Annotated in this window: 54 protein-coding genes and 1 tRNA gene (2 of these 55 only partly in view); 23 read left to right on the top strand and 32 right to left on the bottom strand. The window is 53.8% G+C overall.

Annotated features, from left to right (window positions below; genetic code table 11):
* On the bottom strand, nt 1-409 hold the beginning of the coding sequence (locus V8L73_RS04220; protein ID WP_347254197.1) for a LysR family transcriptional regulator. It extends 491 nt beyond the left edge of the window; 409 of the gene's 900 nt are visible here — the first part of the coding sequence; it begins with the start codon at nt 407-409; the stop codon falls past the left edge of the window.
* A 1,341-nt stretch (nt 410-1,750) separates the two neighbouring features.
* On the opposite strand from V8L73_RS04220, the gene V8L73_RS19825 reads away from it, so the two are divergent.
* Nucleotides 1,751-1,921: an IS1/IS1595 family N-terminal zinc-binding domain-containing protein gene (locus tag V8L73_RS19825; RefSeq protein ID WP_420864707.1), complete on the top strand. Its 171-nt coding sequence runs from the start codon at nt 1,751-1,753 to the stop codon at nt 1,919-1,921.
* Between the two features lie 25 nt (nt 1,922-1,946).
* On the opposite strand, the gene V8L73_RS04225 is transcribed toward V8L73_RS19825, so the two are convergent.
* Nucleotides 1,947-2,756, bottom strand: coding sequence for a winged helix-turn-helix domain-containing protein (locus tag V8L73_RS04225; protein ID WP_347254198.1), 810 nt, complete (start codon nt 2,754-2,756; stop codon nt 1,947-1,949).
* Between the two features lie 742 nt (nt 2,757-3,498).
* Here V8L73_RS04225 and V8L73_RS04230 point away from each other — a divergent pair.
* Nucleotides 3,499-3,951: a hypothetical protein gene (locus V8L73_RS04230; protein WP_347254199.1), complete on the top strand. Its 453-nt coding sequence runs from the start codon at nt 3,499-3,501 to the stop codon at nt 3,949-3,951.
* Nucleotides 3,952-4,124: 173 nt separating this feature from the next.
* On the top strand, nt 4,125-4,829 hold the full coding sequence (locus tag V8L73_RS04235; protein ID WP_347254200.1) for a DJ-1/PfpI family protein: 705 nt from the start codon (nt 4,125-4,127) through the stop codon (nt 4,827-4,829).
* 60 nt (nt 4,830-4,889) lie between these two features.
* On the opposite strand, the gene V8L73_RS04240 is transcribed toward V8L73_RS04235, so the two are convergent.
* Nucleotides 4,890-5,489, bottom strand: a complete 600-nt coding sequence (locus V8L73_RS04240) for an START domain-containing protein (RefSeq protein WP_347254201.1) — start codon at nt 5,487-5,489, stop codon at nt 4,890-4,892.
* Nucleotides 5,490-5,622: 133 nt separating this feature from the next.
* Nucleotides 5,623-5,707: transfer RNA gene (locus V8L73_RS04245), tRNA-Leu, on the bottom strand.
* A 174-nt stretch (nt 5,708-5,881) separates the two neighbouring features.
* Between V8L73_RS04245 and V8L73_RS04250 the strand changes: the two genes are divergently transcribed.
* Complete coding sequence (locus tag V8L73_RS04250) at nt 5,882-6,457, top strand: DJ-1/PfpI family protein (protein WP_261831315.1); 576 nt, start codon at nt 5,882-5,884, stop codon at nt 6,455-6,457.
* 56 nt (nt 6,458-6,513) lie between these two features.
* Here V8L73_RS04250 and V8L73_RS04255 read toward each other — a convergent pair whose 3' ends face one another.
* Both V8L73_RS04255 and V8L73_RS04260 read right to left on the bottom strand, forming a co-directional pair.
* Nucleotides 6,514-7,305: a DeoR/GlpR family DNA-binding transcription regulator gene (locus V8L73_RS04255; protein WP_027274157.1), complete on the bottom strand. Its 792-nt coding sequence runs from the start codon at nt 7,303-7,305 to the stop codon at nt 6,514-6,516.
* A gap of 48 nt (nt 7,306-7,353) precedes the next feature.
* The gene (locus V8L73_RS04260; protein ID WP_347254202.1) at nt 7,354-8,250 is read right to left on the bottom strand and encodes a sugar kinase; all 897 of its coding nucleotides are present in this window, start codon (nt 8,248-8,250) and stop codon (nt 7,354-7,356) included.
* Between the two features lie 190 nt (nt 8,251-8,440).
* Here V8L73_RS04260 and yihU point away from each other — a divergent pair, with 190 nt between their 5' ends.
* The 6 genes from yihU (at nt 8,441) to V8L73_RS04290 (ending at nt 15,215) form a co-directional block, all read left to right on the top strand.
* Nucleotides 8,441-9,328, top strand: a complete 888-nt coding sequence (gene yihU, locus V8L73_RS04265) for a sulfolactaldehyde 3-reductase (RefSeq protein ID WP_347254203.1) — start codon at nt 8,441-8,443, stop codon at nt 9,326-9,328.
* 41 nt (nt 9,329-9,369) lie between these two features.
* Nucleotides 9,370-10,233: a class II fructose-bisphosphate aldolase gene (locus V8L73_RS04270; RefSeq protein WP_261831311.1), complete on the top strand. Its 864-nt coding sequence runs from the start codon at nt 9,370-9,372 to the stop codon at nt 10,231-10,233.
* A gap of 56 nt (nt 10,234-10,289) precedes the next feature.
* Nucleotides 10,290-11,300, top strand: a complete 1,011-nt coding sequence (locus tag V8L73_RS04275; protein WP_347254204.1) for a zinc-dependent alcohol dehydrogenase — start codon at nt 10,290-10,292, stop codon at nt 11,298-11,300.
* Nucleotides 11,301-11,396: 96 nt separating this feature from the next.
* On the top strand, nt 11,397-12,842 hold the full coding sequence (locus tag V8L73_RS04280) for an MFS transporter (RefSeq protein WP_027274152.1): 1,446 nt from the start codon (nt 11,397-11,399) through the stop codon (nt 12,840-12,842).
* A gap of 54 nt (nt 12,843-12,896) precedes the next feature.
* Nucleotides 12,897-14,264, top strand: a complete 1,368-nt coding sequence (locus tag V8L73_RS04285) for an MFS transporter (RefSeq protein WP_347254205.1) — start codon at nt 12,897-12,899, stop codon at nt 14,262-14,264.
* A gap of 36 nt (nt 14,265-14,300) precedes the next feature.
* Nucleotides 14,301-15,215 (top strand): aldose 1-epimerase, encoded by a 915-nt coding sequence (locus V8L73_RS04290; protein WP_347254206.1) that lies wholly within the window; start codon nt 14,301-14,303, stop codon nt 15,213-15,215.
* 37 nt (nt 15,216-15,252) lie between these two features.
* Here V8L73_RS04290 and V8L73_RS04295 read toward each other — a convergent pair whose 3' ends face one another.
* The 4 genes from V8L73_RS04295 to lptF form a co-directional block, all read right to left on the bottom strand.
* Complete coding sequence (locus V8L73_RS04295) at nt 15,253-16,782, bottom strand: multicopper oxidase family protein (protein ID WP_347254207.1); 1,530 nt, start codon at nt 16,780-16,782, stop codon at nt 15,253-15,255.
* A gap of 92 nt (nt 16,783-16,874) precedes the next feature.
* Entirely contained in the window at nt 16,875-17,204 is a 330-nt protein-coding gene (locus V8L73_RS04300) for a hypothetical protein (RefSeq protein ID WP_347254208.1), read from the bottom strand.
* 137 nt (nt 17,205-17,341) lie between these two features.
* Nucleotides 17,342-18,418: an LPS export ABC transporter permease LptG gene (gene lptG / locus V8L73_RS04305; RefSeq protein ID WP_027274147.1), complete on the bottom strand. Its 1,077-nt coding sequence runs from the start codon at nt 18,416-18,418 to the stop codon at nt 17,342-17,344.
* 2 nt (nt 18,419-18,420) lie between these two features.
* A complete protein-coding gene (lptF, locus tag V8L73_RS04310) occupies nt 18,421-19,515 on the bottom strand; it encodes an LPS export ABC transporter permease LptF (RefSeq protein WP_027274146.1) in 1,095 nt (364 codons plus the stop codon).
* A gap of 255 nt (nt 19,516-19,770) precedes the next feature.
* Between lptF and pepA the strand changes: the two genes are divergently transcribed.
* From pepA to V8L73_RS04325, 3 genes are all read left to right on the top strand, one after another.
* Complete coding sequence (gene pepA, locus V8L73_RS04315; protein ID WP_027274145.1) at nt 19,771-21,282, top strand: leucyl aminopeptidase; 1,512 nt, start codon at nt 19,771-19,773, stop codon at nt 21,280-21,282.
* 129 nt (nt 21,283-21,411) lie between these two features.
* Nucleotides 21,412-21,861, top strand: coding sequence for a DNA polymerase III subunit chi (locus V8L73_RS04320; protein ID WP_027274144.1), 450 nt, complete (start codon nt 21,412-21,414; stop codon nt 21,859-21,861).
* A 17-nt stretch (nt 21,862-21,878) separates the two neighbouring features.
* A complete protein-coding gene (locus V8L73_RS04325) occupies nt 21,879-24,734 on the top strand; it encodes a valine--tRNA ligase (RefSeq protein WP_347254209.1) in 2,856 nt (951 codons plus the stop codon).
* A 448-nt stretch (nt 24,735-25,182) separates the two neighbouring features.
* Here V8L73_RS04325 and V8L73_RS04330 read toward each other — a convergent pair whose 3' ends face one another.
* The 12 genes from V8L73_RS04330 to rraB all read right to left on the bottom strand — a co-directional run bounded on the left by V8L73_RS04330 (nt 25,183) and on the right by rraB (nt 34,197).
* The gene (locus V8L73_RS04330) at nt 25,183-25,239 is read right to left on the bottom strand and encodes a type I toxin-antitoxin system Ibs family toxin (protein ID WP_261831422.1); all 57 of its coding nucleotides are present in this window, start codon (nt 25,237-25,239) and stop codon (nt 25,183-25,185) included.
* A 374-nt stretch (nt 25,240-25,613) separates the two neighbouring features.
* Entirely contained in the window at nt 25,614-26,273 is a 660-nt protein-coding gene (gene hxpB / locus V8L73_RS04335) for a hexitol phosphatase HxpB (RefSeq protein WP_261831303.1), read from the bottom strand.
* The gene (locus V8L73_RS04340; protein WP_027274140.1) at nt 26,270-27,052 is read right to left on the bottom strand and encodes a DeoR/GlpR family DNA-binding transcription regulator; all 783 of its coding nucleotides are present in this window, start codon (nt 27,050-27,052) and stop codon (nt 26,270-26,272) included. Before V8L73_RS04340 ends, hxpB begins: the two co-directional genes overlap by 4 nt.
* Nucleotides 27,045-27,695, bottom strand: a complete 651-nt coding sequence (locus V8L73_RS04345) for an epimerase (protein ID WP_347254210.1) — start codon at nt 27,693-27,695, stop codon at nt 27,045-27,047. The genes V8L73_RS04340 and V8L73_RS04345 overlap by 8 nt, the downstream gene beginning before the upstream one ends.
* Nucleotides 27,692-28,132 carry a PTS sugar transporter subunit IIA gene (locus V8L73_RS04350; RefSeq protein ID WP_027274138.1) on the bottom strand — a complete coding sequence of 147 codons (441 nt, stop codon included), beginning with the start codon at nt 28,130-28,132 and terminating at the stop codon, nt 27,692-27,694. Before V8L73_RS04350 ends, V8L73_RS04345 begins: the two co-directional genes overlap by 4 nt.
* A gap of 128 nt (nt 28,133-28,260) precedes the next feature.
* On the bottom strand, nt 28,261-29,067 hold the full coding sequence (locus V8L73_RS04355; protein WP_261831301.1) for a BtpA/SgcQ family protein: 807 nt from the start codon (nt 29,065-29,067) through the stop codon (nt 28,261-28,263).
* 38 nt (nt 29,068-29,105) lie between these two features.
* Complete coding sequence (gene sgcC, locus V8L73_RS04360; protein ID WP_027274136.1) at nt 29,106-30,419, bottom strand: PTS sugar transporter subunit IIC SgcC; 1,314 nt, start codon at nt 30,417-30,419, stop codon at nt 29,106-29,108.
* A gap of 12 nt (nt 30,420-30,431) precedes the next feature.
* A complete protein-coding gene (gene sgcB / locus V8L73_RS04365; protein WP_161624114.1) occupies nt 30,432-30,710 on the bottom strand; it encodes a PTS sugar transporter subunit IIB SgcB in 279 nt (92 codons plus the stop codon).
* Between the two features lie 101 nt (nt 30,711-30,811).
* Complete coding sequence (locus V8L73_RS04370; protein WP_027274134.1) at nt 30,812-31,912, bottom strand: M42 family metallopeptidase; 1,101 nt, start codon at nt 31,910-31,912, stop codon at nt 30,812-30,814.
* 416 nt (nt 31,913-32,328) lie between these two features.
* Nucleotides 32,329-32,814, bottom strand: a complete 486-nt coding sequence (locus V8L73_RS04375; protein WP_347254785.1) for a phosphatidylglycerophosphatase A — start codon at nt 32,812-32,814, stop codon at nt 32,329-32,331.
* A gap of 60 nt (nt 32,815-32,874) precedes the next feature.
* The gene (locus tag V8L73_RS04380; RefSeq protein ID WP_027274132.1) at nt 32,875-33,723 is read right to left on the bottom strand and encodes an aldo/keto reductase; all 849 of its coding nucleotides are present in this window, start codon (nt 33,721-33,723) and stop codon (nt 32,875-32,877) included.
* Between the two features lie 30 nt (nt 33,724-33,753).
* On the bottom strand, nt 33,754-34,197 hold the full coding sequence (gene rraB / locus V8L73_RS04385) for a ribonuclease E inhibitor RraB (protein ID WP_036023602.1): 444 nt from the start codon (nt 34,195-34,197) through the stop codon (nt 33,754-33,756).
* 174 nt (nt 34,198-34,371) lie between these two features.
* Here rraB and argF point away from each other — a divergent pair, with 174 nt between their 5' ends.
* Nucleotides 34,372-35,379 carry an ornithine carbamoyltransferase gene (argF, locus tag V8L73_RS04390; protein WP_347254211.1) on the top strand — a complete coding sequence of 336 codons (1,008 nt, stop codon included), beginning with the start codon at nt 34,372-34,374 and terminating at the stop codon, nt 35,377-35,379.
* A gap of 64 nt (nt 35,380-35,443) precedes the next feature.
* Here the strand turns inward: argF and V8L73_RS04395 are convergent, their stop codons facing one another.
* On the bottom strand, nt 35,444-35,908 hold the full coding sequence (locus tag V8L73_RS04395) for a YhcH/YjgK/YiaL family protein (protein WP_027274129.1): 465 nt from the start codon (nt 35,906-35,908) through the stop codon (nt 35,444-35,446).
* Nucleotides 35,909-36,136: 228 nt separating this feature from the next.
* Between V8L73_RS04395 and ridA the strand changes: the two genes are divergently transcribed.
* Complete coding sequence (gene ridA, locus V8L73_RS04400) at nt 36,137-36,523, top strand: 2-iminobutanoate/2-iminopropanoate deaminase (RefSeq protein ID WP_027274128.1); 387 nt, start codon at nt 36,137-36,139, stop codon at nt 36,521-36,523.
* A 78-nt stretch (nt 36,524-36,601) separates the two neighbouring features.
* Here ridA and rsmC read toward each other — a convergent pair whose 3' ends face one another.
* Complete coding sequence (rsmC, locus tag V8L73_RS04405; RefSeq protein WP_347254212.1) at nt 36,602-37,630, bottom strand: 16S rRNA (guanine(1207)-N(2))-methyltransferase RsmC; 1,029 nt, start codon at nt 37,628-37,630, stop codon at nt 36,602-36,604.
* Nucleotides 37,631-37,780: 150 nt separating this feature from the next.
* Here rsmC and V8L73_RS04410 point away from each other — a divergent pair, with 150 nt between their 5' ends.
* Together V8L73_RS04410 and rimI are read left to right on the top strand one after the other, a co-directional pair.
* Nucleotides 37,781-38,209 carry a DNA polymerase III subunit psi gene (locus V8L73_RS04410; RefSeq protein ID WP_347254213.1) on the top strand — a complete coding sequence of 143 codons (429 nt, stop codon included), beginning with the start codon at nt 37,781-37,783 and terminating at the stop codon, nt 38,207-38,209.
* Nucleotides 38,181-38,621 carry a ribosomal protein S18-alanine N-acetyltransferase gene (gene rimI / locus V8L73_RS04415; protein WP_347254214.1) on the top strand — a complete coding sequence of 147 codons (441 nt, stop codon included), beginning with the start codon at nt 38,181-38,183 and terminating at the stop codon, nt 38,619-38,621. The genes V8L73_RS04410 and rimI overlap by 29 nt, the downstream gene beginning before the upstream one ends.
* A 46-nt stretch (nt 38,622-38,667) precedes the next feature.
* Here the strand turns inward: rimI and V8L73_RS04420 are convergent, their stop codons facing one another.
* The gene (locus V8L73_RS04420; protein ID WP_027274124.1) at nt 38,668-38,982 is read right to left on the bottom strand and encodes a BON domain-containing protein; all 315 of its coding nucleotides are present in this window, start codon (nt 38,980-38,982) and stop codon (nt 38,668-38,670) included.
* A gap of 326 nt (nt 38,983-39,308) precedes the next feature.
* Here V8L73_RS04420 and prfC point away from each other — a divergent pair, with 326 nt between their 5' ends.
* Nucleotides 39,309-40,898 carry a peptide chain release factor 3 gene (prfC, locus tag V8L73_RS04425; protein WP_347254215.1) on the top strand — a complete coding sequence of 530 codons (1,590 nt, stop codon included), beginning with the start codon at nt 39,309-39,311 and terminating at the stop codon, nt 40,896-40,898.
* Nucleotides 40,899-41,040: 142 nt separating this feature from the next.
* Here the strand turns inward: prfC and V8L73_RS04430 are convergent, their stop codons facing one another.
* The 5 genes from V8L73_RS04430 to trxC form a co-directional block, all read right to left on the bottom strand.
* On the bottom strand, nt 41,041-41,985 hold the full coding sequence (locus tag V8L73_RS04430) for a glycosyltransferase family 52 (protein WP_347254216.1): 945 nt from the start codon (nt 41,983-41,985) through the stop codon (nt 41,041-41,043).
* 234 nt (nt 41,986-42,219) lie between these two features.
* A complete protein-coding gene (locus tag V8L73_RS04435) occupies nt 42,220-42,984 on the bottom strand; it encodes a transporter substrate-binding domain-containing protein (protein WP_347254217.1) in 765 nt (254 codons plus the stop codon).
* A gap of 186 nt (nt 42,985-43,170) precedes the next feature.
* Nucleotides 43,171-44,526, bottom strand: coding sequence for a CDP-diacylglycerol--serine O-phosphatidyltransferase (gene pssA / locus V8L73_RS04440; protein WP_261831294.1), 1,356 nt, complete (start codon nt 44,524-44,526; stop codon nt 43,171-43,173).
* A 230-nt stretch (nt 44,527-44,756) separates the two neighbouring features.
* Nucleotides 44,757-45,485: a tRNA-uridine aminocarboxypropyltransferase gene (locus tag V8L73_RS04445; RefSeq protein ID WP_347254218.1), complete on the bottom strand. Its 729-nt coding sequence runs from the start codon at nt 45,483-45,485 to the stop codon at nt 44,757-44,759.
* An 80-nt stretch (nt 45,486-45,565) separates the two neighbouring features.
* On the bottom strand, nt 45,566-45,988 hold the full coding sequence (gene trxC / locus V8L73_RS04450; RefSeq protein ID WP_347254219.1) for a thioredoxin TrxC: 423 nt from the start codon (nt 45,986-45,988) through the stop codon (nt 45,566-45,568).
* A gap of 187 nt (nt 45,989-46,175) precedes the next feature.
* Here trxC and V8L73_RS04455 point away from each other — a divergent pair, with 187 nt between their 5' ends.
* A complete protein-coding gene (locus V8L73_RS04455) occupies nt 46,176-47,240 on the top strand; it encodes a tRNA/rRNA methyltransferase (protein ID WP_347254220.1) in 1,065 nt (354 codons plus the stop codon).
* Between the two features lie 120 nt (nt 47,241-47,360).
* Here V8L73_RS04455 and V8L73_RS04460 read toward each other — a convergent pair whose 3' ends face one another.
* Nucleotides 47,361-47,621, bottom strand: coding sequence for a YfhL family 4Fe-4S dicluster ferredoxin (locus tag V8L73_RS04460; RefSeq protein WP_347254221.1), 261 nt, complete (start codon nt 47,619-47,621; stop codon nt 47,361-47,363).
* Nucleotides 47,622-47,852: 231 nt separating this feature from the next.
* On the opposite strand from V8L73_RS04460, the gene yfhb reads away from it, so the two are divergent.
* On the top strand, nt 47,853-48,533 hold the full coding sequence (gene yfhb / locus V8L73_RS04465) for a phosphatidylglycerophosphatase C (RefSeq protein ID WP_347254222.1): 681 nt from the start codon (nt 47,853-47,855) through the stop codon (nt 48,531-48,533).
* Nucleotides 48,530-49,033 (top strand): tRNA adenosine(34) deaminase TadA, encoded by a 504-nt coding sequence (gene tadA, locus V8L73_RS04470; protein ID WP_422655611.1) that lies wholly within the window; start codon nt 48,530-48,532, stop codon nt 49,031-49,033. The genes yfhb and tadA overlap by 4 nt, the downstream gene beginning before the upstream one ends.
* A 24-nt stretch (nt 49,034-49,057) precedes the next feature.
* Here the strand turns inward: tadA and mltF are convergent, their stop codons facing one another.
* On the bottom strand, nt 49,058-50,548 hold the full coding sequence (gene mltF / locus V8L73_RS04475) for a membrane-bound lytic murein transglycosylase MltF (RefSeq protein ID WP_347254223.1): 1,491 nt from the start codon (nt 50,546-50,548) through the stop codon (nt 49,058-49,060).
* Nucleotides 50,549-50,900: 352 nt separating this feature from the next.
* On the opposite strand from mltF, the gene purL reads away from it, so the two are divergent.
* Both purL and V8L73_RS04485 read left to right on the top strand, forming a co-directional pair.
* On the top strand, nt 50,901-54,788 hold the full coding sequence (purL, locus tag V8L73_RS04480) for a phosphoribosylformylglycinamidine synthase (protein ID WP_347254224.1): 3,888 nt from the start codon (nt 50,901-50,903) through the stop codon (nt 54,786-54,788).
* 821 nt (nt 54,789-55,609) lie between these two features.
* Nucleotides 55,610-56,528, top strand: partial view of a HAMP domain-containing sensor histidine kinase gene (locus V8L73_RS04485; RefSeq protein ID WP_027274113.1) — the 5' portion only. Its footprint extends 506 nt past the window's final position; only the first 919 of its 1,425 coding nucleotides appear in the window; its start codon is at nt 55,610-55,612; its stop codon lies off the right edge, out of view.

Here is a 56,528-nt window from a genome sequence, read left to right on the forward strand (position 1 = left end):
CCAGGCTGCTTGAGTATTTGGCAAACTCAAAAATGCATTTATCCGGAACGATGTGGTTTTTCATCGCATGATGAGTTAACCAATATTCCACAATTGAGTTGGTTCTTATTTTTATCAGAGGGCAGTTGAATAATGGCGCAACGGCGCCGTGCTGCGTGACAATTTTCTCATGAATCGACTTGTTTATCGGGTTGAAAACCTCATACAGATTCATCGCCAGAGTCGTCGGCTTGACGCCGTCTCTTGACCTGACAAACAGCGGATCGTTGTAGTGCTTTCTTAATTTGGATACGGCGTAGCTGACCGCCGCAGGCGCGGTATCCAACACTTCTGAAGCCTTGACCATGCTGCGGGTGTCTACGATAGCGACTAAGTATTTGATTAAATTATAGTCAAAGCTCTCATTCATAGGTGGCTCGCGGTAGTCCGGATGCGTTTGACGTAAGTATATAAGGATAGCAGAGGGCGGTTCATCCAAATTTTAGAGGAACACTCTCTTTTTGATTCGATTGAGTCGGAGTAGAAAGTCATCTTCAATAGTCGGGATCGTTTTCATCGTTGAAGATAACAGTCCAGCAGGCGACGCTGAGAACAAAATGCAGTTTTGAGATTTCATTGGGAATACGTAGACGCGATTAATTGCATTCTTGATTGCGTGCTGGATGTGTAGAAAGATATATAAAAGGGTAAATCATGGCAGTAAATCCTTGCTGTTATTTTTGTGGAGATCGGCGCTTTGTGCGTAAACATGGGCAATCCAAAGCGCACATCGAACGCTTTTTTTGCACTTCGTGTAAAAAGACCTTCCAGTCTCGTTATATTTATTCCGGTAGTGAATGTAAGGTGACTGGGAATGGCTATAACCATGCGGTGAGCCTCATTAAGTGGCCGGTGAAGCCGCCCGTAGGCGAGCCTAAAACATCGCCGCACCTTTCTCCCGAATCAGCTGAATAATCTTTTCGGTGATGGGGGAAGGCTGGCTATCCTTGAGCCGGGTCAGAATAAAATGGCGGGAATTGGTTGAGCTTTCCCTCGGGAGCTTTAAGCCGCCGCTCTAGGCGGCTATTTTCTTATTTAGGATGAATGGAAAACGTTTCTGTTTAATCCATTTTTTATCGCGGTTGAACCTACCGTATATCTGCCAACGTTTTCCTCTATTTACAAATGCGTAATGCGACATAAGCATGATAGTCGGCACTGTGTTATTTATATGGCTCATATGTCGTTTTTTATATTATAAAATGGCGGTGCTGCTTATTTAGCGTGTTGGTCCTTATTCTATTTGATATCTGATATTCATACCCATTTGACTATTATTATTTTTTAGGTCTGTTGCATTTAATGGGGCAATGTGTTGAATTTTTATTAATGACGTGTAGGGCGTAAGCCATAGCAGGCTATGATTTGTTGACTTATTGAGTTGAGGGGGAGCAGTCATAGCATATATAGTTTTATTTCTAGTTATCGTGCTTGAATCAGATGGCTTAGGATATCTGATTTTTGTTTTTATTTATTATTTATTTTATTGATTTAATTGTTGTTTTTATTGTTTTTTATAAATCGCTAATGTAATTGTATGCTAATTCATTAAAGTAGTATCTAAGAAGTGTGTTTTTTGAGGGGGATCTATGGTTTTATATTTAAAGTTAACTAATAATATCGGGAGAGGTATAAATGTTATTCTTCCTTAATGCCATAGCCTATTTCAAGCCACATATCATGTTTTTACTTTTTAATTGGGTGGATAAGTATGAATGCTATCATTGAGAAAAGGCCCCATTGTCCATATTGTACAAGCCGGAATGTCCGTAAGCACGGCTATAGTAGAGCGAAACTAAGACGTTATAGATGTTTAACTTGTGGTATAACTTTCCAAGGTGAATATATATATCCTGGGTGCAAATTCAAAAGTTATAGCTAAAGTGAATTAGAGTGTTGACATCGGTTCATCCCTTTGCTTTTTCGATAATATAAGTTGTTGAGTCACACTCTATTTTGTTTTTAGCGTTACATGAGAAAATAGAGATTCTTGGCGCTGTGGAAAAATATGAAATATAATATTCGTTATTACCTTTGCAGGAATAATGGTTTTCTATAGCGAAGTCATAAGCAAAGGCATTATCTTTATTGTTTTTGTTAAAGTAGAAGCAGGGGGGATATTCTTTTACATTGCTAAATCCGCCTATTAGCGGTTTGTTTTTATGAGTGGACTCATAAGAGTGGTAAAGCGGATAGGCTATCAGTAAAGCGGCTATAGAGAAGAGGGCTGCTCCTTTCTTAAAAGAAAATTGGGCCTTTTTTATGGCTAATTCATTGCTGCCTTTGGTTTTATCGAGTACGGTTAATTCTTCTTTGTCAAAGGCTTCTGCGTTAGGGTTTTCTTCTTTTTCCTCCCCCATTAGCTCTGAGTTTATGGCTATTTTTGTTTCAATATCTATATATTGAGGGATACGGATCCCTTTTTGCCTTATGGTAACAATTAGCTCTTTATTATACCCCAGGCCTTTAAGGCTCTTTCTCAGATTAACAAAACATTGATAATAGGTTGCATTTGTTATCGTCTTTAGTGCATCTTCACCCCAGCCTACAATCATTAATTCAGATTGTAATACTATTTGGCCATGTTTTTCTAATAGCAGCTCCAGGCAACGGGCGCTGTTGTTATGGATGTGTGTTTTTTTTGTTGTCTTAATGGAGCGCAATAGCCTATCGTGTGGTGTGAAAATTATTTCCTTATCAATAATGAATTCTTTCATATGTTTACCTTATGGCGGTTTTTATTTATTAAATAATATCACTATGCTTTTATAAATAGAATAATTTATTTTAATAATTTGTAGTAAATAAGCTTAGAAAAGCCGGCAGGGTAAAATCACCCAATATGTGAGATGATTGCTATAGTTGCTTGTGTTTTATTTGCTTCTATTCCTAATTATTGGTTATAGAAAATAAATTGGTTAATTAGTAATAGATTAAGCTTTTGATTTGTTACTTATATTTATGATTTTATTGTTGTTTTTGTTTGTTTTAAAAATAATTTATCGATAGCGATGCTATTTTGTTAACATGGAAATAATTAAAGTTTTGAAAAAATTTCATCCAATTACCTATGATGATATATAAATATTTTGTTACGAATAGAATCATTTTAAGGCGGTAATGGTGTTTGAGTAACATTGTGGCTGTATTACTATCAATTTGTGGTTTTTATTTGTGATTTCCTCTTTGAGGTTGAATTGTTTTTTGTTGAAACTATATCCTTTTGATGTTTGTTCATTTTTGATGGGGGAGGGTGTAGTAAACGTGCTTATTATTTAAATAAAAATAGATTTCTTAGTGGTATGCGTGTGAAAGCTACTTTTTTTAAAACGAGTTATTTCTTCCATGGATGATGTGCAGTCTCATTTTTCACTTTCATACGGCTACCTGTTAGGGATCTTTAGTTCCATAGGACCTTAACGATAGTATATTTGGTGGTCACTTACTGTGATTTTAAAAATGAAAAAAATTATTATCCAATTGTTAATAACTGTATCTCTATTTTTTACCGTAAGTTCTTACGGTGCCGAAAGCATTAGCTGCCTCTCTCGACATACGCTTGTTCATGGGAACTTTAAAATTTCTGCTTATTATCGTTTTATTTTTCATGATGATAATGAAGGCGTTCTTACGATCAACGGTGAGGCCAATGATAATGGAGCGAAGAGCGTTATCAGTAGGCAGATAAGTTTTGATTATATCGCGCATAATAGTGAGTATCGTTTGACTAACCGCCGCGTTTATCGGCTTCCTCTCGATAATGCTTCTGATGAAGTGCTAATTAATCATTTTCCGCGTTTTTTTCTTAAGCAAAACGAATCATTGAACTTCAATATCAAGAAAAACAGCAGTGATAGCTACATAATTAGCTTTGTTGCAACGCCTTTGTTTTATTGTTATGTCGAAAAATGAGTGTTATAAGAAAACGTTATCCTAATGGATAAGCCTAGAGGCCTATCGCTATTGTACATAATGTGATTTTGAGCATAGGCAAGAATTGGTTAATGACGAGAGGTAAACCTGAAGGCACATAAGTGAAGATAACTCTCTTCCGCTAGGGAATAAAAATAGGCGACGGAGGTTTTATGAAAAAAGGTTTTTTGTCCGTAGTGCTGTTTACGTTGGCTTGGACGTTCAACGGTGTCGCGATGGGAGGTGAACATATGTACTCAGAAGTCGGCAAGCCGGAAAGCCAAAAGCTGAGGCATGTGAACGTCCTGCTGTATGACGGCTTTGAAATACTCGATGCATTTGGCCCGGCCGAAGCGCTAAGCCGCTCAGACTATTACGACATTGGATACTATTCAATGAATGGCGGCGTAATCACGGGTAATGGTAATACTTCCGTTCTCACCGAGCCGGTTTCCGCCATTAAGCATTATGAAATTTTACTTTTACCAGGAGGGACCGGCGCCAGAGCGCTTGTTAACGATCCTGCTTTTATCGGGCTGGTAAAAACGCTGGCCGAATCCTCCCAATATGTACTTACCGTGTGCACGGGTTCAATGCTGCTTGGTAAAACCGGGCTGCTTGACGGGCGCAAAGCAACGACGAATAAATTGGCGTACGCGAACGTGATTAAAACCAACGAAAAGGTGCTTTGGCAGAAGAACGCCAGATGGGTTATTGATGGCAAATACTATACGTCGTCGGGCGTTTCCGCCGGAACGGATATGTCGATAGGATTTATCGCTGACGTACACGGGCTTAAAGCTGCAGAAGAAGCAGCGTATAAAATAGAGTATGAGTGGAACAGGGACAGCAGCAGGGACCCGTTTAGGGTGGATTAGCCCTTTAGCCCTGAACTATCCGAGGCGCCGCCAATAGGCGCTTTATCAGAGCGGTGCCGGCTATTCCATTTCCTCCGCGTGCTGCCTGAAGGCTTTTAGCGTCTTAAACGGTCCATCGACAACAAATTTGTTGGCGAGCCAGGCAGGGACATCGCCGCCGGGTTCCGCCGCGACCTGATAAATGACCTTAGTAGTTTGGGCGTCAACGGGAATAAATTTCCAGAAGCCGTCGAGCTTGGTGATGCGAATATGGTCTTTAACGGCGGGCACATTTTGCGGCAGCGCGGACATCGTAATAGTAATTGTGCCGTTTTTACCTTGCTCAGCGTGGCTGTGGATGGAAAGGTCCCGATCGGATACCGGCCACGTCGCTTTAATCTGTGAGTATCCCCAATAGTCGTAGCCTTCCTGCTTAAGCAGCCGCGCCTGCTTACAGCCGTACATTAATCGACACGAAAGGGACATGTCCGTCAGCATGTTGGCAATGGCCTGCGGCTGGGCCTTGATGGTCGTTTCTGCGCGATAGGCCTTGAACGAAGAGCCCTTAGGGGTAGATAAAAATACCTGAATACCCTCTTTATCGACCTCAAGCTGCCAGCTCTCTGCGTGGCAGGCTGAGCTGATAAACAGCAGCAGAAACGCGATAGTACGGTATCTCATGGTTATTCCTTTCGCAGCGTATTCCTTATTGCCGTGAGTATACCTAAGTTGAATGAAAAAGCTTGGAACGCGGATTTCAGACACAAAAAAAGACGTCAATCGACGTCTCTTGCTGTATCCACTTCCATAGATATGGTGCCTGAGGCCGGACTCGAACCGGCACACCCGAAGGCGGTTGATTTTGAATCAACTGCGTCTACCGATTTCGCCACTCAGGCATGGGAGGGATACGGAAAACCTCGGCATTATACCTTCACTTGGAGGCGACGCAAGGGCTATTCCGCAAAAAAACGCTTAACTGATATGAAAATAACCACCGGGGCAGCGGCAGAATTTTTATCGCCGTGTACTATTAGTTAGGCAGTAAATCAATTCATCTAAAAGGAGTCGCAATGACAACGCCAAAACGTATTTTAATGCTGGTCGGCGACTACGCCGAAGACTATGAAACCATGGTGCCGTTCCAGACGCTGCTGACGGTGGGGCATCAGGTTGACGCGGTGTGCCCCGGCAAGGCCAAGGGTGACTATATTCAGACGGCTATCCACGACTTTGACGGCGCGCAGACCTACAGCGAAAAGCCGGGCCACCGTTTTACGCTGAACGCTGACTTTTCCGCCGTCAAGGCGCAGGACTACGATGCGCTGGTGATCCCTGGCGGTCGTGCCCCTGAATACCTTCGCCTTAATCAAGAGGTTATCGATATCGTGAAGGCGTTCGACAAAGCGGGTAAGCCGATCGCCGCCGTGTGCCACGGGCCTCAGCTGCTGGCCGCTGCCGGTATTCTGAAAGGGCGTACCTGTAGCGCTTACCCGGCCTGCGCGCCGGAAGTTCGCCTAAGCGGCGGTGAATATGCCGATATCGGTATCGATCAGGCGCACGTTGACGGCAACCTGGTGACTGCGCCCGCCTGGCCTGCGCATCCTCAGTGGATGGCGAAGTTTTTAGCCCTGCTGAATTCCAAATAAGCCCAAACGAATCGCCGGTCGCCTCTTTTGGGGAGGGACCGGCGGTTACGGCAGGCTTACTCTTCTTTTTCCGCCTGAACGATGTGGATCTCGACCTGATGCTGTTTCAGCCGGGATGTGAGCTGCGTTGGCGGCATTTCATCGGTAAACAGCGCCCTTGCCTGGCTGACGTTGCCGATTTCCACCGCGGCCGAAGCGTGATATTTAGTGTGATCCGCCGCCAGCAGCAGGCTGCGGGAGTGGGCGATCATCGCCTTAACGACCGCCGCTTCGTTGACGTCAAACTCCAGAATGCTGCCGTCGCTCTCCAGCGCACCCATGCTGGTGATGAGATAGTCGGCGCGAAAGCCCTCGACGAAGGCGACGGCGCTCGGGCCGATGATCCCCCCGTTGTGGCGACGAATGGTGCCGCCGGGCACCATCACTTCGAACTCCGTATGCTTATAGAGAAGATGGGCGACGCGCAGGCTGTTGGTGATAATGCGCAGATCTTTGCGACCCTCCAACGCCCTGGCGACCTGCTCAACGGTGGTGCCGATAGTGATAAACAGCGTGCTGCCGTCTTCGATATAGTCAGCTATTGCCTGCGCGATGGCGATTTTCTCCTGGGTGTAGGAGATTTCCCGCTGTTCGAAGGCGGTGTTGATCACGCTGGAGGCGCGCCCGGCCCCTCCGTGGTGGCGGGAGATAAAGCCCATTTCGCTCAGCTTTCGAATATCGCGGCGTACGGTTTGGGTCGATACGTCCAGAATTTGCGCAAGATCGTCAATATTCATGTAGCCGCGCTCGGCGATGAGTGAAATCAGGCGGTCGTGCCTGGGATTTCCCGTCAGCTCCGTCAATGTCACGTTAGCTCTCCCATTAATTGACATCACATAAGACTGTATTTGTCCATTTTATACTGAATGTGACAAAAAATCGTCTGTTTGTGAGCGTGTTGGAATACCTTCCCTCCCTCCGGGGCGCGTACACTTCAGCGCGGCAACCGCGTTGGCGAAGCGAACGGCATCGCTGATTTCCTGTTTCTCTGCCAGCGCGTAGGCCAGCGCGCCGTGGAAAACGTCCCCGGCGCCGGTGGTGTCGATCGCCTGAACGGTAAACCCGGCTTTATGATTCAGTCGCCCCTTATTTATCCACGCGCAGCCCTTTGAGCCCTGCGTTACGTAGGCGATGCCCGGCGTCGCGTCGGCGGCAAGCTTGAGGCCTGTCAGCGCGTCGCTTTCTCCCGTCATTTTCTTAAGGCCCGGCTCGGAGAACACGGCGTGGTCCGCCAGCGCGACCAGAGAACGTATGTCCTGCGGCGTCAGGTCTGCATCCAAAAGCGTCGGAACGCCGACTTCTCGGGCGCGTTTTAGGGCGTATTCCGCGCCTTCATGCCAGCGGACGTCGGCCAACACGATGTCGTAGCGAGAGAAGTCAATGTCGCTCATCCAGGCGGCATCGCTTAGCAGTTCGGGGCTGGGGTGGTTGATGATGATCCGCTCTCCCTGGCGGTCAACCAGAATGGCGGACTGGGATGAGCGGGCGTCGGGGTACACGCGGGTTAGAGACACGTTAACGCCCTCCTGCTCTAGGTCTGCCAGCAGGGTTTTCCCCGCGGCGTCATCGCCCAGTCGGCCGATAAAGTCAACGCTGGCGCCCAGCCTGGCCGCCGCTACCGCTGCCGTGGCGGCGGGTCCTCCGCCGATCTCCTTATAGTCGTGGGCAACGTACTTGCCGCCGCCGTCCGGCAGCATATCTACGTAATAGAGGCGATCCTGAACCGCGATGCCAACGCAGGCGATCTTCAGCATGGTAAGACTCCTTTTTTCATTTTTGTCGTCATTGTCAGATGTTGATCTCATTGTGTCCATTTTAATTCATTTAAATGCCAAAAGAGTGATTGGTGTCACTTTAATTACTAAAAACTACAAATATCATCAATTCAATTTCGGTAAATGACAAAAAATGACATTTTCAGTCAAGAGTGATAGGAGGGGGGAAATGGCGGATATAGCCTTTATCGGGCTGGGACAGATGGGGTCTCCGATGGCGACCAATCTGATTAAGAAAGGACACCGGCTGACGATATATGACATAAATGCTCAGGCAGTGGCTACGCTTGGCGAATTGGGAGCCGCAGCGGCAGCCAGCCCCGCGGAGGCCGCCAAAGGCGCGGAGTTCGTGATTACCATGCTGCCGAACGGCGATCTGGTTCAGGACGTTCTGTTTGGCGAGCGGGGCGTGACGCAAACGCTCAGACGAGATGCGCTGGTCATTGACATGTCGACTATCCACCCGCTGCACAGCGACCGCCTTTGCCAGCGCATGAGCGAAGCCGGGTTTAGCTATATGGACGCGCCGGTAGGGCGCACGTCGGATCACGCCATCGCCGGCTCGCTGTTGATTCTGGCGGGGGGAACGGCGGAGCAGGTCGCGCGGGCGACGCCAATTCTGATGTGCATGGGGTCCGAGCTGGTCAACTGCGAAGGGCCGGGCATGGGGATCCGCGTCAAGCTGATTAACAACTACATGAGCATCGCGCTCAACGCGCTGTCGGCCGAAGCGGCGGTAATGTGCGAAGCGCTGGGACTGCCGCTTGAGGTGGCCGTCAAGGTGATGTCCAACACGCCGGCCGGTAAGGGGCACTTTACCACCAGCTGGCCGAACAAGGTGCTCAAGGGCGATCTGACTCCGTCGTTCATGATCGACCTGGCGCATAAGGATTTGGGTATCGCGCTGGACGTCGCCAACCAGCTTAAGGTGCCAACGCCTCTGGGCGCGGCGGCGCGGGAGGTTTACAGCTTGGCTCGCGCGGCGGGAAGAGGGCGGCAGGACTGGACGGCCATTTTAGCTCAGGTTCGTCAGCTTGCGGGGCGAGCAGCCGATTAACGTAATTCATGAAGAACAGAGAAACACTAAGAGAGACAACTATGCCGTACATATCGGGAAAACAGATGATCCAACGGGCCTGGCAGGGCGGTTACGCCATCGGCGCCTTCAGCGTCCACAATGCCGAAACCATTCGCGCTGTGCTTTTGGCCGCGAAGGAAGAGCGCGCGCCGGTGATGCTTCAAATCGGCCAACGGGTGATAAACACCTTGGGATTACAGCCGATGAAGGCAATGGTGGACGCCTTTATGACCGAGTGCGACGTGCCGGTGTGTATTCATCTGGATCACAGCCGCAGCTTTGAGCAAACCATGCAGGCCGTGCGCGCCGGTTTCCATTCGGTGATGTTTGACGGCTCCCACCTGAGCTTTGACGAGAACGTGAGAATAACCCGTGCGGTCGCCGACGTTTCACACGCTTTGGGAATAGGATGTGAAGGCGAAATAGGTAAAATCGGCGGTACGGAAGACGATATCTCCGTTGATGAAAAAGAGGCCTTTATTACCAGCTGTGAAGAAGCGCTCTCGTTCTCTCAGGGCACTACCGTTGACTATTTGGCCGTTTCCATCGGCACGGCGCACGGTATCTACAAGCAGGAACCCAAGCTGGCGTTCGGTCGATTGGCAGAAATTCGCGACGCGGTGAAAAAACCCATCGTGTTGCACGGCGGCTCCGGCGTGCCCGACGAGCAAATTCGCAAAGCCGTTGAGCTGGGCGTAGCGAAGGTCAACGTGGATACCGAACTGCGTCAGGCCTTTACCGAAGGCGTGTTGGACGTGCTGGGCAACGATCCGCATGAATACACGCTGGCCCTTTCTCTTGGCCGCGGAACGGACTTTATGAAAGAAAGAGTAAAAGAAAAAATTCGCCTGTTTGGAAGCAGTAACAGAGCGGCGGACTTTTAACGCCGCCTTGCAACAGGCTGACTCCGGTTTCTTTTTTATTAGATAAGGTTGCCATTATGAGTAAAGTGACAAATGTTCTGTTCTCGGCCGTAGGCCAGGTAGTAACGGAACACCGCGACGTTGAGGATAAGGCGCTGGCGCCCGGTGAGGTGCGTATCGCTCCCGTTTATATGGGCATCTGCGGCTCCGATCTGCACGTTCTGGCCGACGGCCATCCGTTTGCCAAGCCGCCCATCGTTCCCGGTCATGAAATTGCGGCAAGGGTGACTGAGATTGGCTCGAATGTGACCAACGTCAGCGTTGGCGACCACGTGGTGGTCGATCCGATTATGGCCTGCATGGAGTGCCGCGCCTGTAAGGCCGGGCGCTTCAACCTGTGCGAGCCGCCGCAGGTTGCGGGCTTCCGCGCGCCGGGGTTTGCCCGCTCTTCTCACGTCGTGCCGGCCCGCAATCTCCATATCGCACCCAAATCTCTGCCCCTTAGCGTGCTGGCCTTCGCCGAGCCTGCGGCCTGTGCGCGCCACTGCGTAAACCGGCTGCCGGAAGCGGCGCGGGAAATCGTGCTGGTGATTGGCGCGGGCACTATCGGCCTGTCGGTGGTTCAGGCGCTGCGCATTATGGGGGCGCAAAAGATTACCGTCGTTGAGCCGGACGCCAAGAAGCGCGAACTGGCGCTGAAGTTCGGCGCTTCCAGAGCGCTGGCTCCGGGCGAACTGGGCGCCGACGAACGCTTTACCGGCGCTATCGACGTGGTGGCCGCTCAGGCGACGCTGATGGAGGCCTGCACCAAGGTGATGGCGGGCGGCACCGTTATCTGCATGGGCGTACCGAGCGGAAACCGCGAGATCCCGCTGCCGAGCATGCAGCGCTTTGAGCGCGACCTGCTCAGTTCCGGCATGTACGTTCCCGAAGACTTTGACGCGGTGATTGAGTGGCTGGCCGACGGCCGCTTTGATACTCGCGATCTGGTGACGGACGTTTTCCCGGTCGAGCAGGCGTCGCAGGCCTTCGCCAGAGCGAAAGAATCGGACTCTATTAAAGTGCTTATCCAGTTCGATAAGGACTGATTGACTGACGCCCTTGGCTCTCTCCATACGGGGGAGCCTGATTTCAGACTATAACGACAACAATAACACTATTACTGAAATAGTAAGGACACCTCAATGACGTGCTCTACAGCCTTAACGTCTTATCGGATAAGCCGTCCGCAGGACGTGATCGACATCGTTAACCGCAATTCTGCGCTTCGCTCTAACATTGGCATCGTTTTAATCGCGCTGGGAGGCATTCTTATCGATGCCTATCAGGCGGCGATGGTGGGTTTTGGCAACAAATACATTGCCGCCGAGTTCGGCATTTCTCCCGGCCTTGCCGCGACGGTCAACGCTTCAGTGCTGATTGCCGCGCTGGTCGGCGGGCTGCTGGCTAACCGGGTTATCAATACCTTTGGGCAGCGCAGGGCGTTTCTGATCGGTATGGGCCTGTGTACGCTGGGGGCGCTGTCGGTCGCCTTTGCGCCAAACATCTGGTGGGTGCTCGTCGCCCGCGTGATTATGGGCTTTGGCTTAGGCATCGACTTCCCGCTGGCGACCAGCGCGGTAGCTGAACTTCGCGGAACGTCGTCGAAGAAGTCGGGTTCATCGGTAAACCTGTGGCAAATGGGATGGTACGTGTCTACGACGATAGTGTATCTGGTGCTGATCCCGCTGCATTTTGCCGACGTCACGGAAAGCCACCTGTGGCGCTACGGTATCTTTATTGGCGCCGCGTTTGCCGTGTTGGTGATGATCCTTCGCTACGTTTTTATCGGCGAGTCTGCCATGTGGGCGGCTCGAGTAGGTCAGTACGACCTTTCCTGCCGAATACTGAAAGCGCGCTATGGCATTGACGCCGAGGTCGCCGAAAACGTTCAGAAGGCGCAGCAGGTTGAGCAAAAGGCCAAGATTGAAGGCGCTTACTCCGTTTTGTTCAATAAGACCTACCGCCGCCGCACGATCTTGGGCTGCATCGTCGCGACGATGCAGGCGTGGCAGTACAACGCCGTGGGCGTTTACCTGCCGCTGACGCTGGCGGGCATTCTCAGCGGCGGCCTGTCCGGCGCTTTGACGGGCTCGGCGGTGGTTAACGCCCTGTGCGGCGTAACCGGCGGTGCTATTGGTTCGCTTATCGTCAGCAAAGTAGGTTCACGCCGCCAGTCCATGATTGGGTTCGCCATGGTGACGATTGCGCTGCTGGCTCTGGGGGCGCTTGCGACCACTAACCCATGGCTGTCACTGGTACTGTTGGGCTCTATCATCTTCTTCCACTCAGCCGGACCGGGAGGGCTTGGCATGACGATTGCGACGCTCTCCTACCCGCCAAGCATTCGCCCCGCCGGGGTTGGCTTTGCTCGCGCCATCATGCGGACTGGCGCCATTGCCGGGCTTATCTTCTGGCCGATGCTGTGGGGAAGCCTGAACACTCAGGCCTTCTACTGGCTGGCGATTGTTCCTTTCATTGGCTTTGCCACCTGTCTGTGTATCCGCTGGGAGCCGATTGGCGCCAACGTTGACGCCGAGGATGAAGCGGTGCTGGCAGAGCTTAGTGAAAATCGTTCTCGACATGAGTAACGCGCGTCGCCGGCGTTTTGCGCCGGCGGCCTCCGCCGTAGAAGGAAGCAAGCGATGAAGACGAATAATAATAACGGCGCCTCCAACAATCGGCTGTCAGACGCGGCGATGCGCCGGGTGGTCGCCGCCAGCTTTGCCGGCGCGCTGTTGGAATGGTACGACTTCTTTATTTTTGGCACGGCGGCGGGTCTGGTATTCGGGCCGCTGTTCTTCCCACAGGAAGATCCCATCGTAGGCACTATTGCCGCCTTCGCTACCTTTGGCGTCGGCTTTTTGGCGCGTCCGCTGGGGGGCATTGTTTTTGGCCACTATGGCGACAGAGTTGGCCGTAAGGTGACGCTGATTTGGACACTGATTATCGTCGGCCTGTCGACGTTCCTTATCGGCCTGTTGCCGACCTACGCCAGCGCGGGCGTATGGGCGCCGGCGCTTCTGGTCGTGCTGCGGCTGGTTCAGGGCTTCGGCCTGGGCGGTGAGTACGGCGGTGCGGCGCTGATGACCATTGAGTCCGCGCCTGAGCACAAGCGGGGCTTCTTAGGCTCTTTGCCCCAGACGGCGGCTTCGGCGGGCATTATGCTGGCCACCGGCGTATTTGCGCTGTGTAACTGGCTTTTGACGCCGGAACAGTTTATGGACTGGGGGTGGCGTATTCCTTTCATGCTGTCGGCGGTAATGCTGGTAGTGGGGATGTATATCCGCCTGCATACCGAAGAAACCGGCGACTTTAAAAGCGCCAGGCGTGAAAACATGGCGCAAAAGCGTGAGATTCTGACGGTGCCGATGAGCGAAAGGCCGTCGGAGGCGGTTCTTAAAAAAGAATCTCTGCCGATCGTCGAGCTGTTTCGCAAGCATCCGCGCAACATTTTTCTGGCGCTGGGCGCGCGGCTGGCCGAAACCGTCTCTTCCAATATCATCAACGCGTTCGGCATCGCCTATCTCTCAACGCAGTTGGCGATGGACCGACAAATCCCTCTGACGGGGATGCTTATCGCCTCTGCGATTGGGCTGATTTCCTGCCCGCTTATCGGCTGGCTGTCCGATCGCTTTGGCCAGCGCGCTTTTTATACCGCCGGCGCGGCGTTTTGCATCGTTTTCGCTTTTCCGTTCTTCTGGCTTCTGGGAACCCAGCAGCCGCTGGCTATCTGCCTGGCGATGATTATCGGCTATAACTTCGGCCCGACCATGATGTTTGCTGTTCAGCCGACGATGTTCACCCGCATGTTCGGCACTAAGGTTCGCTATACCGGCCTCTCCTTCGCCTATCAGTTCTCCGCCATTTTGGGCGGCATGACGCCGCTTATCGCCTCCTCGCTGCTGGCGCTCGGCGGCGGTAAGCCCTGGCTCGTGGCCGCTTACTTCGCGTTGATTTCCGCCGTTTCGTTTATCTGCGTACGTCTTATTCGCCAGCAGGAAACGCAATAGGCGAAGACCGTTTTTTAAAGAAATAAGGATTGGGTTATGACAATAAGCACAGAAGAAAGCCCCTACCTGGCGGTTCGCCGCGCATTTGACGCTCCCTGGCCAGGGCCGAGAGGGGAGAAAATCGAGATTGCCAGCGGCGATTTGCGGGCGGTTATCTACCCGCAGGACGGCTGCCGGCTCGCGTCTCTCAACGCGTTTGGCTATGAGCTGCTGCGCCAGTGGAACCCGCAGCGAAGAGCGTTTCAGTACGGCTGTTTCCCCATGATGCCGTGGGTTGGCCGCATGGGCGGAGCCGAGTTGAATTTTGAAGGAAAAAGCTACCCGCTGCCGATGAACAAACCGCCCCACGCGCTGCACGGCATGGCCTGCTTTGGCGCGTGGGAAATTGTTGATGCGTCGCCGACCGAGGCCGCGTTCAGGCTGAAGTTGGATAAGCCCTGGCCGTGGAAGGGCGAGGTGATCCAGCGCTTTTCTCTGAAGGATAACGCGCTGACGGTTAGCCTTTTGGTTAAAAGCGATGGAGAGCGCTTCCCGGCAGCGGCCGGCTGGCACCCGTGGTTCGCCAAATGGACCGGCGACGAGGAATACGTGAGCCAGGCGCCGGTGGGTGCGGCTGACGAACAGCTGCAAGTATCATTTAGCGCCGACTGGCAGGAAGAGCCTGGTGACAACGAGCTGCCCACCGGCAGGCGCATCGCACCGAGGCCTGGCCCGTGGGACGACTGCTTCGGTTTTGAAAACGGCATGTCCGCCGAGCTGCTCTGGCCGGGGAAAGTGCGCCTGACGATGAGCTCGAAAGCGCCATCGATGGTGGTGTTCGACAAACAGCCCGACGCCGCCTGCGTCGAGCCGCTGTCTGGCCCTCCAAACGGCGTAAACACCGCGCCGACGGTAGTGACTAAGGATTCTCCGCTGTTTATTGAGAGCCGTTGGGAGATTGCTTCGCTGTAAGCTAAACGGGGCTCTAGTGAGCCCCGTCTTCAGATGGCTAAACTACCTCCAACTGCCCCATCATGCCAAGCGTTTCGTGTTCAAGAATATGGCAGTGGTACATGCGAATGCCCTTATGATGCTGGGCCATTCTGATGCGCACTCGCTCGTAGGGTTTAAGGTTGACGGTGTCTTTGTGCCCCACGTAGTCGGGTTTTCTCACCTGGTCATTAAGCCGATAGTCCACGACGGTGAACTGCGTGCCGTGCAGGTGGAAGTTGTGGTCCATGTGGGAGTTATTGAAGATTTCCCACTCTTCAACCTCGTTTACCCGGCTGGTCAGGTCGATGCGGTTAAGATCGTGCTTCTTGCCGTTGATCAGGAAGTTCATGCCGGGCATGCCTTTGCCCATTTCCATGGTTTCCGTGTATTCCAACGTTTTTGTCGCCGTAGGCTGGCCTAGCACAGGCAGGGTGCGAAGCGGGTTCGGCAGTGTCGGCATATTCCCCTGCGTCATAGAGACTGCCGCCAGAATACGCTCGCCCTCTACGCCGCTGCAGCCCATCTTGCCGCGGTCGTAGGAGAGTGAGCGCAGGTTCTGTTGGCCGGTATTGGTTGGAACAATCAGCACTTCGGCCCGCTCGCCCGGCGTCAGCAGCAGCGCGTCAACCTTGTGCGGTCGCTCAATCAGGCCGCCGTCGGTGCCGATAACGTAAACGTCGGCATCGCTCAGCGCCAGGTTGAGGTAGCGGCCGGAGCAGGCGTTCCACAGTCGAGCGCGGGTTGCGCCGTTGAGCGACATTTGCGGGCGAAGCGCGCCGTTAATCAGCACGAACTGGCCTTCGCGGCCGTTCATCCAGTCCATCATCGAGTTGTCGGCGATCTTTCCATCGGCATTAAGCTTCAGGTCCGAGATAAGCCAGTCCTGTACCGGAATGTGGGACAGTCCGTCCTGCTTCGGCTTGACGATAAAGGCGCCCGCCAGCCCGCGAAAGGCCTGCTCGGCAACGGTGTTGTGGCCGTGGGGGTGATACCAGTAGGTGCCCGCCGAGCCTTGCGGCAAGGTGAAGCGATAGGTGCGGCTTGCGCCGGGGGCGACTTCGTCCTGTGGGTTGCCGTCCTGATCGGGTGGGACGGGCAGGCCGTGCCAATGGAGCGTCGTCGGCTGGGGCAGCTCGTTTTTAAACGTGATTTCAACGGTGTCGCCTTCAAAAACCTCTATCGCCGGGCCGGGGATCTGGCCGTTGTAGGCCCAGAATTCGGTCATCAGGCCGTCAGCCAGCTCAACGCTAACGGGTTTTGCCGTAAGGCTAGCGGTGAATACGCCGCCTTTACCGCTGCGGTTGGCAAGCTTGGGCAGCGCGGGAAGCGGATTTCCCTGCGGTAGCGCCGATTCCGGCAGCAGCTTGCTCGCTCCCATATGGCTGCTCATACCGCCGTTTGGCATGTCGTGGCCCTGCATTTGTCCGTGGTCCATGCCGTGCCCGCTTGATGAGTGGTCCATTGCGCCTCGCTGTGCCATAACGTTGGTGGCGGCCAGGGCGCCTACGGCGGCGGCGATCTTGGTTAAAAACAGTCTGCGATTCATATAAATATCCTCTCTTTTCCGCACGGTAGCGGAGCAGGCGCAGAGCAAAACCCTGCGTCAAAAAGTTACGTTATCTTGGTAATAAAAATAGATTAAAAACGATAACTTCTGGGAGGATGCGGCTCGGGAGACAGCGAGCGGGAAAACTTACGCTGGTTGTCGACGCGGTACGGCTCGCGTTCCGCTTCGCCGCTGAACGTGAGCGAAACGGAAGGAAGCGCAAAGATGCACTGCGCGCAGTGGGCGGCGTCAATGCAGTGGGTTTGACAGGACATATCGGCTTTTGCTGCTGCGTGATGGTGTTCTGACACGCTAGCTTCCTGACCGGCATGAGCACAGCCGAACGCCGGTGCGGAAAACGCCGCGCCGGAAAACAGCAAAGCCAGGATGAAAAACGTACCGGTTAGCCAACGTAAATGCATAGCAGCAAGCGCAAAGCCTCAATAAAAGAAAAGCATTGCGGTGAATGTTAACCGTGAGTTACACGCGTTGCAACGCGATTTGCGTTTCTTTAAATAAGGCCTCTTTCAGCATGAGCAGTTTGAAAGAGGCCCTCGGACTACTGTCTTCGCCTGAGAAGAAGCAGGCTGAGCAGGAGGAAAGCGGCGCTGGGCAATAGCGCCCCCAGCATTGAGGGAACGTTGTAGATACTGCTGAACTGCCCAAAAATCTCGTTGAGCACGTAAAAAACGAAGCCGCAGGCGATGCCCGTGACGACCCGCACGCCCATCGGCACGCTGCGAAGCGGCCCGAAAATAAACGACAGGGCCATCAGCATCATCACCGCAACGGATATCGGCGTGAAAATTTTCTTCCAGAACAGCAGAGAATAGCGGTTGGCTTCCAGCCCGCTTTGCTTAAGGTACTGGCTGTATTCATACAGCCCGCTGGCGGACAGGGATTCTGGGTTCATGGCGACCACCCCTAGCTTGTCCGGCGTCAGGTTGGTTTTCCACTCTTCGTTTAGCGTTTGAGTGCCGACGATTTTATTCGTCTGGCTTAGGTCTGACTGGTCTACCTGAGACAGTATCCAGCTTTGCTTGTCTTTATCGTACGTCGCCGTACCGGCGTAGCGCACTGATATCAGCTTACGTGCGTTGTCAAAGTGGTAGATGCTGACGCCGGAGAGCTCGTTTTGATCGACGACGTTCTGAATGTAGATGAAGTCGTGATTATCCTTTGCCCACATGCCGTCCTTGGTAGACAGCAGCGAGCTGCCGTACAGCATTTGGGCGCGCACGTTACGCGCCGTCTGTTCGCCGATGGGGGCGACCCATTCGCCGATGGCCATCGTCAGCAATACCAGCGGGATCGCCGTTTTCATCACGGCGCTGGCGATCTGCAGCCGCGTGAAGCCGGAGGCTTCCATGACGACCAGTTCGCTGCGGGTCGCCAACATGCCCAGGCCCAACAGCGCGCCGAGCAGCGCCGCCATAGGGAAAAACACTTCGATGTCCTTCGGCACGCTTAGCAGCGTATAAAGCCCTGCGCCCCAGACGTCATAGTCGCCTTTGCCGGTTTTGCGCAGCTGGTCGACAAACTTGATAATGCCTGACAGGCTCACCAGCATGAACAGGGTGGCCATAATGGTGCTGAAGATAGTCCGACCGATGTAGCGATCCAATACGCTAAACATAGTTATGCCGCTCCCTTCAGTTTTGCACGCAGGCGGCGCATAGGTATGGAGTCCCACAGGTTGAGCATAATGCCCAACGCCAGATAGGCAAGGTTGACGACCCAGGTCCACATCATAGGGTCGATTTTCCCGCGGGCGGCGTTGGACTTAAGGGAGCTTTGCAGCAGGAAATAAAGCAGATACAGCAGCATGGCCGGCAGCATGCTGACCACTCGCCCTTGGCGCGGGTTCACTTCGCTTAGGGGAACGACCAATAGTGCCATCAGTGGAACGGAGATGATAAGCGTCAGACGCCAGTTCATTTCGGCCTTGGCCTGATGGGTATCGGTATCCATCAGCGTGCGGAAGCTGGCCTGCTCTACGTCGCCGTCGTCCAGCGTCACTTCCTGATGGCCGATGACGGCCTGATAGTGGTTAAAGTCGGTAATGCGGAAATCGCGCAGCATGGCGGTGCCCTCATAGCGAGTGCCCTTATCCATGAAGATACGCTGGTTGCCGAGGTTATCTGATTCAATGTGGCCCTTGTCCGCCACTACGACGGAAGGGCGCTGGTTGCCGGAAGGGCGAAGCTGCGCCAGAAAAACGTCGTTGAACTGGTTGCCGTCTACGCTGCCGACGAACAGTACGGCGTTGCCGTCCTGCGAGGTTTGAAACTGCCCTTCGACCAGCGCGCCGAGGCTGGGGTTGGCTTTGGCGTCGGCGATGATTTTTTCCTGACTGATGGCCGACATCGGGCTAAACCAAAGCGCATTGACGGCGGCGGCTACGCCCGTTACCACCGAAAGCGCGAGCGCTGAGACCAGCAGAACGTTTTTACTCAGGCCGCAGGCGTGCATAACCGTGATTTCGCTTTCCGAATACAGCTTGCTGAAGGTCATTAAAATGCCAAGAAACAGGCTTAGCGGCAGTATAAGCTGCGCCATTTCCGGAACGCCCAGGCCAAGCAGGGAAAACACCAGGTTTGCCGGAATATCACCATCAACGGCCATAGACAAAACCCTGACCAGTTTCTGACAGAAGAAAATCAGCAACAGGATGAACAGGATCGCGACTTGGCTCTTGAACGTTTCTCGGATCAGATATCTAATGATTATCAAGTTAAATACGCCTGTGAAAACTTGTTTTTTTGCAGGAAAGCCGATACTTTCTTGGTTAATTCGCTATTTTTACTAACATCCACCATAATGGCAGGCATCTCGTAGTAATAAATAGTAGAGCTAATAATAGTATTAATACGCAGAAATATTAACACGAAATGTGTCGTGTTAATGAAAACTTCAGGTGGGCGGTGAGCCGATGGTCATTTTATCCTCAACCGCTTGGCCTTGTCTCTTTAAGATTCAGGAGAGTGCATGGAGTTCAGTGTAAAGAGCGGTAGCCCGGAAAAACAGCGTAGCGCCTGTATTGTCGTCGGCGTTTTTGAACCTCGTCGCTTGTCGCCGATCGCCGAACAGCTGGATAAAATCAGCGATGGCTACATCAGCGCGCTGCTGCGCCGCGGCGAGCTTGAGGGCAAAGTCGGTCAGTCTCTGCTGTTGCACCATGTGCCCAACATTTTGTCTGAACGCATTCTGCTTATCGGCTGCGGTAAAGAGCGCGAGCTGGACGAGCGTCAGTATAAGCAGGTCATTCAGAAGACCATCAACACCCTTAACGATACCGGCTCAATGGAAGCGGTGTGCTTTTTAACAGAGCTGCACGTTAAGGGGCGCAACACCTACTGGAACGTGCGTCAAGCGGTAGAGACGACGAAAGAGACGCTCTACATTTTCGATCAGTTGAAGAGCAATAAGGTTGAGCCGCGCCGCCCGCTGCGCAAGCTGGTGTTCAGCGTGCCGACTCGCCGCGAGCTGACCTGCGGCGAGCGCGCTATCGCCCACGGTCTGGCGATTGCCGCCGGCGTGAAGGCGGCGAAAGATCTGGGCAACATGCCGCCGAACATTTGTAACGCAGCCTATCTGGCCTCTCAGGCACGTCAGTTAGCGGACGCCTACAGCGACAGCATGGCCACGCGCGTGATCGGCGAACAGCAGATGAAAGAGCTGGGCATGAACGCCTATTTAGCGGTGGGCCAAGGTTCGCAGAACGAATCCCTGATGTCGGTGATTGAGTATCGCGGCAACCCGGCGGCTGACGCCAAGCCTATTGTTTTAGTCGGCAAAGGGCTTACCTTTGACTCCGGCGGCATCTCCATCAAGCCTGCGGAAGGCATGGATGAGATGAAGTACGATATGTGCGGCGCCGCGTCGGTTTACGGCGTAATGCGCGCCGCCGCCGAACTTGGGCTTCCGCTCAACATCGTTGGCGTAATGGCCGGCTGTGAGAACATGCCGGGCGGGCGCGCCTATCGCCCCGGCGACGTGCTGACAACTATGTCTGGCCAGACGGTCGAAGTGCTTAATACCGACGCGGAAGGGCGGCTGGTGCTGTGTGACGTGCTGACCTACGTGGAGCGCTTCGAGCCTGACGTGGTTATCGACGTTGCGACCCTGACGGGCGCCTGTATCGTTGCGCTTGGCCACCAGATTTCCGGGCTTATGTCCAACCATAATCCGCTGGCTTCCGAGCTGCTTAACGCCTCAGAACAGGCGGGCGATCGCGCGTGGCGTTTGCCGATGAACGACGAATACCAAGAGCAGCTGGACTCCAATTTTGCCGATATGGCGAACATCGGCGGTCGTCCTGCCGGTGCGATTACCGCTGGCTGCTTCCTGTCCCGCTTTACCCGCAAGTACAGCTGGGCGCATCTGGACATCGCCGGCACCGCCTGGCGCTCCGGCAAGGCCAAGGGCGCAACCGGCCGCCCGGTCGCGCTGCTGACGCAGTTCTTGTTGAACCGCGCCGGTCAAAGCTTTGAAGAGTAACAGCGCTGAAGCACCGCTTCAGCCCGCTGCGCGCCGCTGCCTTAACCGGTAGCGGCGCAGGTTTAAATCCTTCAGAGGCCCGTTCGCGGGCCTCTGACCATTACGTGAAGAGATTCGCTACCGGCCGTTATGAAGAGTGCGACATTCTATATATTGGAAAACGATGACCTGTCGGCAGGCCTGACGCCCGTCGAGGCGTTAACCTGCCATCTTGCCGCGGAGCGTTGGCGCATGGGGAAGCGTATCCTTATCGCCTGTGATTCTCAGGCGCAGGCCGAGCGTCTGGACGAAGCGCTGTGGGCTCGCGACGCGTCGTCGTTTGTTCCCCATAGCCTGGTTGGCGAGGGGCCGAAGTACGGCGCGCCGGTTGAGCTGTGCTGGCCGGGCAAGCGCAGCAATATGCCTCGCGATCTTCTGATTAATCTGCAAGTAGCGTTTCCCGACTTTGCCACCGCTTTCTATGAAGTGGTAGACTTTGTGCCCCATGAGGACAGTCTGAAACAGCAGGCGCGCGAGCGTTATAAAGTGTATCGCAGCGTCGGTTTTAACCTTTCGACGGCAACGCCGCCACCTTTTTGAACGACATTAAGAAGACCATGGAAAAAACATACAACCCGCAAGAGATTGAGCAGTCCCTGTATAAGCAGTGGGAAGAGAGCGGCTATTTCAAGCCGAACGGTAATAAAGACAAAGAAAGCTACTGCATCGTCATTCCTCCGCCGAACGTCACCGGCAGCCTCCACATGGGGCACGCTTTCCAACAGACCATCATGGACGCCATGATCCGCTATCAGCGCATGCAGGGTAAAAACACGCTTTGGCAGGCAGGAACCGACCATGCGGGCATTGCGACCCAGATGGTGGTTGAACGCAAGATTGCGGCGGAAGAGAATAAGACCCGTCACGACTACGGCCGCGAAGCCTTCATCGACAAGATTTGGCAGTGGAAGGCGGAGTCCGGCGGCACTATTACCCGCCAGATGCGCCGCCTTGGCGCGTCCGTTGACTGGGACCGCGAGCGTTTCACCATGGACGAAAGCCTGTCTGACGCGGTGAAAGAGGTGTTCGTTCGCCTGTACAAAGAGAACCTGATCTACCGCGGCAAACGTTTGGTCAACTGGGATCCGAAGCTGCGCACCGCGATATCCGATCTGGAAGTGGAAAGCCGTGAAACCAAAGGCTCGATGTGGCACCTGCGCTATCCGCTGGCGGACGGCGTCAAGACTGCCGAAGGCAAAGACTATCTGGTGGTTGCTACCACCCGTCCGGAAACGGTGCTGGGCGATACCGGCGTGGCCGTTAACCCGGAAGATCCTCGCTATAAGGATTTAATCGGCAAGTTCGTCGTTCTGCCGCTGGTTAACCGCCGCATTCCTATCGTCGGCGACGAGCACGCCGATATGGAAAAGGGCACCGGCTGCGTGAAGATAACGCCAGCGCACGACTTTAACGACTATGAAGTCGGCCGTCGTCACGCGCTGCCGATGATCAATATTTTCACCTTCGACGCCGAAATCCGCGACGTCGCAGAAGTATTCGACACCAACGGCGAACCCAGCGAAGCTTATTCTGCCGAGCTTCCCGAAGCGCTGCGTGGCTTAGAGCGTTTCTCCGCTCGTAAAGCGGTGGTCGCCGCGTTTGAGGCTGCCGGTCTGCTTGACGAAATTAAACCGCACGACCTGACGGTGCCTTACGGCGATCGCGGCGGCGTGGTGATTGAGCCGATGCTGACCGATCAGTGGTACGTTCGCACCAAGCCGCTGGCCAAAGTCGCTATCGAAGCGGTAGAAAACGGCGACATCCAGTTTGTGCCGAAGCAGTACGAGAACATGTATTTCTCCTGGATGCGCGATATTCAGGACTGGTGTATCTCTCGCCAGCTGTGGTGGGGCCATCGTATTCCCGCGTGGTACGGCGCCGAGGGCAACGTTTACGTTGGCCGCAACGAGGAAGAAGTTCGCAAAGAAAACGGCATTGCGCCGGGCGTTGCGCTTTCTCAAGATGAAGACGTGCTGGACACCTGGTTCTCTTCCGGCCTGTGGACTTTCTCCACGCTGGGCTGGCCGGAAAACACCGAAGATCTGCGCACCTTCCACCCGACCGACGTACTGGTCAGCGGCTTTGACATCATCTTCTTCTGGATCGCGCGCATGATCATGCTGACCATGCACTTTATCAAGGATGAAGACGGCAAGCCGCAGGTGCCGTTCAAGCACGTTTACGTTACCGGGCTGATTCGCGATGAAGAAGGGCAGAAGATGTCCAAGTCCAAGGGCAACGTTATTGACCCGCTGGATATGATTGACGGCATCTCGTTGGAAGACCTGTTGGAAAAGCGCACCGGCAACATGATGCAGCCGCAGCTGGCGGAAAAAATCCGCAAGCGCACCGAGAAGCAGTTCCCGAACGGCATCGAGCCGCACGGCACCGACGCGCTGCGCTTCACGCTGGCGGCGCTGGCTTCAACCGGCCGCGACATCAACTGGGACATGAAGCGCCTGGAGGGGTACCGCAACTTCTGTAACAAGCTGTGGAACGCCAGCCGTTTCGTGTTGATGAACACCGAAGGCCACGACTGCGGCCAGAACGGCGGCGAAATGGCGCTCTCTCTGGCGGACCGCTGGATCCTGGCCGAGTTTAACCGCACGGTGAAGGCCTATCGCGACGCGTTGGACGGCTATCGCTTCGACATGGCGGCCGGCATCCTGTACGAGTTCACCTGGAACCAGTTCTGCGACTGGTATTTGGAGCTGACAAAGCCTGTGATGAACGGCGGCTCCGAGGCCGAGCTGCGCGGCACGCGCCACACGCTGGTGCAGGTGCTGGAGGCGCTGCTGCGCCTGGCGCACCCGATTATCCCGTACATTACCGAGACCATCTGGCAGCGCGTGAAGACGCTTAGAAACATTACGGCAGACACCATCATGCTGCAGCCGATGCCGGAATACGACGAGCGGCTTAACGACGAGCAGGCGCTGGCCGATTTGGAGTGGATCAAGCAGGCGATCGTCGCGGTGCGCAACATTCGCGCCGAGATGAACATTGCGCCGAGCAAGCCGCTTGAGGTGCTGCTGCGCGACGCCGACGCCAATGCGGCAAGGCGCGTTCAGGAAAACGAATCCTTCATCAACACGCTGGCGCGCCTGACGGCCGTTACCGTTCTGCCCGCGGGCGACAAGGGGCCGGTGTCGGTCACTAAGCTGGTGGACGGCGCCGAGCTTTTGATCCCGATGGCGGGGCTTATCGATAAAGAGGCCGAGCTTGAGCGTTTAACCAAAGAGGTGACGCGCATTGAGGACGAAATCGCCCGCATCGAGAGCAAGCTGTCGAACGAAGGCTTCGTCGCCCGCGCGCCGGAGGCGGTAGTCGCCAAAGAGCGCGAAAAGTTGGTTAGCTACGCGGACGCCAAGGCTAAGCTTTTGGAGCAGAAGGCGACGATTGCGGCGCTGTAAGTTGTCGTTAATGTAAAATAAACGCCGGAAGAATAACCTTCCGGCGTTTTTGTTTCTACGCTCAGGTCAGCTATATCGACGCGGAATTAATTCCGTCTAATTCAATAACGCCATGGCGAACGGTAAAACAGACTTCTAGCGCCAGATAATCCTGTTCTACGGGAGCCATAGGGGAATACTCTGAATCCCAGCAAACATAGTTATTATCAGGATTCACTGTTGTAAACGTTAACTTATTTAGCTTTTCAAAATTCATTGTTTGCTCTTATTGATTCCAGATAGCATTCCACCAAACTGAACTACGCCAATAATAGCATTTGTTCCCCATAAGGAACGTGAACATCATGATACTGATGGTTTTTGCGCTGCGATACGGCTGTTGACAGTGCTCTTTTTTTAACCTAGAGTGAGGGCAAAGGGTGAGCGGGGTTTCCCCCGCTCTGGCGCTCTAGTAAGCCGGCAAGCTTATTACCAGAAGCACCACGATGATGACTAACCTCATCATGTCCCTTTCCTCTTTAGACCCCTGCTTCGGTAGGGGTTTTCCCGTTTCAGCCCCTTGCTGATCCTTTGTAGTAAAAGAATCTCTTCGTCCGCAGTCGATGTATCTTATTAATGCGGATATTTCACATAGAGGTGGCGTTTAATATATCGATGATTAAATAAGGCCTAGCATTACATCTAAGCAATACTCAATCAGCCTGATAAGTGATGCCAAATATATGCCGAAGGACAGCATTACCCAGTCGAGCTGGGCTCGTAAATAGCTCACGGCTGTTTATTGCGAAGCGTTGCGCAACTTTGAATAACAATAGGAGAGGAGGATTAGCCCTTAAATAAGGGGCAAGCGTTTATTTATATTAAGCGTTAGGCGTTCTGCTAACGAAGTAACGTTTCAATAAGCGGCCACGCCTCACTAAGCGAATCAATTTGCCCATCGGCAATGCCAAATCGCCTGTCGGAACGGGCTTCTGGCGCCGGCATTACGATAACCCGCATCTGGGCCGCCTTGGCGGCTATCGCACCGTTGACCGCGTCCTCAATCACAATACAGCTTTCTGGCTCAACGCCGAGCGCCTCTGCGGCCAGCAGGAACACGGCAGGGTGCGGTTTTCCGTTGATTAGCCCTTCGGCAGAAACGAGATGGGAGAAGTAGTGGGTCAGGCCGAGGGCGCTCAATACGCGTTCTATCTGCTTTTGAGGGGAGGAGGAGGCTACCGCCAGCGGAATGCCGTGCCCGCGTAGCGCGTTAAGCAGCGTTTCTACGCCGGGCATAGGCTCAGGGGCGGACTGAATGCGGTTGCCAACTTCGGTCACGATGTCTGATACGCGTGCCGATATTTCTTGCAGCGGCAGGCCGTAGCGAAGATGGTGCATCGTGAGCACCTTATCAATACGAACGCCTGCGGTGTCCCTAAAGTCTTCATCGGTCAAGCGTATGCCGTAGCGATGAAGATAGATCTCTTTTTCCACCTCGACCCACACCGGCTCTGAGTCAACCAACACGCCGTCCATATCGAAGATTACGGCTGTCTTCACGTCGCGCCCTCCGTTCTGATGATGTTAATTCCCGCCTGACGATAGCGATAATAGACGTCATCGGGCAGGAGCGCATCGCTGATGATGCAGCTTATCGACAGCAGGGTGGCGACACTGTGGGGCTTAACCTGCTCAAACTTGCTGTGGTCGGCCAAGAGTATCGTCTGGCGGCCGCGCGGAATAAGGGCCTTCTTGACGCCCACCTCAAATACGGTCGAGTTGGTTATTCCATCGTCCAGCGACAGCGCGTCGCAGGACATAAACACCTTATCGGCGGAAAACTGCTTTAGCATATCAACCGCCAGGCTTTCCCCGACGGAAAAGAAGCCGGGGCGGATCATTCCGCCGATGATGTAACTTTCCAGCTGGGTGTAGCTGCCGAGCTGGTTAGCGACCTTCACGTCGGTGGTGATGACTTTAGCTGATACGTCAGACAGCAGCTTGGCCAGCGCCAGACAGGTTGAACCGGAGTCCAGCAGAATGCAGTCGCCGGGGGTAATCATGGCTCTGGCGGCTTTGGCGATTTCCTGCTTGGCGACCCGCTGCATGCTCTGTTTGACGTCGAAGATGTATTCCTGATCGACGGTGGATTCGTCAAATTCAATACCGCCGTGGCGCCGCACCATGCCGGGGTAACCCTTTGCAATGATGGCAAAGTCGCGTCGCACGGAGGCTTCCGCATAGCCAAACAGCTCTATTGCCTGTCGGGTAGTAATACTCTTGTGCTGCCACAGGTAGTGTAAAAGATTGCGCATTCTGTCTGAGCGTTTGTCACTCATTGGCTATCTCCCTGAACTGGCCTATGCGGCGTGGATAATCATTAGCGCTGAAAATCGCCCGGCCTAATACCAGATGCCGCGCTCCGGCGGTAAGCAGCATTTCTGCCGACGGCAGAGTGATGCCGCCGTCAGCCCATATTTCACTTGTTGTAAATATCGACGCGGCCTGAGCAACTTTATGCACCAGGCGTTCGTTGAAGGCAAGCTTCTCGCCGTCCGGTTCGCTGGTCATTATCATGACGCTGTCGAGACGGTTGGCGAGGTAATCATAGGGGGCAAGCGGCGTCGCCGGGTTGAACGCCAGCCCCGCTTTGGCGCCGATTTTTCTTGTCGCGGTCAGAATCTCTGACGGATTGTTCAGCGTTTCCGCATGCGCAAAAATCCACTTGGGGCGCAGCGGTGCAAGCCAGGTTACCCAAGGGAAAGGAGCGGCCACCATCAGATGGACCGACAGCGGCCAACACGAGGCCGCTGAGATTTGAGTCGCCGTCTTAAGCCCGAAAGTGATATTGCGGATAAAGCTGCTGTCTTCGATGTCCAGATGCAGGGAGGCGATCTCCGAGCCGCAGAGCAACCGTATTTCCTCACCCAACGCTAAATGATTGGCCGACGCCAGCGAAGGGTGTATGTAAACGACGCTCATAGCGCCAGCGCCTGTAACAGGCGGCAAAGCGAACGATCGTCTTCGGCGCTTTTTATCTTTTCGAGCGTTTCGCTTTGCTCTAAAAGCATCGCGATCCTTTGGATGGTCTTTATATGTCGCTGAGCGTCAGTCGCGCAGATGCTGATAAGCAGCCAAACCGGATCGCACTCTTCGTTTCCAAAAGGAATCGGCTCTTCCAGCGTGGTAAACGCGATGCCGTTGCTGAGCGCACCCTGCTCAGGCCGAGCGTGGGGCAGGGCGATACCTGGCGCAATCAGATAATAGGGGCCGTATTCCAACGTGTTGTCGATGATACCCTGTCCGTATTCTTCTCTGGCGTAACCCAGCTCGACCAGCGGGGCCGTTGCCAACACGATCGCCTCGCGCCACGAGGGCACGCGGCGTTTCGCCTGTGTGGTGCGACTGTCCTTAATCAACATGGTTGACTCCTTTTAGGGTTGGGATATTGTTAATGCCCCCGAAATCACTTTTGGCGAAGGCTTCGGGGGCCGGTATTTACCGGGATGTAGCCTAAGCGGGGCAGACGCTTTCCGTCTGTTCCCGCTTATTGCCTGATGCGGCGGACGCGTTCCATAAAGCGAGCGACGCGATCGCCGTCGACAAAGTTCTCAAAAATGCCGTCCTTCTTGAAATGGGTCGCCGTGACGCAGCCGTCGGCGATGGCCAACTGTTCGTCCACGTTTTCCAGGCATACGCCAGTGTTTGCCAGCACGACGGTATCCGGCACGGTATCTTTCACCAGCTTGAGCGTTGCGGTATCGGTTTTACTGCCGGCGGTCAGTCCGGAAACGCACAGCGCATCCGGGCGATTGTTAAACACCGTTGATTTGGCGATAGCGCGAATGTCGCGTTCTCCCAGATATACCGCCGCCTCAGGTACGATGTTGAACAGGGTTTTAACGCCCTGTGCGCCGATACGATGCTGGTGGCGAATGGTTTCTCCGACGTTGGTGTTCCAGATGCCGAAGTCGCTGGCGTAGGCGCCAGTGAAGATTTCTCGAACGAACAGACCGTCGACCGCTTTCGCCAGATCGAACGAGGCGACCGGATCCCAAAGCACGTTAACGCCGTAGGGCACCTTGATTTCCGACTTTAGCTGACCGACGATCCGCGCCATGGCGGCGGAGGTTTCCGGTTTGACCTTGGTCAGATAGGGCATGCTGAACTCATTGGAAAACATGACGGCGTCGACGCCGCCGTTTTGCAGCGCCATCAGGTCGTCATAGGCGCGATCGACCACCCAGTTCATGCCTTTGCCTTCGTCAAACCCCGGATCTCCCGGCAGGGCGCGGAAGTGACACATGGCGATGACCGCTTTTTCAGTCCCAATGACGGATTTAAGCCAACTCATTATTGATAACTCCTCTTCATGATGTCTTTATTTCGCCGTCACGCTGACAGCTCTTTGTTTCTAAGACCCAGCACCACCAGGCAGACGATGCCGACGGCGATAACCACGCCGATAGCGCCCAGCGCCATGAGCTCGGTTATTGACCAGCCGAACATATTGCCGACCGACAGCGCAGAAATAGACGCCCCGTCGGCTGCAAAGCTAAAGCCGCCGCTTCGGGCCATCTCGGTGAAATAGGGGGCAAAGCGAGTTGCGATAAGCAATACGGTAATCATTACGATGATGCCGCTGACCAGCGTGCGAAGAAGATCGCCGCGGTGAATAACGGTCGCCATACAGATAAAGAACGGCGCAACCGGTAAATCCGCCAGCGGCAGCACTTTGTTGCCCGGTAGAATGCTTGCGATAAGCAGCATAATAGGGATAAGCAGCAGGCCGACGGCGATGGTGGTCGGATGGCCTAAGGTTACCGCCGAGTCCAGACCGATAAACACTTCCCGCCCGTGGAGGTAGCGCTGGAAGAATTTACGCGCGCCGTCGGAAATCGGCATCAGCCCTTCGACAATCAGGCGGATCATGCGCGGAAACAGCACCATGATAGCCGCGACCGTAATCATCAGGCCGGCGGTGCCCTTAAAGTTCTCGCCCGCCGCCAGGCCGAACACCAGCCCCAGTACGACGCCGATAATTACCGGGTCGCCTATCATGCCGAAGCGCTTTTGAATTTCCGTTGCGTCTACGTTGCGCCCTTTCAGGAAAGGGATGTAGCCGTAGAGTTTGTCCAACAGGATAAACAGCGGCACCGAGCTTGAGCCGTAGCCTTGGGGAATAGATATGCCGTCCAGGCCGACGATGCTTTGCACCCGCTTGGCGGTGAGGTCAGCCATCTTCAGCGACAGCGCGGCGTGGCAGATAGCCCCTAACACGCCGTAAATCAGGCTACCGGTCATCAGCTGAACGATGGAACCGGTAATGGCGAAGTGCCAGTAGTTGTAGATGTCCACGTTCATGGTTTTGGTCAGGCGGGTGACCAGCATGGCGACGTTGAGCAGGAATATCACGGGGATAATCATGGCGCCGATAGCGGTAGCGTAGCCGACGCCGGAGGCGGGGCCCGCGCCGACGTCCAGTACGTGCAGCGTCAGGCCGAAGCGCTCAATCATTACTTTAATCGGCGGGCTCAGGCTGTCTATCGCCATAACGATCACAAGCCCCATGCCGACAAAGCCGATGCCGACGGTGACGCCGGCCTTAATGGCCTGCAGCAGCGGGATCCTGAAGATGAGGCCGATAACGATCATCACGATCGGCACAAATATCGTTCCGCCGAGTGAGAGGATATAGTCAAACATGTCGCCTCCTGCCTATTGGCTCAACAGGGCTTTGACTTGCTCTTTCAGCGCTTCGTCATTAATGCCGGTTAAAAGCGGCGCGCCGTTTAGCGTGGGAATGCCGTAGTCTTTATCGACTTTCATCGACGTGATGATGAGGTCCATACCGCTACAGTTGTAGGGAATTTCGTTTAAGCAGCACTGGGACATCGTGACCGCAATGCCTTGGGACGACAGGTAATCCTGCACCCGCTGGGCGATCATCGTTGAGGTGGACATGCCTGTGCCGCAGGCCACGAGTATCTTTTTCATGATGTTATTCCTCGTTACGTTAACGTGGTGGCAACGCTTGGCCTGAGCGTTAGGGTAATGGCGATGCTCGGCCAAGGCGTGGGTGTGACGGAAGTGCGCTATCAGAGCGCGGGTTTGGCGGCGATGGGAAAACGTTCGCCTTTTTCTTTTGCAACAAAAGTCAGTAGGTGAATACAGTCCGCCAGATCGCGTAGGCTAGCGACTTCGCTGGGCGAATGGGTATAGCGACAGGGAATCGACAGGCTGGCGCAGGGAATGCCGTCCTGCTCCACCTGAATGTAGCCGGTCTCAGTGATGACGCCCGGCGCGACTTCCCGCTGTACGGGAACGCCGTGCTCTTTGGCAATCTGCTCCAAAAAGGCGATGAGCGCGGGCGGCGTAATAAGCCCGGCCAGCGTGCCGCGACCGTGGTAGTTCAGGCAGGTGATGCCCGGACCTTTATTGATAACGACGTCGGAATAGTCGGCCAGATCGGGCGTGTCGCACGACGGCGTGATGTCGATGCCGATGGCCAGATCCGGGTTAACGCGCTTGAGCACCGGCAAAATGCCGCGAATGTTGAACTCTTCCTGCACTGAGGCAACCAGATAGAGCGCGATATCCAGCTCCTCTTTTGCGACGGCGTCCGCAACGCCCAACAGGGCGGTGCAGCCCAGGCGATCGTCCAGGGCTTTGCTGCAAATCATATCGTTGCCTAGGGCTACCGGCGGGTTGTAGAGGCTGACCGGCGTACCGACCTTAACGCCCATGGCTTCGGCATCTTGCTTACTGGACGCGCCGATGTCTATCCACAGTCTGTCGATCCCCGGTGACTGGGTGCGCTCGTCGCCTTTGCTGAAGTGGTAGGACTTAATGCCAATGCAGCCAGGTACCGGGCCGAATTCTCCGGCCAGTCGAACCGTTGAGCCGGGCATGGTTATCTGCGCCGGGCCGCCCACTCGCTCAAAGCGCAGAAATCCGTTGGCTTCAATTTTTCGCACCATGAAGCCGACCTCGTCCATATGGGCGAAAATCATGAGTCTGAACGCGTCGGGCTTCTGGCTGCCGTAGCGGGCGACCACGTTACCCAGCCTGTCCTGCCAGACTTCGTGTGCGTGCTGCTCAAAGTTGCTTCGCATCTCTTTGGCGATGGCGCCTTCGTGGCCGGAAATACCGTCCAGTGACAGCAGGCGCGTTAGCGTACAGCAAATATTAAAGGCCATCTTTCCCCCTGTAGCGCCGGGATGTCACCGGCAACGTTCAATCAATCATTTCGTGAACGGTTATATGCGCTGAGTGGCGTTAATTTTGTGATTTGCGTCTCTTAAATGGGGAGGGAGTATGAGGTTATGTGTGTTCTGTGATTAATTTCAAAATAAAATAATCATATATAGTGATTGTTAGCGTGAAATGCGCAGCTGTCGTGATTGAACTTCGAGCGAAAGTTGAATTGTTGGAAAGGCGTGTTAATGATTATTTTGCTGCGATTTACGGGCTTTTTAATAAAAGAGGGTGGCTGATAGGGTTACCGACGCATAACGATTTTTTGTCATCGCTGGTGGGGGATGGCCGCTTTGCGATGGGGAAACGACTTTTAGCCCGTCTAAAAAGGGTCAATGTCGTTTCCCGTTAGCTCCGTTTAGAAAATGAAGCAGGCTAGCTGAACAACGCAAAGAGCGGCTATCCCGGCAATGACGTCATCCATCATGATGCCGAACCCGCCGGAGAGGTTTTCATCAAACCAGCGAATAGGCCACGGTTTGAGAATGTCGAAAAAGCGGAAGGCGATAAAGGCGAACAGCATCCAAACGATGCCTGAAGGCAGCGCAATGCAGGCAATCCACATGCCGATAAACTCATCCCAGACGATAGCGCCGTGATCGTGTTCGCCGATGGCGTTAGCCGCGCTGCGGCAGGCCCATACGCCGAGGAAAAAGGCGACGACGAGAATGACCAGATATGCCGGCAGAGAAAACCACTGTAAAAACAGATAATAAAAGGGGATAGCCGCCAGAGAGCCAAAGGTGCCGGGCGCTTTCGGCGATAGCCCGGAACCGAACCCGACGGCAAGCCAGTGCAGCGGATTACGAACGGAGAGGCGATAGAGCTCGGGTTTTATCGTTATACGCAAAGTCAATTTCTTCTTTTAAAGCGGTTCTTCCCGAACCGCTGTGCGTTCGGTCGTTTACAGCATTTCCAGCGGCGTTTTTCTGGCCGGGGGTGGAAATGCGGCGTTTAGCGTGACGTAGTCTTCATGGCTCAGCTCAATGCTAAGGCTTTCAATATTTTCCAGCATGTGCTGAACGTTGGCGGCTTTCGGGATAGTTATCACGTTGTGGTCATGCAGCACCCAGGCAATGGCGATTTGGGCCGGGCTTACGCGATGGCGCAGAGCGACTTCTATCAATGCAGGATGTTCCAGCAGCCTTGCCTGTTCAATCGGAGAGTAGGCCATGACCGGCATGCTGTTGCTGCGACACCACGGCAGCAAATCGTACTCAATGCCGCGCCGAGACAGGTTATACAGCACCTGATTGGTAGCGACCTGCTCGTGGCCTACAATGGTCATCAGCTCTTCCAGGTCATCTACGTCAAAGTTGCTGACGCCCCACTGGCCGATTTTCCCTTGTTCCACCAGGTTTTCCATCGCTTCGGCCGTTTCAGCCAGAGGAATGCGGCCGCGCCAGTGAAGCAGATAAAGATCGATGTAATCAGTGCCCAGCCTGCGCAGGCTGGCTTCGCAGGCGTCCATCGTTCCCTTAAGGCTGGCGTTGCCAGGCAGCACTTTACTGACCAGGAACACCTCATCACGGCGGCCCTTTATGGCTGCGCCGACGATCTTTTCGGCGCCGCCGTCGGCATACATCTCAGCGGTATCAATGAGGCTAAGGCCGCGCTCAATCCCCTGCTGGAGCGTGTGGATCTCCTGCTTAAGGTCCGAGTTGCGTTCACCCATAAACCAGGTGCCCTGCCCGAGGACCGGCATTTCATCCCCGCTGGGCAGCGTGATGTAGCGCATGCGCTGTCTGGCCATTGCTTACCTCCGTTAGGTTATGAATTTAGCCTAGTGGCGGGGCTGTTTTTCTTCCTCTTCATCTTCTTCGGCATAGTCTTCGTCTTCATCGCCGTCGCTGCCGTTGGGATCTTCGAAATAGGTGCCCCAGCCGTCATAGTTGACTTCAAAACGCTCGGCGAGCCGAACTAATTGTTCGACCTGCTTATCGATAATGTCAGCGTTAAGCCCCACCTCGCTGATGACGTCGCAGCACAGCAGAGTAAGGCCGTCTTCCACTTCAAGCTCTTCCGGGTCAGTAACTTCGTAGCCGAGCTTAAAGGCCTCTACGGCCGCCTTTTCCAGCGAGTCGAAGTCTTCGGCGGAAAAGTGGTGCTCGATTGCGTATAGCGCGTCCGGATCGCTGCCGTCTTCCAGAAGTTCTTCGATGATCAGGCGGGTCTCTTCACGCTGTTCTTCGAGCAGCGCGTTCAGTTCGTCGTTAGCAGTGGCCATGATAATTCTCGCTTGTGATAGTCAGTTATCGCTATTCTCACACAGTGCCCTAATAAGCTCCACCACAAAAGCCAACGTTTTACCTAAACTTAGGTTGATTGTGAATATTAATTCATATAAATTGATTTTAAATTCATCATTGCGTTAAGACGACATAGTCGAGGAGAACCGTCGATGCCTCAGTTTTATCAGCGCCACCTGTTACGGCTGCTAGATTTTAGTTCGCAAGAGATCCACTCGCTGCTTTCTCTGGCCGCTAGGCTGAAAAAGGAAAAAAAGGCAGGAGCCGAAAAGCCGACGCTGTGCGGTAAAAATATAGCGCTTATCTTTGAAAAAGACTCAACCCGTACGCGCTGTGCGTTTGAAGTCGCTGCCTTCGATCAGGGCGCGCGGGTGACCTACTTAGGGCCCAGCGGAAGCCAAATTGGCCACAAAGAGTCTATTAAAGACACGGCACGCGTGTTGGGCGGCATGTACGACGGCATTCAGTATCGTGGCTTTGGCCAGCACATTGTCGAAACGCTGGCGCAGTATTCGGGCGTGCCGGTGTGGAACGGGCTGACCGATGAGTTTCACCCGACCCAAATTTTGGCCGATCTGCTGACCATGCAGGAGTTCTTGCCGCAAAAGGACCTGTCAGAGATGACGCTGGCCTATCTCGGCGATGCGCGCAACAACATGGGCAATTCTCTGCTGGAAGGGGCCGCGCTGATGGGTATGGACCTTCGCCTGGTCGCGCCGAAGGCCTGCTGGCCCGATCCTGCACTGGTGGAAGCCTGTCAAAAGGTGGCGGCGAAAACCGGCGCTATCCTGACGTTGACGGAAGACGTAGCCGCAGGCGTAAGCGGAGTCGACTATCTGTACACCGACGTGTGGGTTTCCATGGGGGAGCCTAAAGAGGTGTGGCAGGAGCGCATTCACCAGCTTTTACCTTATCAGGTTAACCGTAAGGTGCTTGAGCTGACCGGCAATCCTCAGGTGAAGTTTTTACACTGCCTGCCGGCTTTCCACGACGACCAGACGACGCTGGGAAAACAGATGGCGCAGCAGTACGGCCTTCACGGCGGGATGGAAGTGACCGACGACGTGTTCGAATCAGAGCACAGCATCGTGTTTGTGCAGGCGGAGAACCGAATGCACACCATTAAGGCCGTGATGGTGGCGACGCTGAACAAAGAGTAGTTCAGGCTATTTCGCGGCGGACAAAAGCCCCAACGACTTGGGGCTTTTACACGTTTAGGAGAAATTAAAGCGCGCACACCAGCATCTTGATAACCGCTTTACGTATCCGCGCCGGTTTACCGACGGCGCAAAGCGGCTTGTGAAGCTCTCCCGGATAGAAGACGATAAAGTCGCCTTCCTGCATCGCAATAAGCTTTTCCTGAGGACAGGACGGTACAAACGCCAGATCTTTTTCCGCCAGCCGGTTTTCCGACGTTTCGGATACCGGCTGGTTGCTAAATCCCATGCCTTCCACGCCGTCCAACACGATCTGAATGTCCAGATAGCGCTCATGATACTCTGCTCGGCGGCTTTCCTGCGCTTGGGTATCGTTATGGGAAATCGTCACGAATGCGTTCTGGCCGTCGATCTCGTACCGGCCGTCCGGCGTATCGCTGGTAATATTTTTCTTAACGAATTCAATGGCGGATTTAAGCTTTTGGGGAAGGTAGGGCGTAAGCTCAAGGTGGTGAATATTGCCGGTAAGCATTATGGGTGTCCTTATAAAATGAAATACCGTTTCATATTCGTTAACTCTATCTCAATAGGCAAGGTTTTTATTCTAAACCGTACACCCGGCGTTACATTAGCCGGATATATCGTACAGTTAAGAAGAATTGAATTTACATCTCAGGGGTTGCCGCTTATGGTACATCTCTCTATGCGCGCCTTATAATGACGCCAATGATCTAAAACTAAAGATACTTAAGGAGCATTCATGTCCCACATTATTAATACCGACAAAGCGCCTGCGGCTATTGGTCCCTACGTTCAGGGCGTCGATCTGGGTAATATGATTATCACTTCCGGCCAGCTGCCTCTCGATCCGAAAACCGGCGAGTTTCCTGCCGACGTTGCCGCACAGGCTCGCCAGTCGCTGGAAAACGTTAAGGCCATCGTTGAAGCTGCAGGCCTGAAGGTTGCGGACATTGTGAAAACGACGGTTTTCGTTAAGGATCTGAACGACTTTGGTACGGTTAACGCTGCCTATGAAGCTTTTTTCACCGAGCATAACGCTCCGTTCCCCGCGCGTTCCTGTGTGGAAGTTGCGCGCCTGCCGAAAGACGCCAAGGTAGAGATCGAAGTTATCGCCGTTCGTCGCTGATATTATAAGCGCTAAGGCTGTTTTGTAAGACGGGCTTTCCCCTTAACGAGAGGAAAGCCCGTTTTTTATGGAAATGCGTTAGCGAGACTTCGCCGCTCGCGTCAGCGTCGCTTGATACACTTTAAACTTGCCGGTCTGCGCCAGCACTTCATGTGAGCCAAAGGCCGCGTCGAGCATGTTGGGATAGGGCAGGAAGGCGTTCGCCACAATGCACAGTCGCCCGCCGACGTGGAGATGTTTCACTGCACCGCGGATAAGCGCTTCAGCCGCGTTCAGGTTGGTCTGCAGGCCGTCGTGGAAGGGCGGGTTGGAAATAATCAGGTTGAAGCGCCCCTGAATATCGGAAAAGACGTCGCTGGCGATCGCTTCGCCCTGAAGGCCGTTGGCGGCAAGCGTCGCGCGGGCGGCTTCCAGCGCGGCGGCGTTAACGTCGCTTAACGTAAGCTTTAATCCCGGTGCGGATTTTGCCAGCGCGGCAGCTAAAACGCCCGCGCCGCATCCTACGTCCAGTACGGTTCCCTGAGCGTTTTTAATGGCGGAAAGCAGCAGTCGGCTGCCTACGTCTAGCCCGTCCCGGCTGAATACGCCGGGTAGCGTTTTTACAACAACGCTGTCCGTATGATATTCCGACCACCAGGCGTCGAACGCGAAGGTAGCCTGGCGTTCTAGGCGGCAGTGGTACAGCCCGCACCGGCGGGCGCTGTCGATTTTAGCTATGTCGCCGAAGTTCGCCAGTATCGTTTCCGCGCTGCGCACGCCGCTGCGGTTTTCGCCGACGATAAACAGCTCGCTGCCGACGGGGAGCTGGCTTAACAGGGCTTCAAGCTGAAACTGAGCTTCCTGCTTGCTCTTGGGCCAGTAGTAAATCAGCGTGTCGATTCCGTCCGTTAGTTCAGCTTCCGGCAGAAGGCCAAACGTCGCCCGCTCGCCCATCGACTGATGAAGCCGACGCCAGTGGTGGTACTGCGTGCAGTAGGCGCGAACTTCCTTCGCCTCAAAGCGCGCGGCGAGCGTATCCTGTATGTCTCCGGCAAACAGCACGCGGCGTTCGATAAATTCATCGGTGTGGCGCAGCATAACTTCACTGGCCGGGGAATAAGCGGACATGACCTTCTCCTGTGAAACGCCCAAACGCAGTGATTAACGGGCGTGCATAAAGTTGGGCGGGATTATAGTGCGTTATTGCCATTGGCGGAAGCTCACGGGGTTTGTTAGCATACGCGTCGTCATATTGGATTTCTTACTATGGGCAAAACGATGGCAACCTCACGTCGCGACTGGCAGCTAGAACAAATGGGCATACGGCAGTATCAGCTGGCCCGGCCGGCCGCGCTGCGCGGCGAAGTTGCCGTGGCGATCCCGGACGACGTAAAGGTGATAGTCATCAGTGAAGCGTTGCCGCAGACGGCTTCACCTTTATGGCAGGATCTATTGAGAGCAATGGCGTTAACGCCAGCGCAGGCGTACTGTTTGACGCTGGATAACGTTATGATGATCCCTGAAAACGTGCGCTGCGCACTCTGGCTGCTGGGGCAAGATGCTCCCCCAGCGTTGCCCGATGCGTTAAAGGCGCTCCCTTTGCTTGAGAGCCCGTCGTTGGACGCGCTGTCGGCTAACCCTGAGGCGAAACGCCTTTTCTGGCAGCAGATTTGTCATCATGAACACCATTTCTTCCCTCACGCCTAACGATCTGTCGTCGGCCTATCAAATTGAGCTGGCCAGTCACGCCTTCCCCTGGACGGAAAAAACGCTGCAAAGCAATCAGGGCGATCGCTACCTTAACCTAAAGCTTGAGATTGATGGTCAGATGGCGGCGTTCGCGGTGACTCAGGTTGTTCTCGACGAAGCGACGCTGTTTAACATCGCGGTTCATCCGGATTTTCAGAGGCAAGGGCTTGGACGGGCGCTGCTTTCACATCTGATCGCGACGCTAAGCGAGCGTGACGTAATGACGCTGTGGCTTGAAGTACGCGCTTCCAATGAAAAGGCCATTGCGCTTTATCGGTCTTTTGAGTTTAACGAAGTGTCGGTAAGAAAAGGCTACTACCCGTCGGCTGAAGGGCGGGAAGACGCCGTGATTATGGCATTGACGCTGTAATTTAGCGGGCGCGTTGGCGCCCGCAGCGAAGGTCGCTTTGTCGGGCCTATTTAACGATAAGGTCGTTAGCGACTGAGCGCACGCCCTCTACCGTTTTGGTTACGTCGACGGCCGCTCTGGCTTCATCCTGTGAACGAACAAAGCCGCTTAGCTGAACGCGCCCTTTAAAGGTTGTTACGGTGATTTGCGTTGAACGAATGGTTTTTTCTCCCAACAGCGCGGCCTTCACCTTGGTCGTGACGACAGAGTCGTCGATATAACCGCCGGTGCCTTCGGTTTTCTCCGTCGGCGCACAGGCCGCAACGGTGAACGCGATGATAATGGCGCTGAGCAGGGCTGCGATGGGTCTGATTAGCTTCATTTTCATAACTCCTTAGCGATACGCAATAGGTTAAACAGATTGTAGCGCGTTAAAAAACGGCAACGGCCAAAAAGGTTGTCTTTTGATAAATGATAAAACTGCACTATTTACTATAGTCGCAGAATAGCGCAGCGGCGAATCATCTCATTAAATAACGGTGGGTTATGAAATGTAACATGCCCCTCCTAAAGCGGGAGGAACAGGCCTCGCTGTGCGGGGTTTTTTCTGTCCTTTCCTTCTCCATATGTGTAAAATTCCCTCCCATTGCCAGCGCGATCCCTAAAACCCCGCGCACGTCAGACTGAATTTTTGCTGAGACTACCCGGATGAAAGAAACCACAAAGGCCGCAGAGATTGCGTGCCGACGCACGTTTGCCATTATTTCTCACCCAGACGCCGGTAAAACGACGATTACCGAAAAGGTGCTGCTGTTTGGACACGCGATTCAGACGGCGGGAACGGTAAAGGGCCGCGGCTCGAGCCAGCACGCCAAGTCCGACTGGATGGAGATGGAAAAGCAGCGCGGGATCTCAATTACTACTTCAGTGATGCAGTTTCCCTATAAGTCTCGACTGGTTAACCTGCTCGATACCCCGGGGCACGAAGACTTCTCGGAAGATACCTATCGTACGCTAACCGCCGTTGACTGCGGTCTGATGGTGATCGATGCGGCCAAGGGCGTCGAGGATCGTACCCGCAAGCTGATGGAGGTTACGCGCCTGCGCGATACGCCGATCCTGACGTTTATGAACAAGCTGGACCGCGATATTCGCGATCCGATGGAGCTGCTGGACGAAGTGGAAAGCGAGCTTCGAATCATGTGCTCCCCCATTACCTGGCCTATCGGCTGCGGTAAGCTGTTTAAAGGGGTTTATCACCTGTATAAGGATGAGACCTATCTTTATCAGAGCGGCATGGGCCACACCATTCAGGAAGTCCGGATCGTTAAAGGGCTGGACAATCCAGAGCTGGACGCCGCGGTCGGTGAAGATCTGGCGTCCCAGCTGCGCGAGGAGCTGGAACTGGTGAAAGGCGCGTCCCACGAGTTCGATCTGGACACCTTCCTGGCAGGCGATCTGACGCCGGTATTTTTCGGCACCGCGCTTGGCAACTTCGGCGTGGATCACATGCTGGACGGCCTGGTCGACTGGGCGCCAGCGCCGATGCCGCGCCAGACCAACGTACGCACCGTTAAGGCCGATGAAGAGAAGTTTTCCGGCTTCGTGTTCAAGATCCAGGCCAATATGGACCCCAAACACCGCGACCGCGTGGCCTTTATGCGCGTCGTTTCCGGTAAGTACGAGAAGGGCATGAAGCTGCGCCAGGTGCGAACCGGCAAAGACGTCACCATTTCCGACGCGCTGACCTTTATGGCCGGCGACCGCTCTCACGTTGAGGAAGCCTATCCGGGCGATATCATCGGCCTGCACAACCACGGCACCATTCAGATTGGCGATACCTTCACTCAGGGCGAAGACATGAAGTTCACCGGTATTCCGAACTTCGCGCCGGAGCTGTTCCGCCGCATTCGCTTAAAGGATCCGCTAAAGCAGAAGCAGTTGCTTAAAGGGCTGGTGCAGCTCTCCGAAGAGGGCGCGGTTCAGGTATTCCGCCCTATCGCCAATAACGATCTTATCGTCGGCGCCGTCGGCGTGTTGCAGTTTGACGTGGTGGTTGCTCGTCTTAAGAGCGAGTATAACGTTGAGGCGATTTACGAGTCGGTCAACGTCTCTACCGCCCGCTGGGTTGAGTGCAAGGATGTGAAGAAGCTGGAAGAGTTTAAGCGTAAGAACGAGCTGAATATCGCGCTCGACGGCGGCGACAACCTCAGCTACATCGCGCCGACGATGGTAAACCTCAATCTGACGCAGGAACGCTATCCTGACGTAGAGTTCCATAAAACGCGCGAGCATTGATTTCTGGTATCATAATATCCCTTTTAAAACCCGGTATATGTGCCGGGTTTATTTTAGGTCGGTAGATGAAATTGCTGTCCTATTTTTCTCCTTCAAGAGGTTCTAACACTAAAATAGAGTAAATAATGGTCGCTACATTTAATTATATAGTGACAGTTGTGAAATTGAAGTTTAGGGTATTATTGAAGCTATCCTTAAATAAATCTGATTTTATAGAAAAATTTTTAATTGATTCGACATTATCTAAATTAAACTGAACTGTGGTGTTAAAGCCATATAGGTTAACATAATAGTTATTTTTAATAAAGGAAATTATTTCTTCTTCTGCTATTTTTTCGCTATCAATAACATTTATTTTTTGAAAGTAGTTTTTATCATCTCTTGGATGAGGGATATAAAAGTCTATGTTGTTATTGATAATGAATTTCTGTATCCTTTGTATGAGCTCTTCTTTTCTTTTTTTTTCTTTTACGGCATCAATATATACGGTGCCTAGCAATATATTTATTACTTTCTTCTTTTTATTTGAATGTTGATCTATAGTGGTTATAAGTTCTATATATTCTGTATTTTCTACAATATTATCCCTGCCAGGAAAGATAGTGTAATGTTTTTCTATAAGTCTCAAAATGTCATTTTTATGATATTTCCGGCCCATAATGTTTCTAATAAAAAGCTTGTGTTTTTTTATTTTTTCTTTTGCATACATGATGCTCATTTTATTTATATTATGGGTTCCATCATCAAATGTTCTTATTTTATTGAATTTGATTAATGATAAGATATGATGAATGATTGGAATATGAAAGTTAGCGAAGTGAACTATATCGTATTTTTTTTCATATGAGGCCATGATCTTTTTTGTGTATAAAGTTCTCTTTATTGTTTTAAATGAAGATGAATTTTTATAGTTAGGATAAATTTTTATATTTCTTACATAAGGGGAAATCTGAGATATGTAATTTTTGTTTTTCCTGTTTTCACTATCTCCAATAAATATTACATCTACCTCATAAAGGTTTTCTTTTTCTATAATAGCTTTTGCTATTAAAAGATGTAAATTTGTTAAACAAATAAATAAATTCATTACATACCTTTAAAACTAATATTGTATAAATACTCTTTACTCCTTCGAGTAAAACTAGATAATTATATATTTTTGATGCGTAAACTACAACATTAGATTGTTTGTTATATTATTGGAGTATAAATGTTAATTAAGGTAATTAATTTATTTTTAACAAATGTAAGTAATCCTATATTATTAGAATTTAAACCATAGTCTAATTGCCCCACCGATTATGGGGCCAAGTGATACATATTATTCGCTACGCACCTTCCACTGCTTGGCTAACTGAGACTTGGTCTCTCCCGCCAACCAGGCGTTGATGCTTTCCAATAGCTTGGTGTTGTCCTTTTTCACCATGTAAACCTTATGGCTTTCGGTGCCGGGGAACGGCTTTTGGGTTGCCATACACAGGACGCCGGGCTCTTTGTTTTGATAGTAGTCGCCCTCTATCAGGTCAGTGACCATCATGTCAGCGGTGCGATCGCGCAGCGCCTGTAGGTTATCGTAGTTGTCTTTAACGCGGATAACCTGCGCTTTTTTAATGTTTCCATCGACAAAGCTTTGGTTGGTGCCGCCCGGGTTAACCACTACCTTGACGTCGGGGCGGTCAATTTTTTCCAAATCACCCAAAGACTCCGCAACGGCGCAACCCGCCAGCGCGATTTTGCCGTTAGGCACGATGGGCTTGGTCAGGCCGAACTCTGCTTCACGCTTTGCCGTTGCAGTTACGCCGCCCATGGCGACGTCAAACTTGTCGGCGGCCAGATCGCCGGAAAGCGTAGGCCAACTGGTCAAAACGAATTCAACGTTCAGCTTCAGATCTTTTGCCAGCGCTTTCGCCATATCGATATCGTAACCAACCAGCTTTCCGTCGGCGTCATGATAGGCTAACGGAGCGTAGTCGCCCGGTACGCCAACCTTGAGCGTCCCCGAGTGTTGAATGTCGGCCATGGTGCGGGCTTCTGCCTGCATGGCGGTAAGGATCAGTACGGAACTCAATAAAACGCGCAGCTTCATAATTATTTTCCTGTCGGTGCTGTGATTGATGATGTCGCATTAATAAAACACCAATAGCGGGGCAAACGCCAGTAAAAAGCGTTGCGTGACGGGGGATAGTCTATTTTAATGCAGTGAAATGTATTGGTTTTTTGATGTTATCTGAAATAAAAAGCCCCGCCTAAGGGCGGGGCCGGGAAGGTCTGATTACAGAATGCGGCTAATCAGGCGGTCGATTCTGATGCGCCTTAATCGGCGGATAAGCTTTCGGATCTTGACCGGATAAAACTGCATGCTTTGCAGCTGTTGGAAGTGATTAATCACGAAAGTGTGAGTGCGGATAAGCTCCAGCTCGCGCAGGCTGTCTTCCTTTAGCTCTTGCTTGGGGTCATGGATAAGGATGGCGTTTTCCAAATCCAGATGCCAGGCCCGAGGGTTCAGGTTGTTGCCCGTTATCAGCATCCAGCTGTCGTCGACCCACATTCCCTTCAGGTGATAGGTGTTATCTTCGTCTTTCCACAGGCGAACCGTCAAAAGGCCTTCGTCAACGTAGCGCTGCAGGCGCGTTACGAAGCGACGCAGGTTGATTTCGTACAGGTAAGGCAGTGCGCCGATGATTTTGAACGGCTGATCTTCCGGAATATAAAAGTCGTTTGCGGTTTTATCGCCAACGATGATTTCAACCTGCTTGCCTTGGCGAAGTAGGCCAATGATGTTTTTCACCAGCGGCGCGGGCAGGTTGAAGTAAGGCGTACAGAGCGTGAGCTTACGCTCCGCGCTGTTCATCAGGCGGTCGATAACCTTATTGAGCGGGCTGTGGCGACCAAGCCCGACCAGCGGCGTAACGGACAGCTCTTCATTAGTCGCGCCGTTCTCAAACTCATAGCCGTTCTGGCGCAGGCTTTGGCGAAATTTTTTGATGTCGCCTTTGATTTCCGGGCTGCGCGGGCGATCGTGGCAGTCGAGATTTCTCACCGCTTCGGCCGGTAGCAGATGCTGCTTAACGTAATCAACCATGCTGGTAGCAAGCGTTGGGTTAGTAATCAGCTGATAGCGATCGTAGCGGTATTTGTCGTGGCGGTGCAGATAAACGTCGTTGACGCTGGCGCCGGTGTAGGCGACGGTATCGTCAATGATGCTGCCCTTAAGGTGTAACACGCCCAGCGCTTCTCGCGTGTTGACCGGAACGCCATAAACGGGAACGCATACGCCGGGGTGTTGTTCAGCCATTTTACAGTACCAGTCTGCATTGGTGCTGCTGGCGGCATCGCCGATTCGGCCGCGCTGGGCGCGGTGCCAATCGACCAGAATAGCGACTTCGAGCTCCGGGCGTTGCATTTTTGCCCGATAGATGGCCGATAGGACGTCAATCCCTGCGTCGTCTTGTTCAAGATAAAGAGCAATCAGATAAATGCGTTTTTCTGCACGGCCTATCAGATCAAGCAGCTGGGTGCGATAGTCGCTTGGGCTTGATAATATTTTAATATTATCAATTTGTTGTGAAATTTTAGGCAGTTGTGCAAGGTGTTGTTGAGATTTCTTACGTTTAAATGATGACAACATCACAGAGCATTCTTCTCTTGTTGAGTTACGGCCGTTGCCATAACGAGCAATAACAATAATTAACTAAGTCGGATCGCGTAATACTATCACCACTCGTCGTGAAAGTGACGAAAAAAACCGAATGAATCTGGTAAAACTGCCGCAGATGTAACATTTTTTCCGAGTCTTGTTTTTTATCTCAATGATAGTTATGGCTATTTTTAACCTTCTTTTTCGCCATCACCAGAGGCTCAGTCAGCGACGTTCTCCAACGGCACGTTGGCTTTTCCCGCCAGATAGCGCCGCCTGAACTCGCTAAAGTGGGCTGCGAGACGATCGGCGGCTGGCGTTTCTCCAGCAAGGCGCAATAGGCTGACAGCCACTTCCGCCGTGCAGAGCTGTTCTTTATGGCTGGCTTCCCGAAGGCGGTAATCCGAGCTTTCCAGACTTTCAATCGACAGCACGGGCAGGCCGTCCAGATAGGGGCTCTTGCGAAACATCTTTCTTGCTTCGGTCCAGGTGCCGTCAAGGATAATAAACAGGGGACGCTTGCCCGATTCGGGGGCAACTTGCGTCGTCACGCGTTCAGGAGCGGTGTAGGAGGCCGGAAAAATAACGTAGGGCTGATAATCCTGCGAATTTAGCAGAGCGAGCAGCTCGGCCGACGCTTCGGTACGAGACCAGAGAAAAGCGGCCGTATCCGGCAGCACGTCGGCGATAAGCCGACCGGTGTTGCTGGGCTTAAGCGGCTCGGTATCGTACATCACCAGGCAGAAGCGGCAGTCGGCGCGACTGACTGAAAGCGTATGGCACAGGCAGAGCTTCTTGGACAGTAGGCAGCGTGGGCAGCGAATAACGCGGCATCCGCGAGCCCGAAACGGGCGGGTCGCCTGAGCCAAGCGCGCTTCTCGCAGTTTGAGTACGGCGTTGCCGTCTACGCCGCTGAGCGTATTAATAGAAGAAAGCGCATCGTTTTCCATTGCTATTCACCGTGCCTATAAAACGAAAAAGGCGCATGATAACGGATCGTGCGCCTGAATCATCGGGTTTTTTCAGGTTTTTAGCCTAACGATTCGTCCAGCCACTGCTTGAATGGCTCTTTAGGCATAGCGCCGTTCAACATATCGACGCGCTGGCCGTTTTTAAACACCATAATGGTAGGTATACTGCGAATGCCGAAGCGTGCGCTGAGGGCGGGTTCTGCTTCGGTATCGACCTTGATGAAGCGGATTGAGTTGGCCCTTTCCTGCGCGACGTCTTCAAAGATAGGCGCGAAGCTGCGGCAGGGGCCGCACCAGGGAGCCCAGAAGTCGATAACGACGGGCAGATCGTCGTTTAACAGCGCATCGAAAGAGGATGCCGTTGCGTTAATAACCTCTCCGTCAAAAAGCGAATGCCCGCAGCGGCCGCACTTGGCGTCTTCTTCCAGACGATCTTCAGGGACGCGGTTTTTGGTCTGACAGGAAGGACAAAGCGTATTCATGTATTACCTCAGTCGATATTACGTAGGACGGTATCGCGGTAAGTATGGTCAACGCTTCGGATATCGACAACGGGATTTTATCGATAGCTATAATAGTTTTAGGCTTAGGCCGATTCATTAGTGGCTAACTACCGCGACATCGGGTAATCTTCGCGCCGGATGCGATGGTGAAGTGGAGAAAGTAATTATGAGCGACGCGTTTAACGGCAAGAGCGGCAAGGTTAAAGTGATGTACGTCCGCAGCGAGGACGACAAAGACAACAGCAAAAGCGATAAACGTCCGGACAGAAGTCGCGGCGGCCAAAAGAGCGCCGGTCGCGGCGATCGTGAACGCGAGCGCGCTCCCCGCTGGGGCGACGAACAGCGTCCGCGCGCACCGGTACGTAAAGTGGATGAAAAGCCCCCTCGCTCTGCGTGGCAGGCAAGGCTGCAGGACGCCAGCGAACCTGAACCGTTTGACCACGGCGGCATCGCCGGCAAAAGCCAGGTCGATCCGGCCCAGCTGCGTAAGCAGCGCGAAGAAGAGAGCAAGGTTTACGGCGAGAACGCCTGTCAGGCGCTGTTCCAAAGCCGACCTGAAGCGATCGTTCGTGCCTACTTTGTCCAGTCCGTCACGCCGCGCTTTCGCGACGCTCTGCGCTGGATGGCGGCCAACCGTAAGGCCTATCACGTTGTTGACGAACAGGAACTGGCTAAAGTATCGGGCACCGAACACCACGGCGGCGTCTGCTTTCTGATTAAAAAGCGCGCGGGCCTGAGCGTTGCTGACTACCTGAAAAGCGCATTGTCTAACGACTTCGTGCTGGCGCTGGACAACGTCGGCAACCCCCATAACCTGGGCGGCATGATGCGCTCATGCGCATTTTTTGGCGTTAAGGGCGTATTGCTGCGCGATCCGGGCCAGCTTGAGTCCGGCGCGGCGGTGCGTACGGCGGAAGGCGGTGCGGAGCGCCTGTCAGCGATCGGATGCGATGACTTTTCACAGGCGCTGGACGAATTCCAACGCGCCGGCTATTCCGTCGTCGTCGTCGGCAAGGGCGAAGGAAAGAACGAGACGCTGTCAACGCTTTCATTCCCGGCCAAGACGGTGCTGGTGCTGAGCGAAGAGCGCGACGGGCGTTCCAGCCTGGCGGCAAAGCAGTGCGATATTAACGTTGAGGTTGACGGCTCAGGCCAGTTGGAAAGCCTGAACGTGTCGGTCACGGCGGGCGTGCTGCTGGCGGCCTGGTGGCGTCAGTTTGGCGGTAAATAACGCCCTAAGGGTCGTTAATTAGAAAAGGGGCATTTTGCCCCTTTTCTGCATCTGGTCTCAGCTTTGGATAACGTTTAACGCCCGTCAGAAAGTCATAGCGTCAATACAAAGGCGGCCGAACTACAGCTTATCCGCGTGATGCAGCAGAACGAACTTATCCCATAGCTCTTCGTTGGTCTCCCGGTGCTCAGGGGCATGAATAATCGTGTTGTCGATGGGGCAAACCTTCATGCAGGTCGGCTCGTCGTAGTGACCGACGCATTCGGTGCAGCGAGCGGGATCGATTTGATAAATCTCGTCCCCCATGGAGATAGCCTGATTGGGGCACTCCGGTTCGCACATATCGCAGTTAATACAGCTTTTTTTTATCAATAACGCCATTACGCTAAGCTACCAAAATACGCTAAATGTCTGTCGGGAAGGCGGCAAGAGGAAGCGTTTAGACATATTTCCCTTATGTTGCGCCGGGCCCATAGTATACGCTGATTTTCTTTAACAGCGGGAGCCTTCTGAAACGCTTCCTTACCGAACGCCTCATCCCATAGCGATAAATGCGCGTAAAAACGATATACTTTCTTTAATTTCCCCAATGCAATCAACAGGAGCACCGCTTTGTCCGACGGTAACGCAAAGCCACGCCACGTATTCTTCGATCTGGACGGTACGCTGCACCAGCAGGATCTGTTCGGCAGCTTTATCCGCTATTTGGTAAGAAGCCTGCCGGCTAACCTGCTGCTGCTTGTCCCGCTTTTGCCGATTGTCGGGCTGGGGCTTCTGGTTAACGGACGTTCGGCGCGCTGGCCGGTGAGCCTGATGCTGTGGGCGATGACCGCCGGGCATGCGCAGGGCAAGCTCAACTGGCTGATGGAGCGCTTTGTGACGGACATAAAGAGCCAGTTGATTCCCTTCCCGCAGGTGTTGGAGCGGCTGGCGGAATATCTCGACGATGAAAACACCACCGTCTGGCTGGTGACGGGCTCGCCTCAGCCGCTGGTGGAAGCGGTTTATGAAGACGCTTTCTTTTTGCCTCGCGTTAACCTTGTGGCTTCCCAAATCGTTTACCGCTGCGGCGGTTGGACTATTTCAATGCGCTGTCTGGGGCGAGAAAAGGTGAAGCAGCTTGAGCAGCGCTTGGGCAAGCCGCTGGCGCTTTATAGCGGATACAGCGACAGCGAACAGGACGATCCCGTGATGTTGCACTGCCTTCACCGCTGGCGAATCGATCCTCAGGGAAACATGAAGGCGCTGACTGACGATGATATCTCCGGCGCTAAGCGGAGCGGCAGGCCATGATGAGTCGCGACAGTGATGAGAACTGGATGCGCTACGCGCTGCAGCTTGCCGAACGCGCGGATGAAGAGGGGGAAATCCCGGTTGGCGCGGTGTTAGTCTTGGACAACAAAATTATCGGCGAAGGCTGGAATAGGCCGATTGGTCGTCACGATCCGACGGCGCACGCGGAAATTGCGGCGCTAAGGCAGGGGGGCGAAACGCTGCAAAACTACCGCCTGCTGGGCGCAACGCTCTATGTGACGCTGGAGCCCTGTATTATGTGCGCGGGCGCCATGGTGCACAGCAGGATTAGTCGACTGGTCTACGGCGCGAGCGACTTTAAAACCGGCGCGGCGGGCTCTCTTATCGACATTCTTGGCCATCCGGCAATGAATCATAAAGTTGAAGTGACCGCTGGCGTACTGGCCGAGACCTGCTCGTCCCGGCTTAGCGACTTTTTTCGCCGCCGCAGAGAGGAAATCAAAGCGAAAAAGGCGCGGGCGGCGTCCGGCGAACTTTAATTTTATGCCGGAGTTCACGCTTGGTTATTGCGCCGGGTGCGCAAGCTGGTCGGGCGTCACGGCAGGATAAGCGCCTGCCGCTCTCGCCCCCGCAGCGTCGATGACGTCAGTCAGAGGAATTCTCGCCGTACGCTGCGCTTTTTCCTTTTCCTGAAGATAGCCGATCAGGCTTATCTGATAGCGCCGAATATTTTCTACGAACTGATACGCCTGATAGCCTCGCGCATAGCCGTATCGCGTCAGGCTATAATATTTTTTCTGCGTGAGCATCGTCAGCCGTTTTTTAACCTCTGCCCAGCTGTTGGGGTCGCCGCCCTGCTGCTCGGTTAGGCTTCTGGCGTCCATCATGTGGGCAAACCCCATGTTGTAGGCGACCAGCGCAAACCAGATTTTCTCATCTTCAGCAATAGTCTCCGGCAGCTTTTCCATCAGCTGTTCAAGATAGACTAATCCGCCGCGTATGCTCTGTCCAGGATCGAGGCGATTGGTAACGCCGAGAGAATCGGCCGTGTTGCGGGTCAGCATCATTATTCCCCTAACGCCGGTAGACGACGTGGCGGTCGGGTTCCAGTGGGACTCCTGATAGGCGATAGCGGCCGCCAGCCGCCAGTCTATCTGTTTAGAATACTGTTCAAACAGAGGCCGCAGGTTGGGGAGCACGTTGTCTACGGCGTTAAGAAACGTTCGAGTGTCCACATAGTTAAACTCACCCACGTGGCCGAGGTATTTCTCTTCGAGCTTGGCCAACGAGCCGTCCTCGTTAATCTGGTTAAAGAAGTCGAGCATGGCGGCGTTCAGGCTGTTATCGTCGCTTTTATAGGTATACCACACCACAGGCTCCTCTTCGGTGATGTCAAAAGCGACGGCCAGATTGGGGTAAATGCGCTGGAGGATGGCAATGGTCACCGAGTCAGCGATGGTATAATCCAGCTCGCCGCTGGCGACCTGCTTGAGCAAATCCGTAGAGGAAAGCGTCGATGAGGTTTCCCACGTAAGGTCGGGATAGACGCTTTTTTTAAGCTGGTGCAGCGTTGAGATACTGGCCGAACCAGAGACGATGCTAAGGCGCCCCTTCAGGTTTTCCAGCGACGACGGCTTGGCCGCATTTTGTCTATATACCAGCTGTTGCGAAACGGAATAGTAGGCAGGACCGGCGCTCAGCGCCTTCATCCTTTCCTGATTGAAAATAAGCCCGGCGGCCAGCATGTCGGTTTTACCGTTTTCCAACCCTTTAAACAGGTCAGTCACGTTGCGCTGAGTCTTTATGTTGAGCTTGACGCCAAGATAGTCAGCGAACATTTTCGCCAGCTCGTAGTCCAGCCCCTTAACGCCGCCGTCGTCTTGATAGTAGTAGGGCGCTGCGCGAAGGGTATCTACGTTGAGTTCACCGCTGGCGATAATTTTCTGTAACCGGGTACCGCCGTCATGTTTCCAGTACAGCATGGGCCAGAGCGCCAAGGCTAGCAAGAGGGTGATAACGCCAATAAAGAAGTAGTTAGTTTTTAACGGCTTCAATAGTTTTTCTCTATACTCGTCATGCTTCAAGCGACAAATGGTGATTAACGGCTATGGGGGCGATCATCCCAGAACGGTGAGTCGTTTTATCTTTGATTTGTAATGTGTTTATACTTATTTTTCTACTTTTTCTACTCGGTTTTTATTCAGGCTTTGTCTAGCGCCGAGCGGTGCTTTCGACGGGCCAGGCGCCATTTTGCTTAAGCGTTCAGCGCTTGGCAAATAGTATATGACGCATTCTAGGGATCGTTCGCATAAATAATAAACACGCAAACGGTTTCGTCGGAGGGCGCGATTCTCTATAATGTAGCCAGTTTTTTTCTCCTAGCCTTAGACCAGAGATATTCTCACTATGGAAATTTTCCGCGGCTCGCCTGCTTTATCTGCATTTCGTATCGCTAAGTTGCTCTCCCGCTGTCGTGAACTTCGCCTGCCCGTCAGTGATATTTACGCCGAATACCTCCATTTTGCTGAACTGAATGCCCCGCTGAGTGAAACGGAGCGGGAAACGTTAAAACGGTTGCTTAAATACGGCCCCTCTTTGGCGGAGCATGAGCCCGAGGGCCAGCTGCTGTTGGTGACCCCAAGGCCCGGCACTATCTCTCCGTGGGCTTCTAAGGCAACGGATATCGCCCACAACTGCGGGCTGAGCCAGATTCGTCGGCTTGAGCGCGGCATCGCCTACTACGTGCAGGCGCCTACTCTCGACGACGAACAGCGTCGAGCGCTGGCCGGCCTGCTGCATGACCGGATGATGGAGTCCGTATTTAGCGACGTTTCGCAGACCGAGGCGCTGTTTGCCCGGCACGCGCCGATGCCGCTGGTCGAAATTGATGTCTTGGGCAAAGGGAAACGGGCGCTTGACGATGCAAACGAAAGGCTGGGGCTGGCGCTGGCGCCGGACGAAATCGACTATCTGCTCGATGCTTTCACGCGACTGAATCGCAATCCGACGGACGTTGAGCTTTACATGTTCGCTCAGGCCAACTCGGAGCACTGTCGCCACAAGATTTTCAACGCCGACTGGATTATTGACGGCAAGGCGCAGCCGAAGTCGCTGTTCAAAATGATAAAGAACACCTTTGAACAAACGCCGGACTACGTACTGTCCGCCTATAAAGACAATGCGGCCGTGATGGAAGGTTCGGCGGTAGGGCGCTTCTTTGCCGAGCCGGGCTCTGGCGTGTACGACTATCATCAGGAAGAGGCGCATATTCTGATGAAGGTGGAAACCCATAACCACCCGACGGCGATTTCCCCCTGGCCGGGGGCGGCGACCGGTTCCGGCGGTGAAATTCGCGATGAAGGCGCTACGGGGCGCGGAGCCAAGCCGAAGGCGGGCCTGGTTGGCTTTTCCGTATCTAACCTGCGCATCCCCGGTTTTGAACAGCCTTGGGAGCAGGACTTCGGTAAGCCGAATCGCATCGTTACCGCGTTGGATATCATGACGGAAGGGCCGCTGGGCGGCGCCGCGTTTAACAACGAGTTCGGCCGCCCGGCGCTGCTAGGCTATTTCCGCACCTATGAAGAGATGGTGGATAGCCACAACGGCGCGGAGCTGCGCGGCTACCATAAGCCCATCATGCTGGCTGGCGGTATCGGCAACATTCGCGCCGAGCACGTAAAGAAAGGAGAAATCAGCGTTGGCGCCAAGCTTATCGTGCTCGGCGGGCCGGCGATGAACATCGGGCTGGGAGGCGGAGCCGCCTCTTCAATGGCGTCCGGCCAGTCTGACGCCTCTTTGGACTTTGCCTCCGTGCAGCGCGATAACCCGGAAATGGAGCGCCGCTGTCAGGAGGTTATCGACCGTTGCTGGCAGATGGGCGATGAAAACCCGATCCTGTTTATTCACGACGTGGGTGCGGGCGGCCTGTCTAACGCCATGCCGGAGCTGGTAAGCGACGGCGGAAGGGGCGGACGGTTCGAGCTGCGCGACATCCTGAGCGACGAGCCGGGCATGAGCCCGCTGGAGGTGTGGTGCAACGAGTCTCAGGAGCGCTACGTTTTAGCCGTTGCGCCGGAGCAGCTGCCGCTGTTTGACGCAATTTGCCGACGCGAAAGAGCGCCCTATGCCGTTATCGGTGAAGCGACGGAAGAACAGCATCTGTCGTTGCACGACAGCCACTTTGAAAATCTGCCTATCGACCTGCCGCTTGACGTCTTGTTAGGCAAAACGCCGAAAATGACCCGCGACGTGGCCACGCTTCAGGCAAAGGGGAAACCGCTGGTGCGTGAAGGCATTGAGCTTGAAGAAGCCGTAAAGCGCGTCCTTCACCTTCCCGCCGTAGCGGAAAAAACCTTTTTGATTACCATCGGTGACCGCACGGTGACCGGCATGGTCGCTCGCGATCAGATGGTCGGGCCGTGGCAGATCCCGGTAGCGGACTGTGCGGTCACAACCGCCAGCTATGACAGCTACTACGGCGAAGCGATGTCTCTGGGCGAGCGGACCCCTGTTGCGTTGCTGGACTTCGCCGCTTCGGCGCGCATGGCCGTGGGTGAAGCGCTGACTAATATTGCCTCTGCGCAGATCGGCGAGCTAAAGCGCGTGAAGCTTTCGGCTAACTGGATGGCGGCCGCTGGGCATCCGGGCGAAGACGCCGGCCTGTATGAAGCGGTTAAGGCGGTGGGTGAAGAGCTGTGCCCTGCGCTGGGGCTGACTATCCCGGTGGGTAAAGATTCGATGTCGATGAAAACCCGCTGGCGGCAGAACGACGAGGACGTTGAAATGACGTCGCCGCTGTCGCTGGTGGTTAGCGCCTTCGCTCGCGTAGAGGACGTTCGCGGCACCGTTACGCCGCAGCTGCGTACCGATAAAGGGGACGCGACGCTGCTGCTTATCGATCTTGGCGAAGGGCGCAACGCGCTGGGCGCCACCGCGCTGGCGCAGGTGTATCGCCAGCTCGGCGACAGGCCTGCCGACGTCAGAAGCGTAGATAGGCTCGGCGCCTTCTTTAATACCATACAGGCGCTGGTGGCCGATCGTAAGCTTCTCGCCTATCACGACCGTTCCGACGGCGGCCTGCTGGTGACGCTGGTGGAAATGGCGTTTGCGGGCCACTGTGGGCTGACGCTGGATATCGCTTCGCTGGGCGACGACGCGCTGGCTGCGCTGTTTAACGAAGAGCTGGGCGCGGTGATCCAGGTCGCCGACGCGGATCTGGCCGAGGTTGAGGCACTGCTGTCTCAGGCCGGGCTTGGCGGCTGCGTGCACCGCCTCGGCCGTGCGGTAGTCGGTGATGAGATTGTTATTCGCAGCGGCGATGCCGCCGTCTACCTGCAGAGTCGCCAAACGCTGCGCGTCTGGTGGGCGGAAACCACGTGGCAGATGCAGCGCCTGCGGGACAACCCTCAGTGTGCGGACATGGAGCATCAGGCCAAGCAGGACGCCAACGACCCCGGCATGAACGTAAAGTTGAGCTTCTCGCCGAAAGAGGACGTCGCCGCGCCTTACCTGCTGAAGTCAAGGCCGCACATCGCCGTGCTGCGCGAGCAGGGCGTCAACTCTCACGTTGAAATGGCCGCGGCTTTCCATCGTGCCGGCTTTGAGGCGATTGACGTTCACATGAGCGATCTGCTGTCAGGCAACGTCGGTCTGGAAGGATTCCAGGCGCTGGTGGCCTGCGGCGGCTTCTCCTACGGTGACGTGCTGGGCGCGGGCGAGGGGTGGGCCAAGTCGATTTTGTTCAACGAGCGGGTGCGCGAGCAGTTCACTCGCTTCTTCCACCGCCCTGACACGCTGGCGCTGGGAGTGTGCAACGGCTGTCAGATGATGTCGAACCTCAATGAGCTTATGCCGGGGGCTTCCCACTGGCCGCGCTTTGTGCGCAACCTCTCCGAGCGTTTTGAAGCGCGATTCAGCCTGGTTGAAGTGGTAGACAGCCCCTCTCTGTTGCTAAAAGGGATGGCAGGCTCTCGGCTGCCGATCGCCGTTTCTCACGGTGAAGGTAGGGTGGAAGTGCGCGACGCCCAGCACCTTGGCGCGCTGGAAAGCGCAGGGCTGGTTGCCATGCGCTACGTTAACAATCGCGGTGAGGTAACGGAAGATTACCCGGCTAACCCGAACGGCTCGCCTAACGGCATTACGGCGGTGACCAACCTTGACGGTCGGATCACGGTTATGATGCCGCACCCTGAGCGGGTTTTCCGCACCGTCAGCAACTCCTGGCATCCTGAAGAATGGGGCGAAGACGGGCCGTGGATGCGGCTGTTCCGTAACGCCCGCAGGCAGCTAGGCTAATTCTTTCTCGAACTTATCGGGTTAGAACATAAAAATCCCTCACACGATATGTGAGGGGTTTTTTATCGCATTGATTTAAAAATTGTTTTTTATAGTGTTGGTAAACGCAGACAGTCGGTGGTTTTGAGTGTCTCAAAAAAGAGACATTTAATTCATTGATTTTTATAGCGGTATTTGAGGTGTGAAAAGGGTGTCTGTTTTTGGAGACACAAATTGTGATTATGATCGGATAAATTTCACCAGAAGCGCTGCTCATTTCAAAGCTAATAGTATTTTTGTTTTATATATCAGTAAATTAATTTAAATTTTAAAAGTTGGCACGACAAGTGCATTAGTTTATACGTCGCTCATTCACCTTTTTATGTCAGAACGCGGTAACGTGACGCTACATAAGCCTTAGAATGACGCCAAAGCCATGGTGCCTATCGTCAATTGAACCGATATCAACCGCGCAAGCGGCTTATCAAACTCAGGACGACACGTTGAGTGAGGCGCCAGCCCTTAAGTGTCATGCTGTGATGAAACGTATTTCATCAATATTTGACACTTCGGATGTTATTCGTCCGGTTTTCCGATGACGGCGTAGCCTCATCACCTTGCGGACGACGTTGAAGGACATCCACGTATTTTTCTCGGGTGATAGATAATTATCTGAGATAAGCAAATAACATTCTATCAGGCACTTAACCATTTTTGGATAAGTGCCTTTTTTTTGCTTTAACGCGCTAAAATCTTTACTGAAGTTGGGCAATAACGCTGTTTTCTTCCGCTCAGGTCGGATAGCATCGTTATCGGTTTGATATCGTTATGAGAGTGCCTCATTGAAAAAGTTTAGCCGTTTCCCCCGCTCCCTACGCCAGCTGGTGCTGTTGGCCTTCCTGTTGGTGCTGCTTCCGCTGCTGGTGCTGGCGTGGCAGGCCTATAAGAGTCTGGATCTGCTTAGCGAGCAGGCTGCGGACATTAACAGCACGACGCTTAGGGACGCGCGCCGCAGCGAGGCGATGACTAACCTGGCGCTAAGCATGGAGAGAAGCTACCGTCAGTACTGCGTACTGGGGGACGAGACGCTGGAAAAGCTCTATCAGGAGCAGCGCCAGCAGTATGCCAGCATGCTGGACGTTCATGCCGCCGTGCTTCCCAACGAAGAGCTTTATAAATCCCTCAAGAAGCTGCTAAACGATTTAGGTAAAATCCAGTGCAAAAACAGCGGCCCGGACGATGCATCCTCGGCGCTGCTGATCCAATTTTCCAAAACCAGCAATGAAATGGTGCAAACGACTCGAGGCATCATTTTTTCCCGCGGCGAGAAGCTACAGCAGGCGATCGCAGATAAGGGCTATTTCTTTGGCCAGCAGGCGCTTTTACTGTTTTTGCTCAGCGTCCTGCTGGTTTTCCTGTTTACGCGTATGATAATAGGGCCGGTCAAGCAGGTGGAGCGGATGATAAACCGCCTGGGTGAAGGTAAAAGCCTGACCTCGCTGGCGGCGTTCAAAGGGCCGCGTGAAATTCAATCGCTGGCGCAGCGCATCGTTTGGCTAAGCGAGCGCCTGTCGTGGCTGGAGTCGCAGCGACACGAGTTTTTGCGTCATATCTCTCACGAACTGAAAACGCCGCTGGCCAGCATGCGTGAGGGTACAGAACTGCTGCTGGATCAGGTAGCCGGGCCTTTGACGGAAGACCAGAAGGACGTCGTCGCCATTCTCGACAACAGCAGCCGCGATTTACAGCGGCTGATAGAGC

Source organism: Leminorella grimontii, assembly GCF_039789245.1.
Lineage (GTDB): Bacteria > Pseudomonadota > Gammaproteobacteria > Enterobacterales > Enterobacteriaceae > Leminorella > Leminorella grimontii.

Excerpts from the sequence above, each read along its gene's own strand:
- V8L73_RS04340 (WP_027274140.1), bottom strand. The coding sequence starts at position 27,052 with ATGAGTGACAAACGCTCAGACAGAATGCGCAATCTTTTACACTACCTG.
- V8L73_RS04270 (WP_261831311.1), top strand. The coding sequence starts at position 9,370 with ATGCCGTACATATCGGGAAAACAGATGATCCAACGGGCCTGGCAGGGC.
- V8L73_RS04235 (WP_347254200.1), top strand. The coding sequence starts at position 4,125 with ATGAAAAAAGGTTTTTTGTCCGTAGTGCTGTTTACGTTGGCTTGGACG.
- pepA (WP_027274145.1), top strand. The coding sequence starts at position 19,771 with ATGGAGTTCAGTGTAAAGAGCGGTAGCCCGGAAAAACAGCGTAGCGCC.
- V8L73_RS04290 (WP_347254206.1), top strand. The coding sequence starts at position 14,301 with ATGACAATAAGCACAGAAGAAAGCCCCTACCTGGCGGTTCGCCGCGCA.
- V8L73_RS04445 (WP_347254218.1), bottom strand. The coding sequence starts at position 45,485 with ATGGAAAACGATGCGCTTTCTTCTATTAATACGCTCAGCGGCGTAGAC.
- trxC (WP_347254219.1), bottom strand. The coding sequence starts at position 45,988 with ATGAATACGCTTTGTCCTTCCTGTCAGACCAAAAACCGCGTCCCTGAA.
- V8L73_RS04250 (WP_261831315.1), top strand. The coding sequence starts at position 5,882 with ATGACAACGCCAAAACGTATTTTAATGCTGGTCGGCGACTACGCCGAA.
- yihU (WP_347254203.1), top strand. The coding sequence starts at position 8,441 with ATGGCGGATATAGCCTTTATCGGGCTGGGACAGATGGGGTCTCCGATG.
- V8L73_RS19825 (WP_420864707.1), top strand. The coding sequence starts at position 1,751 with ATGAATGCTATCATTGAGAAAAGGCCCCATTGTCCATATTGTACAAGC.
- V8L73_RS04355 (WP_261831301.1), bottom strand. The coding sequence starts at position 29,067 with ATGAGTTGGCTTAAATCCGTCATTGGGACTGAAAAAGCGGTCATCGCC.
- V8L73_RS04295 (WP_347254207.1), bottom strand. The coding sequence starts at position 16,782 with ATGAATCGCAGACTGTTTTTAACCAAGATCGCCGCCGCCGTAGGCGCC.
- rraB (WP_036023602.1), bottom strand. The coding sequence starts at position 34,197 with ATGGCCACTGCTAACGACGAACTGAACGCGCTGCTCGAAGAACAGCGT.
- V8L73_RS04280 (WP_027274152.1), top strand. The coding sequence starts at position 11,397 with ATGACGTGCTCTACAGCCTTAACGTCTTATCGGATAAGCCGTCCGCAG.
- V8L73_RS04380 (WP_027274132.1), bottom strand. The coding sequence starts at position 33,723 with ATGGCCAGACAGCGCATGCGCTACATCACGCTGCCCAGCGGGGATGAA.
- V8L73_RS04240 (WP_347254201.1), bottom strand. The coding sequence starts at position 5,489 with ATGAGATACCGTACTATCGCGTTTCTGCTGCTGTTTATCAGCTCAGCC.
- tadA (WP_422655611.1), top strand. The coding sequence starts at position 48,530 with ATGATGAGTCGCGACAGTGATGAGAACTGGATGCGCTACGCGCTGCAG.
- V8L73_RS04455 (WP_347254220.1), top strand. The coding sequence starts at position 46,176 with ATGAGCGACGCGTTTAACGGCAAGAGCGGCAAGGTTAAAGTGATGTAC.
- V8L73_RS04275 (WP_347254204.1), top strand. The coding sequence starts at position 10,290 with ATGAGTAAAGTGACAAATGTTCTGTTCTCGGCCGTAGGCCAGGTAGTA.
- V8L73_RS04320 (WP_027274144.1), top strand. The coding sequence starts at position 21,412 with ATGAAGAGTGCGACATTCTATATATTGGAAAACGATGACCTGTCGGCA.
- V8L73_RS04225 (WP_347254198.1), bottom strand. The coding sequence starts at position 2,756 with ATGAAAGAATTCATTATTGATAAGGAAATAATTTTCACACCACACGAT.
- V8L73_RS04260 (WP_347254202.1), bottom strand. The coding sequence starts at position 8,250 with ATGCTGAAGATCGCCTGCGTTGGCATCGCGGTTCAGGATCGCCTCTAT.
- V8L73_RS04410 (WP_347254213.1), top strand. The coding sequence starts at position 37,781 with ATGGCAACCTCACGTCGCGACTGGCAGCTAGAACAAATGGGCATACGG.
- sgcC (WP_027274136.1), bottom strand. The coding sequence starts at position 30,419 with ATGTTTGACTATATCCTCTCACTCGGCGGAACGATATTTGTGCCGATC.
- sgcB (WP_161624114.1), bottom strand. The coding sequence starts at position 30,710 with ATGAAAAAGATACTCGTGGCCTGCGGCACAGGCATGTCCACCTCAACG.
- argF (WP_347254211.1), top strand. The coding sequence starts at position 34,372 with ATGCCTCAGTTTTATCAGCGCCACCTGTTACGGCTGCTAGATTTTAGT.
- V8L73_RS04460 (WP_347254221.1), bottom strand. The coding sequence starts at position 47,621 with ATGGCGTTATTGATAAAAAAAAGCTGTATTAACTGCGATATGTGCGAA.
- prfC (WP_347254215.1), top strand. The coding sequence starts at position 39,309 with ATGAAAGAAACCACAAAGGCCGCAGAGATTGCGTGCCGACGCACGTTT.
- V8L73_RS04420 (WP_027274124.1), bottom strand. The coding sequence starts at position 38,982 with ATGAAGCTAATCAGACCCATCGCAGCCCTGCTCAGCGCCATTATCATC.
- V8L73_RS04230 (WP_347254199.1), top strand. The coding sequence starts at position 3,499 with ATGAAAAAAATTATTATCCAATTGTTAATAACTGTATCTCTATTTTTT.
- V8L73_RS04300 (WP_347254208.1), bottom strand. The coding sequence starts at position 17,204 with ATGCATTTACGTTGGCTAACCGGTACGTTTTTCATCCTGGCTTTGCTG.
- purL (WP_347254224.1), top strand. The coding sequence starts at position 50,901 with ATGGAAATTTTCCGCGGCTCGCCTGCTTTATCTGCATTTCGTATCGCT.
- V8L73_RS04285 (WP_347254205.1), top strand. The coding sequence starts at position 12,897 with ATGAAGACGAATAATAATAACGGCGCCTCCAACAATCGGCTGTCAGAC.
- V8L73_RS04345 (WP_347254210.1), bottom strand. The coding sequence starts at position 27,695 with ATGAGCGTCGTTTACATACACCCTTCGCTGGCGTCGGCCAATCATTTA.
- pssA (WP_261831294.1), bottom strand. The coding sequence starts at position 44,526 with ATGTTGTCATCATTTAAACGTAAGAAATCTCAACAACACCTTGCACAA.
- V8L73_RS04395 (WP_027274129.1), bottom strand. The coding sequence starts at position 35,908 with ATGCTTACCGGCAATATTCACCACCTTGAGCTTACGCCCTACCTTCCC.
- V8L73_RS04430 (WP_347254216.1), bottom strand. The coding sequence starts at position 41,985 with ATGAATTTATTTATTTGTTTAACAAATTTACATCTTTTAATAGCAAAA.
- rimI (WP_347254214.1), top strand. The coding sequence starts at position 38,181 with ATGAACACCATTTCTTCCCTCACGCCTAACGATCTGTCGTCGGCCTAT.
- V8L73_RS04435 (WP_347254217.1), bottom strand. The coding sequence starts at position 42,984 with ATGAAGCTGCGCGTTTTATTGAGTTCCGTACTGATCCTTACCGCCATG.
- lptG (WP_027274147.1), bottom strand. The coding sequence starts at position 18,418 with ATGTTTAGCGTATTGGATCGCTACATCGGTCGGACTATCTTCAGCACC.
- ridA (WP_027274128.1), top strand. The coding sequence starts at position 36,137 with ATGTCCCACATTATTAATACCGACAAAGCGCCTGCGGCTATTGGTCCC.
- V8L73_RS04325 (WP_347254209.1), top strand. The coding sequence starts at position 21,879 with ATGGAAAAAACATACAACCCGCAAGAGATTGAGCAGTCCCTGTATAAG.
- V8L73_RS04370 (WP_027274134.1), bottom strand. The coding sequence starts at position 31,912 with ATGGCCTTTAATATTTGCTGTACGCTAACGCGCCTGCTGTCACTGGAC.
- rsmC (WP_347254212.1), bottom strand. The coding sequence starts at position 37,630 with ATGTCCGCTTATTCCCCGGCCAGTGAAGTTATGCTGCGCCACACCGAT.